This is a genomic window from Alteromonas sp. BMJM2 (assembly GCF_027257845.1).
Classification (GTDB): domain Bacteria; phylum Pseudomonadota; class Gammaproteobacteria; order Enterobacterales; family Alteromonadaceae; genus Alteromonas.
In genome coordinates this window covers 1-42,292 of record NZ_JAPVOT010000026.1, presented here as the reverse complement: position 1 = coordinate 42,292, position 42,292 = coordinate 1, and the positions used below count along the sequence as shown (strand labels likewise).

41 protein-coding genes and 1 tRNA gene are annotated in these 42,292 nt (G+C 44.2%); 23 read left to right on the top strand and 19 right to left on the bottom strand.

What is annotated here, in order from left to right:
- The first annotated feature begins 229 nt into the window (after nt 1-229).
- Nucleotides 230-613: a hypothetical protein gene (locus tag O9X84_RS17945; protein ID WP_269521050.1), complete on the top strand. Its 384-nt coding sequence runs from the start codon at nt 230-232 to the stop codon at nt 611-613.
- A 181-nt stretch (nt 614-794) separates the two neighbouring features.
- On the opposite strand, the gene O9X84_RS17940 is transcribed toward O9X84_RS17945, so the two are convergent.
- Nucleotides 795-2,576, bottom strand: a complete 1,782-nt coding sequence (locus O9X84_RS17940; protein ID WP_269521049.1) for an AIPR family protein — start codon at nt 2,574-2,576, stop codon at nt 795-797.
- Between the two features lie 304 nt (nt 2,577-2,880).
- Nucleotides 2,881-3,858 (bottom strand): DNA topoisomerase IB, encoded by a 978-nt coding sequence (locus tag O9X84_RS17935; protein ID WP_269521048.1) that lies wholly within the window; start codon nt 3,856-3,858, stop codon nt 2,881-2,883.
- Between the two features lie 658 nt (nt 3,859-4,516).
- Here O9X84_RS17935 and O9X84_RS17930 point away from each other — a divergent pair.
- The 3 genes from O9X84_RS17930 to O9X84_RS17920 all read left to right on the top strand — a co-directional run bounded on the left by O9X84_RS17930 (nt 4,517) and on the right by O9X84_RS17920 (nt 6,974).
- Nucleotides 4,517-4,936 carry an MAPEG family protein gene (locus O9X84_RS17930; protein WP_269521047.1) on the top strand — a complete coding sequence of 140 codons (420 nt, stop codon included), beginning with the start codon at nt 4,517-4,519 and terminating at the stop codon, nt 4,934-4,936.
- Between the two features lie 56 nt (nt 4,937-4,992).
- Entirely contained in the window at nt 4,993-5,847 is an 855-nt protein-coding gene (locus tag O9X84_RS17925) for a formyl transferase (RefSeq protein ID WP_269521046.1), read from the top strand.
- A gap of 179 nt (nt 5,848-6,026) precedes the next feature.
- A complete protein-coding gene (locus O9X84_RS17920) occupies nt 6,027-6,974 on the top strand; it encodes a hypothetical protein (RefSeq protein ID WP_442864562.1) in 948 nt (315 codons plus the stop codon).
- A gap of 283 nt (nt 6,975-7,257) precedes the next feature.
- On the opposite strand, the gene dkgB is transcribed toward O9X84_RS17920, so the two are convergent.
- Entirely contained in the window at nt 7,258-8,061 is an 804-nt protein-coding gene (dkgB, locus tag O9X84_RS17915; RefSeq protein ID WP_269521044.1) for a 2,5-didehydrogluconate reductase DkgB, read from the bottom strand.
- Nucleotides 8,062-8,339: 278 nt separating this feature from the next.
- Here dkgB and O9X84_RS17910 point away from each other — a divergent pair, with 278 nt between their 5' ends.
- From O9X84_RS17910 to O9X84_RS17895, 4 genes are all read left to right on the top strand, one after another.
- Complete coding sequence (locus O9X84_RS17910) at nt 8,340-9,044, top strand: spondin domain-containing protein (protein ID WP_269521043.1); 705 nt, start codon at nt 8,340-8,342, stop codon at nt 9,042-9,044.
- A gap of 10 nt (nt 9,045-9,054) precedes the next feature.
- Nucleotides 9,055-9,789 carry a spondin domain-containing protein gene (locus tag O9X84_RS17905; protein WP_269521042.1) on the top strand — a complete coding sequence of 245 codons (735 nt, stop codon included), beginning with the start codon at nt 9,055-9,057 and terminating at the stop codon, nt 9,787-9,789.
- A gap of 158 nt (nt 9,790-9,947) precedes the next feature.
- The gene (locus O9X84_RS17900) at nt 9,948-10,676 is read left to right on the top strand and encodes a response regulator transcription factor (RefSeq protein ID WP_269521041.1); all 729 of its coding nucleotides are present in this window, start codon (nt 9,948-9,950) and stop codon (nt 10,674-10,676) included.
- A gap of 11 nt (nt 10,677-10,687) precedes the next feature.
- Complete coding sequence (locus O9X84_RS17895; protein WP_269521040.1) at nt 10,688-12,175, top strand: sensor histidine kinase; 1,488 nt, start codon at nt 10,688-10,690, stop codon at nt 12,173-12,175.
- Between the two features lie 157 nt (nt 12,176-12,332).
- Here O9X84_RS17895 and rluB read toward each other — a convergent pair whose 3' ends face one another.
- The 5 genes from rluB to O9X84_RS17870 form a co-directional block, all read right to left on the bottom strand.
- The gene (gene rluB, locus O9X84_RS17890) at nt 12,333-13,232 is read right to left on the bottom strand and encodes a 23S rRNA pseudouridine(2605) synthase RluB (RefSeq protein WP_032094630.1); all 900 of its coding nucleotides are present in this window, start codon (nt 13,230-13,232) and stop codon (nt 12,333-12,335) included.
- A 42-nt stretch (nt 13,233-13,274) separates the two neighbouring features.
- Entirely contained in the window at nt 13,275-13,868 is a 594-nt protein-coding gene (gene scpB, locus O9X84_RS17885) for an SMC-Scp complex subunit ScpB (RefSeq protein ID WP_269521039.1), read from the bottom strand.
- Nucleotides 13,855-14,727, bottom strand: coding sequence for a segregation and condensation protein A (locus O9X84_RS17880; protein ID WP_442864561.1), 873 nt, complete (start codon nt 14,725-14,727; stop codon nt 13,855-13,857). Before O9X84_RS17880 ends, scpB begins: the two co-directional genes overlap by 14 nt.
- Nucleotides 14,728-14,808: 81 nt before the next feature.
- Nucleotides 14,809-15,429 carry an L-threonylcarbamoyladenylate synthase gene (locus O9X84_RS17875; protein ID WP_269521037.1) on the bottom strand — a complete coding sequence of 207 codons (621 nt, stop codon included), beginning with the start codon at nt 15,427-15,429 and terminating at the stop codon, nt 14,809-14,811.
- Between the two features lie 177 nt (nt 15,430-15,606).
- The gene (locus O9X84_RS17870; RefSeq protein WP_269521036.1) at nt 15,607-16,443 is read right to left on the bottom strand and encodes a PHP domain-containing protein; all 837 of its coding nucleotides are present in this window, start codon (nt 16,441-16,443) and stop codon (nt 15,607-15,609) included.
- 278 nt (nt 16,444-16,721) lie between these two features.
- Between O9X84_RS17870 and O9X84_RS17865 the strand changes: the two genes are divergently transcribed.
- The 7 genes from O9X84_RS17865 to O9X84_RS17835 are packed head-to-tail and all read left to right on the top strand — an operon-like array spanning nt 16,722 to nt 23,801.
- Complete coding sequence (locus O9X84_RS17865; RefSeq protein ID WP_269521035.1) at nt 16,722-18,392, top strand: anthranilate synthase component 1; 1,671 nt, start codon at nt 16,722-16,724, stop codon at nt 18,390-18,392.
- Between the two features lie 44 nt (nt 18,393-18,436).
- The gene (locus O9X84_RS17860) at nt 18,437-19,069 is read left to right on the top strand and encodes an aminodeoxychorismate/anthranilate synthase component II (protein ID WP_269521052.1); all 633 of its coding nucleotides are present in this window, start codon (nt 18,437-18,439) and stop codon (nt 19,067-19,069) included.
- Nucleotides 19,062-20,093: an anthranilate phosphoribosyltransferase gene (gene trpD / locus O9X84_RS17855; protein ID WP_269521034.1), complete on the top strand. Its 1,032-nt coding sequence runs from the start codon at nt 19,062-19,064 to the stop codon at nt 20,091-20,093. The genes O9X84_RS17860 and trpD overlap by 8 nt, the downstream gene beginning before the upstream one ends.
- Entirely contained in the window at nt 20,086-21,483 is a 1,398-nt protein-coding gene (gene trpCF, locus O9X84_RS17850) for a bifunctional indole-3-glycerol-phosphate synthase TrpC/phosphoribosylanthranilate isomerase TrpF (protein WP_269521033.1), read from the top strand. Before trpD ends, trpCF begins: the two co-directional genes overlap by 8 nt.
- 22 nt (nt 21,484-21,505) lie before the next feature.
- Nucleotides 21,506-22,687 (top strand): tryptophan synthase subunit beta, encoded by a 1,182-nt coding sequence (gene trpB / locus O9X84_RS17845; protein ID WP_269521032.1) that lies wholly within the window; start codon nt 21,506-21,508, stop codon nt 22,685-22,687.
- On the top strand, nt 22,687-23,496 hold the full coding sequence (gene trpA, locus O9X84_RS17840) for a tryptophan synthase subunit alpha (protein WP_269521031.1): 810 nt from the start codon (nt 22,687-22,689) through the stop codon (nt 23,494-23,496). The genes trpB and trpA overlap by 1 nt, the downstream gene beginning before the upstream one ends.
- A gap of 5 nt (nt 23,497-23,501) precedes the next feature.
- On the top strand, nt 23,502-23,801 hold the full coding sequence (locus tag O9X84_RS17835) for a YciI family protein (RefSeq protein ID WP_269521030.1): 300 nt from the start codon (nt 23,502-23,504) through the stop codon (nt 23,799-23,801).
- A 205-nt stretch (nt 23,802-24,006) separates the two neighbouring features.
- Here the strand turns inward: O9X84_RS17835 and O9X84_RS17830 are convergent, their stop codons facing one another.
- Nucleotides 24,007-24,471, bottom strand: a complete 465-nt coding sequence (locus O9X84_RS17830) for a pyridoxamine 5'-phosphate oxidase family protein (protein ID WP_269521029.1) — start codon at nt 24,469-24,471, stop codon at nt 24,007-24,009.
- A 1,104-nt stretch (nt 24,472-25,575) separates the two neighbouring features.
- Here O9X84_RS17830 and O9X84_RS17825 point away from each other — a divergent pair.
- From O9X84_RS17825 to O9X84_RS17815, 3 genes are read left to right on the top strand one after another with little or no spacing between them, the layout of a single operon-like run.
- Nucleotides 25,576-25,845, top strand: coding sequence for a PepSY domain-containing protein (locus O9X84_RS17825; RefSeq protein ID WP_269521028.1), 270 nt, complete (start codon nt 25,576-25,578; stop codon nt 25,843-25,845).
- A 1-nt stretch (nt 25,846) separates the two neighbouring features.
- Nucleotides 25,847-26,521, top strand: coding sequence for a response regulator transcription factor (locus O9X84_RS17820; RefSeq protein ID WP_269521027.1), 675 nt, complete (start codon nt 25,847-25,849; stop codon nt 26,519-26,521).
- Entirely contained in the window at nt 26,518-27,846 is a 1,329-nt protein-coding gene (locus O9X84_RS17815) for an ATP-binding protein (RefSeq protein WP_269521026.1), read from the top strand. Before O9X84_RS17820 ends, O9X84_RS17815 begins: the two co-directional genes overlap by 4 nt.
- Nucleotides 27,847-28,037: 191 nt before the next feature.
- Here O9X84_RS17815 and O9X84_RS17810 read toward each other — a convergent pair whose 3' ends face one another.
- Entirely contained in the window at nt 28,038-29,078 is a 1,041-nt protein-coding gene (locus O9X84_RS17810) for an AI-2E family transporter (RefSeq protein ID WP_269521025.1), read from the bottom strand.
- Between the two features lie 73 nt (nt 29,079-29,151).
- On the opposite strand from O9X84_RS17810, the gene folX reads away from it, so the two are divergent.
- Together folX and O9X84_RS17800 are read left to right on the top strand one after the other, a co-directional pair.
- Nucleotides 29,152-29,520, top strand: a complete 369-nt coding sequence (gene folX / locus O9X84_RS17805; protein ID WP_269521024.1) for a dihydroneopterin triphosphate 2'-epimerase — start codon at nt 29,152-29,154, stop codon at nt 29,518-29,520.
- Nucleotides 29,521-29,543: 23 nt separating this feature from the next.
- Nucleotides 29,544-30,437 (top strand): TIGR01777 family oxidoreductase, encoded by an 894-nt coding sequence (locus tag O9X84_RS17800; RefSeq protein WP_269521023.1) that lies wholly within the window; start codon nt 29,544-29,546, stop codon nt 30,435-30,437.
- Between the two features lie 337 nt (nt 30,438-30,774).
- Here O9X84_RS17800 and O9X84_RS17795 read toward each other — a convergent pair whose 3' ends face one another.
- Both O9X84_RS17795 and O9X84_RS17790 read right to left on the bottom strand, forming a co-directional pair.
- The gene (locus tag O9X84_RS17795; protein ID WP_269521022.1) at nt 30,775-33,297 is read right to left on the bottom strand and encodes an ABC transporter permease; all 2,523 of its coding nucleotides are present in this window, start codon (nt 33,295-33,297) and stop codon (nt 30,775-30,777) included.
- The gene (locus tag O9X84_RS17790) at nt 33,298-33,993 is read right to left on the bottom strand and encodes an ABC transporter ATP-binding protein (RefSeq protein WP_269521021.1); all 696 of its coding nucleotides are present in this window, start codon (nt 33,991-33,993) and stop codon (nt 33,298-33,300) included.
- 15 nt (nt 33,994-34,008) lie between these two features.
- On the opposite strand from O9X84_RS17790, the gene O9X84_RS17785 reads away from it, so the two are divergent.
- The 3 genes from O9X84_RS17785 (at nt 34,009) to O9X84_RS17775 (ending at nt 36,115) form a co-directional block, all read left to right on the top strand.
- On the top strand, nt 34,009-34,665 hold the full coding sequence (locus O9X84_RS17785; protein ID WP_269521020.1) for an arylesterase: 657 nt from the start codon (nt 34,009-34,011) through the stop codon (nt 34,663-34,665).
- Nucleotides 34,666-34,709: 44 nt separating this feature from the next.
- A complete protein-coding gene (locus O9X84_RS17780; RefSeq protein ID WP_269521019.1) occupies nt 34,710-34,895 on the top strand; it encodes a hypothetical protein in 186 nt (61 codons plus the stop codon).
- 242 nt (nt 34,896-35,137) lie between these two features.
- The gene (locus O9X84_RS17775; protein WP_269521018.1) at nt 35,138-36,115 is read left to right on the top strand and encodes a transposase; all 978 of its coding nucleotides are present in this window, start codon (nt 35,138-35,140) and stop codon (nt 36,113-36,115) included.
- A gap of 60 nt (nt 36,116-36,175) precedes the next feature.
- On the opposite strand, the gene O9X84_RS17770 is transcribed toward O9X84_RS17775, so the two are convergent.
- From O9X84_RS17770 to O9X84_RS17740, 7 genes are all read right to left on the bottom strand, one after another.
- Nucleotides 36,176-37,504, bottom strand: coding sequence for an amidohydrolase family protein (locus O9X84_RS17770; RefSeq protein WP_269521017.1), 1,329 nt, complete (start codon nt 37,502-37,504; stop codon nt 36,176-36,178).
- The gene (locus O9X84_RS17765; protein ID WP_442864560.1) at nt 37,501-38,928 is read right to left on the bottom strand and encodes an amidohydrolase family protein; all 1,428 of its coding nucleotides are present in this window, start codon (nt 38,926-38,928) and stop codon (nt 37,501-37,503) included. Before O9X84_RS17765 ends, O9X84_RS17770 begins: the two co-directional genes overlap by 4 nt.
- A gap of 136 nt (nt 38,929-39,064) precedes the next feature.
- On the bottom strand, nt 39,065-40,003 hold the full coding sequence (gene dusC / locus O9X84_RS17760; RefSeq protein ID WP_269521016.1) for a tRNA dihydrouridine(16) synthase DusC: 939 nt from the start codon (nt 40,001-40,003) through the stop codon (nt 39,065-39,067).
- A gap of 295 nt (nt 40,004-40,298) precedes the next feature.
- The gene (locus O9X84_RS17755) at nt 40,299-40,466 is read right to left on the bottom strand and encodes a DUF1289 domain-containing protein (protein ID WP_269521015.1); all 168 of its coding nucleotides are present in this window, start codon (nt 40,464-40,466) and stop codon (nt 40,299-40,301) included.
- A gap of 22 nt (nt 40,467-40,488) precedes the next feature.
- Nucleotides 40,489-40,677, bottom strand: a complete 189-nt coding sequence (locus O9X84_RS17750) for a hypothetical protein (protein ID WP_269521014.1) — start codon at nt 40,675-40,677, stop codon at nt 40,489-40,491.
- A gap of 95 nt (nt 40,678-40,772) precedes the next feature.
- On the bottom strand, nt 40,773-41,678 hold the full coding sequence (locus O9X84_RS17745; protein ID WP_269521013.1) for a M14 family metallopeptidase: 906 nt from the start codon (nt 41,676-41,678) through the stop codon (nt 40,773-40,775).
- 490 nt (nt 41,679-42,168) lie between these two features.
- Nucleotides 42,169-42,244, bottom strand: a tRNA-Glu gene (locus O9X84_RS17740).
- Between the last annotated feature and the right edge of the window lie 48 nt (nt 42,245-42,292).

Genomic DNA, 42,292 nt, shown 5'->3' with positions numbered 1-42,292 from the left:
AGATCGATTCCACAATAGTACGGATGTGTATTAGTATAAAAGTTCATTGAGTTTTCTCCCTTGGTTTGGTCGCCTATTAGGATAAACTTAGTTTATGCTGATAGGGAGGAGGCTCAATGATTATCAATCGGCTGTTGTCGCCCCTACGGGGCTGGGACGGTCTTTCCGCCGCTGCGCGGCTACAAGTCCGCCCCAAAACCGGGCGTTGTTAGCAGCACAAGGAAGTTTTATGAAAAATTTTGAATACTTTAACTTAGCTACTTTTGAAATATTTCATGAGTGCTGCAGTTCATTCCCGTCTATAGCACATATTCAACCTTCTAACATCGTTAGTGGAATCTCGAAATTTTACGATGCTGGGGAAATTGACGAAGAAGCCATGGATGATTTAGTACACGATACTGTGAGTTGGTTAATCCGTGAGGGATACCTTGTAGATCATGGATTAGATAGCAATCATCTGAATGTTTCAATTTCAGAACGAGGACTTCGAGCTGTAAATAAAAAGCCTAGCAGCCTAGATAGCAACTCCTTTAAAGAAATTTTCTCTTCTAGTATTAAAACTACAAGTTTGAACATCGTTTCAAATGCTGTCGTCGAACTGTTTAAATAGCAATAGTGCAGCTAACAAACTGCTGTAGCCGCTCGCAGGCTCGCTGTTGGACAGCTCCGTACGTATAGCTGGCGGTCACTCTAGCTCGTTTTGGACAATTCCAGGTTACGAAGATTCGGAGGCTGCTTAACTTTCGGATATGCCAAGTACGACAATTAACTACAAAATAGCGACTGTTTTTCTAAACCACTACTGGTTGTAGTCGTTCTAATGTGAGGTTTATTTTGTCCACATTACTAAAGAATCGAGCAGGATATGCCGTTGGGTATTCAGACTCAATAAGTGCTTCTGTTACTGTTAAGATACGGGTCAATTCATCGGATAAACGTGTTTCATCGACTTGAATAATATTTGTAGCACGTTGCAAATTTGGAGTGGTGGACAAAATGTGTCCAGCAAGCACACGATTAGCATGAGTGAGAATTCCGTACTTTTTCTTGTCTGACTGTCGATTAGTTTGGCTTAGTAATTCTTTAATTCGACGTTCGATAACCCTATGATGTATAACCGCATTTATTAATTTAATCCCACTAACAGATGAGTTGAATATTGTTTTGTACGCCGAACCTTCTAGGTTTTCGAAGAATTTACCTCGTTGGCTCTTTAATAATGCTAACGTTGATGGTTTACAATTTAAGCACGCAAGTGCATCCAATGCTTCATCAATATCAATACTTTTATCACCCAATAAATCACTAGATATATCGCTTCTAAGCAGTTGATATGTGTAATCTTCGATTATTAGTTCATCGCGCAAGCGTATTTGTTGAGGATGTTGAGACGCAAAGTCTCTACCAAGAACTCGGTTTTGATGGTTATTAGCTCTAGTGATTGAATTAACAATGTCATCAGAAGCTCCATCTGGTATCTGTATGAATCGAGCTTGAACTTTTATATTCGCTAAATTTTCCTCATTGATACCATCTAAAGATCCAATGCTGCTGACAGTCTGAGCACCGTTTATCACACTTACATCTCGAAAGTTAAATCGTCCCATGTCACGTTGGTTTGTTTTATTACGTCGATGAGGTTCAGCGGTCCGAACAAGGACAGTAATTCCATTGTTATAAAACCAAAAATGTTCTGGGTCGTTTAATGCCGTTTGCTTGATGGATTCATTGACTTCTGTATTACCTAGTAAATTACGAATATTCTTAGTAAACAATTTCGATGCGTGTTGTTGCCACCATTCAGCGATTTGGTCTCCGCTAACTACACCGAAAAATGCGGTGTATGGATTGTCGATTTTACCGTATTGCTCTAGCTCGATATCTTCTAGATCTACTGTCGCTGATGTCTGCGCATGTCGCCATTGGGTAATATCTTCGGAAGAAACTAAATGAACCTGAAATGGTAGTTCATGATTGGGTGGAATGGTCTCTAACGATGCTGCTTCGTTTAGTTCACGCTGCCATTGCTGCATGTCGGATAGAATCGTACTTGCAGCTCCGCGCTTCCCAGTATGAGCCATAACAAAGAGAAACTTATAGTCAATAGAGTTAAGAGCTTGCGCTATGTCTTCACGTTTGTTTCTAAGAATAGGATCGAAGCGGTCATATTCTTCTTCTATTAAGTGATCACACGCCTGTTTAAAAACTAGGAAATCTGCGTTTGTCCAAGTTGAACTTCCTGATTGAGAAAATTTAGCTTGTACAACAACAACTGTCTTCTCCGTATGGTTTACATGTATTGCATCAATCCCACCATCCTGTGAACTGTCGCATACAGAAGAGCCAGAAACATTATCATCGACTTGTCCTAAATGATGGACAACAAATGCCGCTATAGCTCGACTCGCCATTTTCACATTGTAGTCGGTTTGACCTATGGAACACTCACGCTTATGGATAAAGGATTCAAAGCGTTCTCGCAATGTTGTACCTAATCTTGTTGCCATCAAGTTAGCTGTTGCTGCGGCAGTTGTTGCATTATCCTCTGCTGTTAAATCTGTTACGAAAGCCATAAATCGTCCTTAATTTTAAACGATGCATGCAGGATTTCTCATATTCACTGCAAGTCATCGATGAACTAAAAAGTTTCAGTCATTTGTGTACATAGTGCGGCATTGCTATAACTTGGTCAATATTAAGAAATAAGTGCTTGTAGCTGTTAGCTAAGTGATTTTGGGGCAGAAACGAGCCATATCTGAATGTCCGCTCTTTGTCTCAAGCCGCCAGTCATATGGCGTCTAAATCTATAAGTTAAAGTGTTTGGTGAAGCGAAAACTGCTGTATCTTTGTGGTACGAACTTAATCGTAGTTGTAGGGCTAACGTTCTAAAAATGCCAAAAAGCCTCGCTCAATGCGGCTTAGATATTTTGTTTTTCTAGGTAATGTTAAAGACTTTCTCCATGCCATTTGAGTTGCCCCGTCTTCTTTACACAAAGTGATTAACTCTGGGTGTACATAAGACTTGCGAGCAATGGCCGGTGTATTGCCTAATTGAGAGGACACGGTATCTAGCATACTTTTTAGGGTTAGCTCTCCTTTTGCATTCACCAGTTCTTCAAAGGCAATGACACTGGCTCGCCATGTTCTAAAATGCTTAGCACTAAAAGATTCCCCCATGACCTCCTTAATATACTGATTAATTTCACCTGATGTGACATTGGTACGCTCTCCCTCATTTACATATTGAAAGAGATGCTGACCAGGTAAATCCTGTAACTCTTTGATCACATGACTAAGTACCCTGTCGGTGATATTTACCTGTCGCTCTTTACCTGACTTCGCTCGGTAGTTAAGTTGAATAGTTTTGCCTGTGAGTTTTGCGTGACGAGTGCGAAGCGTAGTGGCACCGTAGCTTTTATTTTGTTTAACGTTTCGCTCGTTGCCCACTCTTAACGCGCCCAAATCCATTAGCCTTACCACGGCCGCTAGCGTTCTCTGTACATTGAGCTCGTCACCTTGTAAGTCAGATTCCAATTGCGCTCTTAGCAGCGGTAACTTGTTTCCAAATACGCCACAGGCTTCGTACTTCTTCGCCTCCTGCTGAGCTCTAAATTCCGGATGATAACGGTACTGCTTGCGCCCTTTACTATCAAACCCAGTCGCTAAAATATGACCGTTTTCTTCAGGACAAAACCACGCATTTTTATAGGCTGGCGGAAACGCAAGGCTGTTTAACCTATCTATGACAACGGTATCTTGTATTGATTTACCAATAGGGTCGAAGTACTGCCATTGCTTACCCTTTGGCTTTCGAGATATGCCGGGTAAATTATCGTCAACATAGATTAATTGCATTGCTTATTACACACCCTACTTGTTTGAACTGCGACTTTGACTAGGCAGATTTCACGAACCGATCTTTTGATAGAGATTCAAGAGAACCGTTAATTTACGCCAATTGCGTTTCTTAAGATTGCTGAAACGCTTATTTTAGACAGCATCTCAGTATGCTTTACCAATACTATCCTGCTGATTCACTCTCATCATTACTAATGACATACTCACCCCCTACAAGATTTAAGCCATGTTCTTGCTGCCACTCATTCAACCGATAGCGCAATCAATTAAAGTTTCTTATTAACGCCAAGCCCATGCCGAGTGATCACTCAAAGGAGGCTCTCAAAAGAATGCTCTCAAAAGGTAATAAGCTTCCTCATCGACGTCTCACAGATAAAAGTGAAAAGTGTAGTTCATTCTTGATGCAGGCGAATAATCCACAAATGTGCGTGTAATTTTTATAAGTAATTTGGAATATATTACAGCGGTCTTAAGGCGTTTTGCGCTACAGGTGGGAAGAATTCAATAGATAATAGAGGCCTGCTTTTTGCAACATGCTCTTCAACAATATTTTTGCAGCGTTACAGAACATAACGTGGTTTAAAATAGAGTGTTAATAACGTTGTAAGTGTTGCGACAATCGCAAAACACGGAAAACACAGTAAAGGATTTATTCATGACAGATATCACATTTTCAGTTTACCTCGCATTCTACTTGTATCTTGTGCTTTTACTTGTGCAATGGGGAATAGCAACGGTGAGCAAAGCGAAACAGCCCAACGCTGTTCCAGGTAAAATAGACGATGACTTATCACACGACAGTTTTGTTTTTAGGGCGCATCGCACCTTCCATAATTCGCTTGAAAATAGTGCGCTGTTTATCGGTACTGTATTATTTGCTTTCGTTATAAATTATCAAAGTTCTGCTTTCGCACTTTGCGTATGGGTTTATGTTATTGCTAGAGTCATTCATATGGCACTTTACTATGCCATTGCCACCGAAAAGAACCCTAGCCCACGAAGTTACTTCTTTTTGATTGGCATTATTGCTAACGTGGTTATGTTAGTGTTATTGGGTATGAGGTTGGTAATGTAGCAACGGCATCGGCCTTATTTAAAAAACTTCATACCAGCCGTTTTGGAAGGACGATTATGCGCATAACGATTCTTTGCAACTTAGACATTGCCAGTAATTTAGCCGCGAATCGTCTTATCACGGCATTACCCGAACATCATTTTAGTGTGCTAATGACAGCGCAGGTAGGTGGCAAAAGCCATCGCCCTAAAGCGCTAGAGGCGTTGTCATTCTACGAAAACACGCTATTCACTGAAATTCTTTTTCCTGCGCTAATCTCTGGGCAAAAAGCTTCTGGGAAAGAAGTTTGTGGAAAAGAGGCTTGTGAAAAAAAAGGCTATGAAACACCGAGACTTCTCACATTCGACGCCATGCAACAGCGTGGTGTCGACATCCATCTCGTGTCAGAGATTAACGAAGGTAACGGCCTTTCTGTATTAGAGCGCTGCCAACCCGATTTAATATTGTCGGTGCGCTTTGGGCGTATTTTAAAAACCCCCGCCCTTCACGTGCCCAAACACGGAGTACTCAATCTGCACTCGGGATTATTGCCACAGTACCGCGGAATTATGGCAACATTTTGGGCTATGCTGAGGGACGAATCTCATATAGGGTGCACGTTACATCGTATACAAGATGGGGGTATTGATACGGGTGACATATTATCTACCCATCCTATCAAAACCGATTTTAGCTTGTCGTATTTTGACAATATGCTTGCCATTTACCCTGAAGGCTTAGATGCCATGATTGCCGCGACAAAATGTATAGCAGACAGCGTGGCGCTAGTTTCAATACCGCAAAACGACACACAAGCCAATTACTATGGCCTACCAGACCCAGCTTCTATCTCATTATTTGAGCAGAAAGGTCATCGTTGGGTTATTCACAATAACTTAATCAGCTTGGCGCAACGATTCTTTCCCCAATAACGTGTAAAATACGTTTTTTTCTGCAGTAGAAATCGCAATAAAGCGCGCGTTGATTCGCGCAACAGTGCGTCGGTTCACCTTCTACGCTGCGTGTTATAGGTGACAATTAATGACAAGGAATATGTGTGGATAGGACTTTACTCAATAGGCTCAGTACCCTTTTTAGCCTAGCTGTTATGATGGTATTGCTTGCGCTTTTAACAAGTACGGCAAGTGCAGTAGCCGATACCACCACAAGTGCTGATTCAGTGAAGTTTTCACAAAAGCTAGACATTCAGTTGCGTTACGACAATCGCTCGAATAGACCTAGTCGAGAGCAGTATCGCTTTCGCTATTACCCTTCCGTTTCGCTATCAAAAGCGTGGTCGCTGCATAGCTTTGTTGTAACAGGTGACGGATTTTCTTCAAGCCACAATACCATTGGCAGTAGCAACACCGATTACCTCTACGCTAGGCGACTTTATGCCCGTCATGAAAGTGAGTACGGAAAGACAGAATTTGGAATAATACCTACGTACAAAGGCCGAGTTTCTTCTACAGGGCTATCGAAAGATGGGTGGATAACCGGCTTTCGACACGTTCGTTCTCTTCGCAATAATAGCGCTATAGAAGTTGTTGTAGGGCAACTTGCCAATGAACAAGCGAACCATGCGTTAGACATAGGCAAAGGAAACAGCGATGACAACTACTTTGAAGTTGAATACTCAGCACGAATGGGTCAGCGGCATAGCTATGAAGCCAGTATAGAGCGAGTGCTTAGTGGCGATTTTTTGCGAGCTGAATATCGCTTCAACTATTCGAATGAAAACACTCTGTTTTTTGAAAACGTTCAGCGAATTGATGCATCAGCAAATAAATTTGTTGCTGGAACAAGTGGCGAGCTATCCGGTTCGCGTGTGGGTTTGCCCCACCCCATTGAATATTTTGCCTATTATGCCTATGTAGATGATGGTTTTGGCGAACGTGTAGAGCTTACCGAAGACTTTTTAGGCACTGGCCATGGTGGTTCTGTTGAATTTAGCAGTGTGTTGTCTAGACAGCACAATACCGACTGGTTTGTGAGAGTGGACACTGTCGGAGGCGTTACTCGCTTACTGGCAGGAGTAAAACTGTCTTTTAACCGATGAGGGTAAGCCATCAAAATTTAGTCGATTGCTTTGGAACCACTAAAGGCTTGGAAGAATTAGAAGTTTGGAGGAATTAGTAAGCTTAATTATTTTACTTACTGAATTTTCTCACTCTCTTTAAAAAGCGAAGGCGAGAGCAATTAGCTAAAGGTAATAGTGAGCAGAGAAAAGAGTAGCAAGAGGCAGAATCTGTTGCGGGCTCTGTCCAATCGCTACTCTTCATTTTGCGTTGTCTTTTTGTAACTAACGCTTTGTTAGTCTACCTATTCAGTACTTTACTTTTTTAATCCCATTTGGGAGCAAAGTCAGGGTCGACAATCCTCTCGCCATTATCCAGTTCATCAATTGCCTCTAACTCTTCATCAGATAGCTGCACGCCACCATAGGCTAGGTTTTCTGCCAGATGTGTTTTGCTGGTTGATGAAGGTATTGCGTATATATGGCGCTTCTCCATCCACGATAAGACTACCTGAGCGGCAGAAGCATCATATTTCTTAGCAATCGCTGTAAGCGTATCATCGTGCATCACCTTGCCCACCGCAAATGGCATGTAGGCGGTTACCTTAATGTCCTTTTCTCTGCACGCTTGTGCTACTGCGCGGTTTTGCATAAAAGGATGCACTTCTATTTGGTTGGTGTAGATTTCACCTTTACCTAAGATTTTCTCTGCTTGGTCGAGCTGATCTATCGTAAAGTTAGATACGCCAATATGTCGAGCCAACCCGAGTTCTTTCGCTTGTTTTAAACGATTTAAGTAACTCTCAAGGGTTATATCATTGCCTGGATACGGCCAATGTATAAGAAGTAAATCTACGTATTCAAGCTTTAGCTTTTCTAGGCTCTCATGGACACTTGCCATGAATTGATCTTCACCTAATGATTCATACCAAACTTTGGTAGTAACGAAAAAGTCGGCGCGTTTTAACCCGCTGGTTTGAATAGCGTCGCCCACTTCAGATTCATTACCGTAAAACTGTGCAGTATCGATATGGCGAAACCCTACTTCGAGAGCGTCGCTAACTGCTTGCCTAGCCTGCTCGGCTTCTAAACGAAATGTTCCCATTCCCAACTGTGGCATGTCTTTCATTTTTCCTCCTTGTCATTTTGAAACAACTTGTACGCTATTTCCTACGGGTGTTCGCAGCAGTGGATCGCTATTTTTTGTTGATATTGATTGGATGATGGAAATGTGTGCAGTTAAAACCACTGCAATAGTTGTTATATCAAGAGAATAGATTTGTCTGATTTTCGGGATACTTTTGTGACATTTAACCCTCAGTATTGCTAAGAGATGAGCGCCTACTTGCAAGAACTTGTTCATAAGAGCTTGTTCATAAGCACTTTTTGATAACTGAGGAAATACCCATGAAACGATTAAGCAAACTTACTACCGCAGCGTTATTAGCTTTTACAGCCCAACACGGTGTTGCCGCCGATTTAACTGTCGAAATTCAAAACTTAACTCACGGCTTGTATTTCACCCCCATTGCAGCAGTAGCACACTCTGCAGACGCCAGCCTTTTTGAGGTGGGTGAAACGGCAAGTACCGAGTTACAAATGATGGCAGAAGGCGGCAGTTTAGACGGTATAGCAACCATCGGCGACGCCATTGGAGCCGATGTTATCGCCAATCCAGCGGGCGGATTGTTAGCCCCAACCATGACAGCATCAGCAGATATTATGACAGCTGATAGCAACGTCGTATTGTCTGTTGTTGCTATGGTGCTTCCATCTAACGACGGTTTTATTGGTTTAGACAACTGGCAAATTCCAACAGAAGCAGGCACTTATACGGTTTATCTCAATGCATATGATGCAGGCACAGAGGCCAACGACGAATTGCGCGGTAGTGGCGCATTAGGAGAAGCAGGAATGCCTGTTCCACCGCCGTTAGAAGACATATTGGGCACTGGCGGAACCGGTGTTGCCGGAGCAGACATTAACCAAACTGTTCATATTCATAGAGGAAACATTGGCGATGATTCGTTAACTGAAGGCGCAAGCGACGTAAACAATGCCGTTCATCGCTGGTTAAACCCTGTAGCGAAAGTCACCGTAACGGTGCGATAAGGAGCAGGATATGACCAACTTATTTCAAGAAAAGACAAAACATGTTCGAAAAGCTATTGTATTGCTAATCCCTTTTTTACTTGCCGCTTGTGGTGATGATGACACTAGGGAAGTGATTGTTGAGGTGGAAGTTCCGGCAGAAATTCCACCGCCAGTGCCCGTAACCTATGAAGTTACTGTAACCAATTTGACCAATGCACAGCCCTTGTCTCCACCCGCTGTTGTATTGCATGGTGACGATACGCTATGGCAGATTGGTGACGTAGCCTCTGTTGAGTTAGAGCGCATAGCCGAAGGTGGTGACGCTACAGACTTTCTTAACCAAGGTGTAGCAAGTGCAGGAGGCACTGGTCCTATACCGCCTGGCGATTCGCAAACAATAAGTGTGACAGTGAATGATATTACAGATGCCAATCTCACTATTGCAACCATGTTGGTCAATACCAACGATGCCTTTACGGGAATTAGCAACTGGAACTTATCCAGCCTTGAGGTTGGCGAAACCTACATTACTTCTCGGCCTGCTTATGACTCTGGTACAGAATCGAATTCAGAAAGTGCGGCAACAATGCCTGGACCCGCTGCAAACGGAGAAGGGTTTAATGCCCAGCGCGATGACACTGGCTATATTTCGATGCATCCGGGGGTAGTGAGCGGTGATGACGGACTGTCGCAGTCTGCGCTGTCTTCACAGCACAAGTTCGACAATCCAGTTATCCGCATTCACATTACCCGAACTGAGTAATGTGAATGTATTCCTAAGGGCAAATGGCCCCAGCATTCGGTAGAAATGCTACCAAATGCCCTGACATAAACCGACTCACAAAATAAAAGCGTTAATCAGATGAAAGATTAACGCCTTTTCATCGTTCTACTTATTTTTTACCGCGCGGAACGCCTCGGATGACTGACACAATATTAATCGTTGAAGACGATCTGGATATAGCAAATCTTATGAGAGTCAATTTGCAAGAATTGGGGGTGAACATTGAGCACAAATCTGATGGCAAAGCAGCACTTAAAAGTGCATTGACTGGTGAATACGCCATTGTGATATTAGACGTTATGCTGCCATCAATGAACGGCTTAGATATTTGCCGACAGGTGCGGGAAGCACTTCCGATGCAAATTATTATTATGCTTACCTCAAAGACGTCGGAAACCGACAGAGTGCTAGGGTTAGAGCTAGGCGCCGACGATTACATGACCAAACCCTTCAGTGTGCGAGAACTACAGGCCAGGGTGCGCTCACAACTGCGGAAATTTCATGCCCTGTTAAATAACCAGAATACTCAAAACAGCCAGCAAAAACCTACCACTTCATTAACCATCGGAAGCCTTACCATTGACCAGCAGAGTCATGAAGTCTTTTTGCAGGGAAAAGAATTAGTACTTACCGTAACCGAATTTGAATTACTTCATCACTTAGCCAGTCATCCTGGGCAAGTTTTTAGCAGAAGCCAGTTACTTGAATCGGTATGGGGATATCATCATAGCGGGTATGAACATACGGTTAACTCTCACATCAACCGGCTGCGATTTAAATTGGAAAACGACGCCACTGCGCCGCAAATAGTACAGACCGTGTGGGGCGTTGGCTATAAATTCAATCCACAAGGTGTGGGCTCATAAGGAACAAACCAATGAAACTCAGTTTTTATCCTCGCGTTGCAGTGTATGTAGTGGGCGTATTTATGGTCGTTATTGTTGCCTGCTTTTACGTCACTAACTTACTGCAACAGCGAACCCAAGAAGAAGCTGAGCAAAGACTCCATATTGGTTTGGCTGAGCATTTAGTTGGCGACAATCCGCTGCTCGAAGAAGGGGTTTACGACTACAAAGCGTTAGAGAATCTATTTCACACGCTGATGGTGCTAGGGCCCAATTTCGAATTTTATTATCTCAGTCCGCAAGGTGACATTCTTACCTACTCAGCAGAGCCGGGTAAGGTAAAGGCAAAGAAAATCGATTTAACCCCCATTCTTCAATTAGTTAATACCGACATTGAGTTACCTATTCTTGGAGATGACCCAAGAAACCTAGGCCAGCATAAGATATTTTCAGCCGCCCCTGTATACAAGCAAGACACGCTTCAAGGCTACTTGTATGTGATTATTGGCGGTGAGCGTTACGACTCCATTCTTGCTAATTTGAAAAACAGCCAAAGCATGCGAGAAGTAGCGTTGTTTATGTTTGTGGGTATGGCTTTGCTATTAACCGTGCTTTTGATCCTTTTTAAATATTTCACTCACCCCCTTAGGCGCTTAAGTGATGACATGGATAAGGTATGCAAAGCTGAATTTGACCGAGAAAAGTTAATGCCCGTTTTAGCCAAGTGGGACAAAAACAGCACCAACGAGATAGACCGCCTAGGATGTGGTTTTCACGATATGCTATTGCACATTGATGATCAGTTTACGCAATTAAATAAAATTGATAGCCAACGACGCGTGCTGCTGGCCGACTTATCTCATGACTTGCGAACACCGCTAGCCAGTTTGCAGGGATACATCGAAACGTTGGCAATTAATGCTGATAGCCTGTCGAATGAGGATAGACAGTACTTTATTGATGTATCGTTAAAGAATGCCAAAAACCTAAAGCACCTCATCGACCAGATATTTGAGTTGGCCTACCTAGAAGGCGGTCAAGTAATGCTTAACCAAGAGTCCTTTCCTTTAGGAGAATTATTGCACGATGTAGCGGCAAAGTTTGAGCTGGATGCTAAACAGAAAGGCATTACAATTCGCGTTATTCCCAATCATTTCGAGTATCACGTATTTGCAGACATTGGAAAGCTTGAACGGGTGCTTACTAACCTAATTGCCAACGCGATACGTCACACGCACCCCAATGGAAGTATTGACCTAAAAGTCACTATTTTTGATGAAAAATTGCGGGTAGATATTATTGATACTGGCGTAGGTATAAGCGACAAGGAAATTGCGTTTATCTTCGATGCTAGATATCAAGCTAGCAATACAGAGAAAGGTAGCCTTAGCCACGTGGGGTTAGGATTAGCTATTTGTAAAAAGCTGATGGCGCTGCTGAATTCGGATTTACAGGTAGAAAGTCAATTGGGGCGAGGGACGTGCTTTAGTTTTGAATTAACCCTTGCCCAACATACGTGAGCAATCGGTTAAGATTGGTTCGGCTAAGCTCGTATAACGTTACTAGATAGATTTGGTGAGAAGTAGCAGATAAAGAAAAAGGGCGTGCTGCCCTTTTTCACTTTTACTATTTTTTGCGTTTCTTGAGTCTAACTCGCGCTATGTAAAGTACTCGACTTTACTTTCGCTTAGTAGCGCGGCCCACTCTATTTTTAAGCCCTTGCTGCTTGCGCACTTTGTGCTTTTTCACCGAGCGACGCATGCGGCTTAACCTAACGTGATCCAGCTTGCCCTGTTGGTTCACATTCACCATGGTCTGGGTTTCGTCAGTTAATTGAACATGCTTTCTCAGCGCGTTAACATCTGATAGTTCCAATTCCACCCACGCACCTTGAGGCAAGCGTTTTTGCAGTTCGATAGGACCGTATTTTACGCGGATAAGACGGCTTACCTGAACGCCTTGAGACTCCCATAATCGACGAACTTCTCGGTTACGCCCCTCTTTAAGGGTAACGTTGTACCAGCGGTTCATACTTTCGTCTTCGGATAGTTGCGGTGTAGGAGCGCCAGATACCGTGAGGAACTTGGCTTCACCATCTTCTAGCTGAACCCCTTTTTTAAGGGTGCTGATAGTTTTGCCAGTAACTTCACCAAATACACGTACTGCGTATTCCCGTTCAACTTCGCACTTAGGGTGCATCAGTCGGTTGGCGAGCTCACCGTCGTTGGTGAATAGCAATAAACCACTGGTGTTCATATCTAAGCGGCCTACCGTTATCCATCGCCCTAGGCGTATTGCTGGAAGTCGGTCAAACACCGTATCTCGGCCTTCTGGATCGTGTCTGCTACACAACTCACCCTCTGGTTTGTTGTACATAAGAACACGGCACACAGGCTGTTCGGTTTGGCGGGATAACAAATGGCCATCAACGCGAATGTTCGCGGTGTTGTCAACGCGATCGCCAAGGGTTGCAACGGTTCCATCTACCGATACTCTACCGTCGTCAATCCAACGTTCCATCTCTCGTCGCGAGCCTAGCCCTTGGTTAGCTAGTACTTTTTGCAACTTTTCAGTCATGGGTAACTTCACTCTTTATTTGCTTGTTTACGGTCGCACGGTCTATGTTGACGGTGCCTCATTTAACACCTTAAGCGTCGAGTCAGATTCAATACTTTCTGCCATATTTTCAAAAGCATCTGCATTTGGCAAATCGGCCAGTGATGACATAGAAAAATAATCTAGAAAACCTTTGGTTGTAGCATAAAGCGCTGGACGCCCCGGCACTTCTTTGTGCCCTACAACTTTAATCCAATCTCGTTCTGTGAGTGTTTTTATAATATTGCTGCTTACCGCCACTCCCCTTACTTGCTCAATTTCTCCGCGGGTAATGGGTTGACGATACGCAACAAGCGCCAATGTTTCTAACATTGCGCGCGAATACTTTGGTGCACCTTCTTGCCATAGTTTGCTTAACCAGGGGCTGAGCGCGTCAAGGGACTGAAATCGAAAGCCACTTGCTACTTCAATTAGCTGAATTCCGCGGGGCTGATAATCTAACTTTATTTCGTTAATGACCTTGCTTAAGGTTCTGTCCGCTACGGTAAAATCGCTCAGCACAGACTCTTTCAACTGCTGTTTGGTAATGGGTTTATCTGCTACAAATATAGCAGCTTCAACTAGCTGCTTAAGCTGTGCGGTATTAATTTTCTTCATGTGAGCCCAATTTTACATGAATTTTAGCGAAAGGACCTGCCTGTATGCAAAAAATAAGTTGTTCTTTCATTAGCTCTAAAATGGCTAAAAATGATACCACCACACCAGCGCGTCCCTCCTCCACAGTGAAAAGCGCCTCAAGAGGCGAGTAATCTGTGCTATTGAGAAGACTCAATATCAATGACATGCGCTCTCGCGTGCTCAGCGCCTCTCTTGCAATAGTATGATGCTCAAAGGCTTGAGCCCGCTTCATTGCTTGGCTAAATGCCAATACCACCTCTGCAAGAGACACATCAGGCTCAACCCTGATAGGCACTACGTTAGAGCTTGTTGAAACAGTAACGTTGAACACATCACGCTCTAAGCGCGGCTGCTCATCTAAGTCTTCCGCGGCTTGCTTTACCAGTTCGTACTCTTTCAGGCGCCTTATAAGCTCGGCGCGAGGGTCTTCCTCATCATCGCTTTCGTCACTTCGTTTAGGCAGTAACAGGCGAGATTTTATCTCAGCTAAAATCGCCGCCATCAAAAGATATTCTGCGGCTAGCTCAAGCTTTAGCGCCATCATGGCATCCACATATTCCATATACTGCTTAGTGACATCAGCAATGGGCAATACGGTGATATCAAACTTTTGTTTTCTGATGAGATAAAGCAGTAAATCTAACGGCCCCTCAAAGGTTTCAAGTATCACCTCGAGAGCATCGGGAGGAATAAACAAGTCCTCTGGCTTTTCAATCAACGCCTCACCGTTGATAAACGCCAGAGGTAATGGCTGCTGAACAGGCACCTGCGACTGCTTTTCGCCGTTAGTAAGTTCTGCGTTTATAAGCTCGCCACCTTTAGACACATTGCTGGGCATGTCGGTGGTGGCAAGCTCAGCGCCTGTCTCTTCAGTGTTTAGGTCATTGTTCAACGTAAGTTTTCGCTGCAAAGACTATCGTTACTGAAACGGCGTAATGTCACCGGTACCTTCACGTAATATAACCGGCGTATCATCTGACAAATCCACTACCGTAGTAAGATGCTCGCCAATATAACCACCGTGGATAATTAACCCAACTTGCTTCTCAAGATTCTCGCGAATAACGTCTGGATCAGATTCAGCTTCTGTTTTACCTGGCAAAATAAGCGATGTAGACATCAATGGTTCGCCCAGCTCTTCTAGCAGTGCTAGCGCAATGGCGTTGTCCGGCACGCGAATACCAATTGTTTTACGCTTTGGGTTTTGTAAGCGCTTCGGCACTTCTCGCGTAGCTTTTAACACAAAGGTATAGCGCCCTGGCGTGTTGTTTTTGATTTGGCGAAAAGCCGTGTTGTCTACTTTTGCGTAAATCGACAGCTCAGACATGTCGCGACACATTAACGTGAAGTTGTGATCTTTGTTTATCTGACGAATGCGGCACAATTGCTCTAAAGCTTTTTTGTCCTCGATTTGACAGCCGATAGCGTAACCAGAATCTGTAGGATAAACCACCACGGCTCCATCGCGAATCAACTCACAGGCTTGAGTGATAAGTCGTTTTTGAGGATTATCTGGGTGAACATAAAAAAATTGGCTCATGGTGTCTCTTCATCCCATCAGTTAAGTAAGTTGTTAGGGCGTGTTAATCTTTGTTGTACGAGTTTTGGGCTAAATGGCAGCATTTTAATCGCGATACAGTCCTGTAGGCCTAGTGGGCTAAGTCAAAGGGCCCAAATAAAAAATCGGCGACAAAGAGTAAAATGCTACCATAACGCCCTAGATATGCTGCCAATTATGCCAGACAGGTGTCAACTTGCTGTTTATGCCTAAATTCTTTCCAAGTTCGGTCCAACGAGACGGAAAATGGAAATCAGAGCCTGCAGAAGCAAATAAACCGTGACTTTCTGCCAACTCGTTAATTAGCTCTTGCTTAGTTTTGTTGATGCCAGGAAATGCGGTTTCCATGGCGTCTCCACCTGATTGCTCAAAAAAAGCAACAAGCCGGCGAAGCCATTTCGCGGTCATATCGTAATGAGCAGGATGCGCCAATACCGCTTGCCCGCCTGATTCTTGAATCCAGGTTATGGCAGTATCAATACTTGGCCATTGCGCTTTTACTGCCGCCCGCTTGCCCTTGCCTAAGTACTTTTTAAATGCCGCATTCATGGTAGGCACACCGTAATTATTCACTAGCACTCTGGCGAAGTGAGCACGGGTTACTTGCCCTACTCCAGCAAGCGCTTTGGCCCGTGTTAACACGCCCTCGAATCCGCATCTTTCAAGCTTTTCTGCAATCAACGCAGCGCGTTCTTCTCGCGCATCGGCTTGCGCTTGCAAGCGAGCAAGAAAGATAGGGCACTCTCGATTTACATTAAGCCCTACCACATGAATATCGAAACCATGCCACAGAGTAGAAATTTCAACACCGTCAATGAGCGTAAGTGGGCGTTTTTGCTGCGCTTGCGTGGCATGCGCTTCATCGAGCCCGGCGACGGTATCGTGGTCTGTGATTGCGAGCACATCCACCTGCATAGTATGAGCGCGCAGCACCAGTTCAGTGGGCGTAAGATGGCCGTCTGAAAATTTTGTATGGCTATGTAGATCTATTTTCAATGTCTTATGCAAATTTAAGGTTGACACAAAAGGCGTTTTGTTTTCTTCTATAGGGACAAAGTATACGTTTTTATAGCTTCAATGCCTATTGAAGTTTGAACCAAATAGCGAGTTATTCATGCGTTTATCAACAAATTCTACAGCAATGAAAATTGCAGCTTGGTGGTGGCACTCCCTAGTTTAACGGGCGGTGTGCACGGTAGTGCGTGAATGAATACACAAAAGGCCCGTTAGTACGGGCCTTTTTTTTATCTTTTTGCAGTTGGAGAGTAGCAAAAATGAGTTTAGCAGAACTGGGGACATCTCCAGGCAAGGTAGAAACCATAGAACAAGCGGGACATTACATAGACGATCCCCTTGCCGCATTTGCCCATATTTGCGGCAAAAAAAGTAATGCCTTACTGCTCGAGTCTGCGGAAATAGACTCAAAAGATGACCTGCAGAGCTTGCTAATGGTTGACGCTGCGTTAAGGCTAGAATGCCGTGGCCATACTGTTGTTGTCACTGCGCTAACGGGCAACGGCAAATCAGTGCTTCCGCTATTTCAAACAGAGCGTCCCGAGGGACTTAACGTGCTCCATAGTGATGACACGTGTATCACCCTTGAATGCGATATAGCCTCAAGCGAACTCGACGAAGACAGCAGGTTAAAATCGGCAAGCGTGATGGACGCCCTTCGCATTGTGGTCAATAAGATTGTGCCTATTCGAAAGCACCCTCACGCGATATTTCTTGGTGGTGTGTTCGCCTACGATATGCTGGCAGGATTCGAGACGCTTCCAGATGTGGTCGACGGTGAAAACGACTGCCCTGACTTTGTGTTTTATTTAGCCGAAACCTTAATTACCGTTGATCATCAAACTCGAGAAACTCATTTGGTTGGCAGTGTATTTAGTGGTGAAGATGTGGCTCAGCAATACTTCGCTGTTGCTCAACGGTTAGAGGCATTACACCAACAGCTTAGCGCCATGCCCGCAGCACCTGAATTAACGAGCAACACAGCAAGTGACTTATTGCCCGAGCTTGCAAAAGGTGTAAACAGTGGACAGACACACGTCAACACAGATATGAGCGACGAGGTGTTCTGCAATCACGTTCTCGATTTAAAGCAGCATATTCTGGCTGGTGACATTTTTCAGGTTGTGCCATCGCGTACATTCTCTTTACCTTGTCCATCTCCCTTGCTGGCTTATGCCAAGTTAAAAGAGCAAAACCCAAGCCCCTACATGTTTTTCATGCAGGACGCTGAATTTGCTATTTTTGGCGCCTCACCCGAGTCTGCGCTTAAATACGACAGCGACACCAACCAAATTGAAATTTATCCCATTGCAGGTACACGTCCTCGTGGAAAACGTGCAGATGGTAGCATCGACCACGACCTGGACAGCCGCATTGAATTAAACTTACGGGAAGATACCAAAGAAAAGTCTGAACATATCATGCTAGTGGACTTGGCCCGCAATGACGTAGCGAAAGTTAGCCGCCCTGGCACTCGATTCGTAAAAGACTTACTGAAGGTAGATCGTTATTCTCACGTGATGCATCTAGTGTCACGAGTGGTTGGCCAACTTCGCGATGACTTAGACGCGCTGAATGCTTACCAAGCCTGTATGAATATGGGTACCCTAGTTGGCGCGCCAAAAGTCAGCGCGGCCACACTTATTCGCCAGGTTGAGAAAAAGCGTCGCGGTAGCTACGGCGGCGCGGTGGGTTATTTAAACGGTCAAGGCGATATGGATACGTGTATTGTAATCCGCTCGGCTTTCGTAAAAAACAATACGGCGTATATTCAAGCTGGCGCTGGCGTTGTTCACGATTCGATCCCTCAAGCTGAGGCTGATGAAACCAGAACAAAAGCTCAGGCGGTGATTGGTGCAGTGCGTGCTGCATTTGAAGAAGAATTTAAATCTCCAAGCATCGAGTGTCAGAGCAGTGAGGAAGCACGATGAGCACTGAAATAAACGTAGACGCAAATGCAGGCACAGATTCGGGTATGAACAAGCAACAAACCACCTTATTTTTGCTAGATAACGTAGACTCTTTTACCTACAACTTGGTAGACGAGCTCAGAACTTTGAATCTAGATATCAAAGTTTACCGTAATACCGTGTCTGCCGACCTATTGTTTGAGCGAATGCAAGAGCAAGCGCAGAAAAGCCCGGTGTTACTGATGCTTTCTCCAGGGCCAGGTGCGCCAAGCGATGCAGGCTGTATGCCTGCCTTATTAGAAAAAATAGCAGGCAAGTTTCCGGTTATCGGTATCTGCTTAGGACATCAGGCCATTGTAGAATACTACGGCGGTGTTGTAGGTCGTGCTTCGCAGGTGATGCATGGGAAATCCTCTGCTATCACGCATTCTGAAAAAGGCATGTTTACAGGTTTACAGCAACCGCTGCACGTGGCGAGATATCATTCTCTGGTAGCACATTCTTTACCAGATAGCCTTACAGCATGTGCGTCATGTGTAAATGATGATGGTAGCGAAGCGATTATGGCAGTGTATAACGATACTGATCACATGCTTGGTTTTCAATTTCACCCAGAGTCGATACTCACAGCGCAAGGAAGTTTACTGCTGAAACAGAGTATCGATTACCTAACGTCACAAGGAGATGCTCATGCTTAATGCTGCCAAGCTACTTGAGCAAATAATGTTGCGAGAATCGCTGTCTCAAACTGAGTCATTTGGCCTGTTCAACAGCATAATGCATGGTGAACAAAGCGATGCCATGATTGCGGCCATACTCACTTCGCTAAAAATGAAAAAGGAGTCGCCTGGAGAAATTGCAGGCGCCGCCAGTGCGATGGTAGCAAACGCATTGCCCTTCCCTTCCCCTGACTACGAGTTTGCCGATATCGTTGGCACTGGCGGAGACGGTCACAACACTATAAATATATCGAGTGCGGCGGGCGTTGTAGCTGCTGCATGTGGCGTAAAGGTGGCAAAACACGGTAACAAAAGCGTGTCGAGTAAATCAGGCTCAGCGGATCTTTTTCGCCAGTTTGGGTTGAACTTAGAGATAAGCCCAGAGCTGTCTCGCAAATGTTTAGATGAAGCAAATTTCACATTTCTTTTTGCCCCCGTCTATCACGCAGGCATGAGGTACGCAGCCCCCGTGCGCGCTGCTCTTAAGACACGAACTCTGTTTAATATTTTAGGCCCTTTAGCGAATCCGGCGGGTCCAACTCACGGCGTTTTCGGAGTATACTCTCCTGAGTTACTTGAACCGTATGCAAAAACCCTTATGCTGCTCGGCCAGCATCGCGCGATGATAGTTCACGGCGACGGGTTAGATGAGTTGGCTCTTCATGGTGAATCGATTATTTACGACCTTGAACATGGCGATATTAGAGAACTAACCGTGACAGCAAAAGACTTTGGTCTTTCAAGTTACCCGCTTTCTGCCATTGAAGGTGGAGAGCCTGAAGAAAACAGAGAATATATTCAAGCGGCATTAAACGGTGAAGGCAAAGAAGCTCACCGTGCTGCGATTGCCATGAATTGCGGCGCATTGCTTAAAGTAACCGGAAAGGTGGATAACTTTAGGGACGGCGCCGAAATGGCGATGGAAGCAATGAAAAAAGGTGCGCCCATGCAGGTGTTATCACACGTAGCAAAAATTACTCAGGAGGTAGGCACGAATGGCTAATGTGCTTGAGAAAATAGTTGCCGATAAAAGAGAGGAAGTGGAAGCACGAAAAATGGCGCTGCCACTTGAGTCGTTCAAAGCACAGCTAACACCGTCGCAAAAAAGTCTTTTTGCTGCGCTTAGCGAGCCAAACGCTGGCTTTATTTTCGAATGCAAGAAAGCGTCGCCGTCTAAAGGGCTTATTCGAGAGAACTTCGATTTAGACGAAATTCTTGAAGCTTATACGCCTTATGCTGCCGGCATCTCGGTACTGACCGATGAAAAGTATTTTCAAGGTACATTTGAGTACCTGTCTTACGTCACTGAGCGCGTTGCGCAACCGGTGCTTAATAAAGACTTTTTTGTTGACACTTACCAAGTGTATCTTGCTCGTCACTACAATGCCGATGCCGTGCTGTTAATGCTAAGTGTACTTGACGATACCAGTTACAGAGAGCTTGCTGATGTTGCTGATTCACTAGGGTTAGATATTCTTACCGAAGTAAGCAACGAAGAAGAGATGAAGCGAGCTATCGCTCTTGAAGCGGGCATTATTGGTATAAACAATCGCGACTTACGAGATTTATCAACCGACTTGGCCACTACCGAGCTGTTGGTTCCTATGCTTGAAAGTGCGACGCACGATTTTGTAGTTATCTCTGAATCTGGCATTTACACCCATGAAGATGTTCTGCGATTAGCCCCTATCTCTCATGGTTTCCTTGTAGGTAGTGCACTTATGGCACAAGCTGACCTCCCTCGCGCCGTAAAAACCTTGATAAACGGTGCAGTGAAAGTGTGTGGCCTAACTAGTAAAGAACACGCCGCCATGGCCTTTGAGAAAGGGGCCAGCTTTGGCGGTCTAATCTTTGCTGAAAAATCGCCGCGATATATAAGTAAGGATACAGCATTAGCAATAACACAGTCTGTGCCAGGCGCTTACGTTGGCGTCGTCGTCAATCACCCTATTAATGACGTTGTAGATCTTGCCACTTCACTGAATCTGTTTGCTGTTCAGCTGCATGGCAATGAAGATAGCGCCTACATCGCCGAACTCGCGAGCAAGTTACCTAAGACATGTGAAATTTGGGTAGCAGTAGGTGTGACCGATAGCATTCCAAAGAGTGTGGACAGTCACTTAAATAACGACTCCGTTCATCGCGTACTTTTAGACTGCCAAGTGGGCAAAGCAAAAGGCGGTACGGGTGAGTCGTTTGACTGGTCGTTGCTTGACGATATTCAACAAAAGCAAAAAATTATACTTGCAGGCGGGATTAGCCCTGACAACGTTGAAGATGCTATAGCCACCGGCTGCGGCGTGCTCGACGTGAATTCTGGAGTAGAAAACGCACCAGGCGATAAGTCAGCAGACAAGCTGGCCGAACTATTTACGGTTTGCCGCCGCTACTAATATTTAAGAAATAGGACAACGTATGAACCAACTAGATACAAAATTTGGCGAATTTGGTGGCATGTACGTGCCCGAATTGCTGATACCAGCGCTTGATCAGCTGGAAAAAGAGTTTTTAGACGCAAAAGAAGATCCAAGCTTTAATAAAGAGTTTTTATCGTTGCTTAAAGACTATGCGGGTCGACCAACCGCGATGACGCTGACTCGCAACCTAGTAAGTAACCCTAAGGTAAAACTTTACCTAAAACGTGAAGATTTACTTCACGGTGGTGCACATAAAACTAATCAGGTGCTGGGTCAGGCGTTACTGACAAAACGCATGGGAAAGAAAGAAGTTATCGCTGAGACAGGTGCGGGACAGCACGGTGTAGCGACAGCCCTAGCGTGTGCTCTACTTGGCCTTAAGGCACGTATCTACATGGGTGCTAAAGATGTTGAGCGCCAATCACCTAACGTATTTAGAATGAAACTAATGGGTGCTGAAGTTATTCCTGTGAACGCGGGCTCTGGTACGCTGAAAGATGCCGTAAACGAAGCTATGCGTGACTGGTCAGCAAACTATGATACTGCGCATTACTTATTAGGTACTGCCGCAGGTCCGCACCCATTCCCAACAATTGTTCGCGAATACCACCGCATGATAGGCGAAGAAACTCGTGCACAAATGATGGAAAAGGAAGGTCGACTCCCTGACGCGGTTGTAGCCTGTGTAGGCGGTGGCTCTAACGCTATCGGCATGTTTGCTGATTTCATTGACGAACCTTCAGTTCGCTTAGTAGGTGTTGAACCTGCTGGGAAAGGCGTTCACACCAAAGATCACGGCGCCACAATCGTAACAGGTACAAAAGGCATTTTGCACGGTGCTTACACCTTCATCATGCAAGATAACGAAGGGCAGATTGAGGAAAGCTATTCAGTGTCTGCTGGCTTAGATTATCCCGCTGTTGGCCCTCAGCATGCTTATTTACACGACATTGGTCGAGCAGAGTACGTCGCAGCTACTGATGAAGAGGCGCTCAATGCTTTTAAATTGCTAGCACGAAAAGAAGGCATCATCCCAGCATTAGAATCATCTCACGCATTAGCTCACGCGTTAAACATGGCAGATGAGGCAGAAGAAGAAACTATTATTGTGGTTAACCTTTCAGGTCGTGGTGATAAAGATTTAGAGCATGTAATCAGAGTGTTAGGAGACGATATATAATGGATAGATACGCAGACATGTTCGCTCGTCTTGGCGAAAAAAACCAAGGTGCTTTTGTTCCGTTTGTTATGGTTGCAGATCCGGATTTAGCCCAATCTGAAGCGATTATTTGCCAGCTGGTAGAAAGTGGCGCCGATGCACTAGAGCTGGGTATCCCATACTCAGACCCTATCGCTGATGGCCCAACTATACAGGCGGCGAGTATTCGAGCGCTTAGCCACAAAACCAAAGTAGCAGATTGCATGGCATTAATTTCACGTGTAAGGGCAAAATACCCTGACGTGCCAATTGGCCTATTACTTTACAGCAATCTTTTGATGGCAAAAGGTATTAGCAACTTTTACGAGAATGCCCGCGACGCAGGCGTCGACTCTATTTTGGTTGCTGATGTCCCCATTCGCGAAGCGAAACCATTTCAAGAAGCTGCCGAGAAATCAGGTGTTTCTCAAATTCTTATCGCACCGCCTAATGCAACTGATGAGACTATGGAGAAAATTGGAGAGTACTCAAAAGGTTATACTTACTTGCTAGGTCGCGCAGGGGTAACCGGCGCCGAAACGGCTGCTAATGTGCCGGCTTCTGAGCTAATTGAGCGCCTAAATAAGCATAACGCTGCTCCCGCTTTACTAGGTTTTGGTATTTCAACGCCTGAGCAGGTGAAAACCGCTATTGATGCTGGCGCTGCAGGTGCCATATCTGGCTCAGCCACAGTGAATATTATTGCTGCAAACTTAGATGATAATGAAAAGATGCTAAGTGAGCTAGGTAGCTTTGTATCGGCGATGAAAGCTGCAACAGCAAAAGGCTAAATAAGATGCTATATATGATATGTGCAACTGATGTCGCGAACAGTTTAGATAAGCGACTTGCGGCAAGGCCAGCGCATTTGGAACGATTGAACGCGTTAAAGGATGAAGGACGGTTAGTGATGGCTGGCCCCTTACCTGCTATCGACAGCCCTGATCCAGGCCCCGCCGGATTTACAGGGTCATTAGTTGTGGCAGAGTTTGACTCGCTGGAAGACGCGCAGGCTTGGGCAGATATTGACCCTTACATTGAGGCTGGCGTTTACGAAAGTGTTGTTGTAAAACCCTATAAGAAAGTATTGCCGTAGAGCTGGATGTTTTTCATTTCACTGTGTTTGTATGAATGCAGTGATGCAATACTTATAAGCTTGTAGCGTTTTTAGTGAAAAAAGCTTGGTGCTTAAGAGTGAATGTTGAAAAACATGTCTTTCTTTTCACCAAGCTTTTTTGTTTCTAGTTTTTGGTAGGTGCGCTTTAGGTAAATGCGCTTTGGGCTTTTTAAGCCCAAACAAATCACAAATTTACTGTGTCGTGGTTGCCCATTTCTTCGGGATGTACGTTTTTCCCTGTAAGCATTTTAAATACGCCCTTCAAAGATGGATCTGCATCCCAAATCTCAGCGTCATTGAGCTCGAACCTAAGCATCAGAAGGTGTGGATCTTCTTTGCCTTTTTCGTACCACGCTTCAACAGGGTTAGACCAATATTTATCAATAATTTCTGGGCGATCTTCAGTCACTAATGTGCCGCGAATACAGGCAAACACATCATGGCCTTTAGATGCAAAGTGGATCATTGCCTTTCCGCCCTTCGCTATTCTATTTTCCTTAGTGGTGTAAAACCAAAACATGCCGTTGGCCTCACTATCTAGCTGGGCATACATTGGCTCTGCATGCATGTCCTCATTCACAAGGCTTACCATTACCTTGGGGCTTTCTGACATTGCCTTCCACATTTTCGTTGTAATATCACTAGACATATTCCCTCCTAAAGGATGTGTGTAATGGCGCTAACTCATTTAGGTAATGATGCTAGTTGGCCGTTACGCTTTATGTATTTACTGAATTAATAAAGTAATACAAAGCATGTGCCATGCCACCACGCAGAATTCACCTGTTTAGATACATCCCTTAATCCTTCTATCAATTAACATTTCATCTCAGAAAATCGCAGCTTGCGCCCTGAGGACAATTTGCATCGAATCAGTCACGAAGGCCGTGCTAAAGGAGTATGGCAGCCGTGTATGACCAGTTTGAGTGCTCAGATTGAATGTGGACAGACACTCAGATTGGAGATTGCAGATTGGATTGTGAATGTGGACAGACACTCGTTTTATCGATGTACCTTTAGCTTTCAAGCTCTCGAAATGATTTGTATTTACACTCAATGGACAGACACACATAGGCTAACTTCTACAGGATAGTCAAATCCACGAGTAAATTTTTCAGGACTGGTCAATATTTGGATGCCAAGGTCTTTGGAGAACGTAAATATGGCGAAATATAAATGGGGAGCAGACATGGACAGACACTCAAAGTTTCGTGTTAAGCAGATTGAATGTGGACAGACACTCGTTTTATCGATGTACCTTTAGCTTTCAAGCTCTCGAAATGAATTGTATTTACACTCAATGGACAGACACACATAGGCTAACTTCTACAGGTTAGTCAAATCCACGAGTAAATTTTTCAGGACTGGTCAATATTTGGATGCCAAGGTCTTTGGAGTACGTAAATATGGCGAAATATAAATGGGGAGCAGACATGGACAGACACTCAAAGTTTCGTGTTAAGTGACTGTCTATTCTCAATAAATTCTCAATATAGAACATTACTTTGAGTGACTGTCCGCATTAGCTACTGTCGCCACAATCTCACAATTTAACGAAACTAAGTGTCTGTCCTCTTTTCATTCTCTTTCTTGTTTCATTTGATTACTAACTAGGTCAGTGCTTAATAGGCAACTTGTGTACAGTCCTGCCATCACAAGGTAAACTCATTAGAGATTCAGGATAGGTTCATCAATGTCTTTTATAATTGAATAAATTAGTGAGCCTGAGCACATCTTTTCATAGTGAGGTTTTATGTGGTTATCGCTTAAAGGAGCAATGTTTAGTGTCGTTTTTGCACTATTAAGTATTAGCAGTGCCAATGCTCAGCAAAGCACAAGCGGTGAACTTTCAAAGAGCCAAGCAGCCTCTCGAGCGAGTAATGCTGAAAATGGTCGCGTATTGAAAATAGAGCAAACCTCAACTAAATACCGTGTAAAAGTGCTGAAAAAGTCTGGCCGGGTTGTTTTGGTAGATGTAGATAAACGCTCAGGTAAAGTTAATAAGTCTAAAGACAAGGATTGATATGCGAATTTTGATAGCAGAGGATGATAGTAGACTTCTAACGCAACTTGATGCCTTGTTACGGCAAAACGGATACAGTGTTGACCTTGCAGATAATGGGGAGCACGCCCTATTTCTCATAAAGGAATACAAGTACGATTTAGCAATAATCGATATCGGCATGCCAAAGCTTGACGGCTTCGAAGTTATCCGCCAAGCCCGCAAAGAAAATATAGCCTGCCCTATTCTTATATTAACAGCTCGAGACAGGTGGCAAGAAAAAGTAGAGGGCCTTGATGCTGGCGCTGACGACTACTTAACTAAACCGTTTCATAACGAAGAGCTCCTCGCCCGAGCTAAAGCCCTTATTCGCAGAGCTTCCGGCCAAGCTAACCCCACTATACAATTTGGCCCACTATCTTTAAATACGGTATCTGAAGAGCTTTGCGTTAATGATAAACCTTTTGATCTTACTGCGTACGAATATAAGGTTATGGAGTATTTGATGATGAACCCGCAAAAGGTTGTCTCAAAAACCGAGCTTACCGAACATATTTATGATCAGGATTTTGATTTAGACAGCAATGTCATTGAAGTATTTATCGGACGACTTCGCAAAAAGCTCGATCCTGACGGAAGTTTAAAGCCTATTGAGACCTTAAGAGGCCGAGGTTATCGGATAAACCGTAGCTTATGAGGCAACTATCACTTCGCGTAAGAAGTGTATTATTGGCAATAACCCTTCTTGCGTTGTTCGCGCCTTTTACCGTGTTCATTTTAGAAGAGGCGTTTACTGAAAGTCTTACTGAAGCAAAGATGAGCGAATTACGGCTGATGAACTTGGGATTGCTGTCTGCATTCGAATTAGAAGGCGACGAACCCTTTATGCCTGATTTGCTATTTGAAGAGCAACTTAATTTACCAGGTTCAGGATACTTGGGCATCATTGTTTTTCGCAACCGCGTTATCTGGCAATCGGCATCTGCGTTAGAATACTTTTTCACACCTCCCAATTTTAATGTCCCCGTTGGCAACGAACTTTTTACCGACACTTATCACCCTAGTTTTGATAAAGGCGAGAAGTATTTTGTTTACGCCTTCACTGCTGAATTTTTATCTAGCAAAGATTTTGAACCCGTTCACTTTTATATATTCAACGACAAGCTACTGTTCGAAAAGGAACGCAAAACCTTTTTAGCGACTACTTGGCAATGGATAAGCACCTTGTGCATTGCCCTCCTGATTTTTATTATCACAGGTATCAGCGTGTTATTAGTCCCCGTTAGAAAACTAATTGAGGAAATTTCACTCGCCTCTAAAGGTAACAAAAATGAACTCGACAACCACTACCCTGTAGAATTCGACTCACTTAAACACTCTATCAACGAGCTTTTGTATTTTGAGGCCGCTCAGCGAAAACGCTATAAAAATAGCTTGGGAGATTTAGCCCACAGTTTAAAAACGCCCCTTGCCGTTGCTTCAAGTAGCGAAGGCCTACAGCCAGAAGTAAAAGAATCACTAGCGCAAATTAATAAGATAATTCAGCGACAGCTAAAACGCGCCAGCGCTGGCAAAGTGGGATGGCAAGCGTCTATCGCTATTGAACCTATACTGTTAAAAATAGCTGACGCCATGGACAAGGTTTACCATCACAAGAAACTTTCAATTGACATTGATGTGGCTGACTCCTATCTATTCAAGGGAGACGACACCGACCTATTAGAGCTGTGTGGTAATCTATTAGATAATGCCTGTAAAGCGGCTCAGTCTCGAATTCGGGTGCAGGTGACTTCTGATACCAATTGGCTGACACTATCGTTTGACGATGATGGCCCTGGTATTGCTGATGATAAAAAGCATTTTTTGTTGGAAAGAGGTACACGTTTAGACACTTACACAGAAGGCCAAGGTATTGGTTTAGCCTTAGTGAGCGATTTGGTGTCTATTTATGAGGGTAAATTGCGCATTGAGGATAGCGACTTAGGCGGCGCCCGCATTATTATTCAATTTCCTAACCACTAATTCTTTACGTTGAAATAGCGCGGACAAAATCCTAGGTAAAAATGAGTGACTGTCCGCTTTTATTTGACTGTCCGCTTTTATTTGACTGTCCGCTTTTATATGCGCTTTTAAGTGTAATGTCCTAAATTGGGTGTCTGTCCACTTTTGGATTGAGTGTCTGTCCACTTTTAGATTTAGCATTGAGAAAGCGGCTAGGCACTTTTTTCGTTCCCCTCACTTGAAAGCAAAACTGCTAACCATTTACTCTCTTCTCTCGACTCAAGTGCAATTTTAACCACCATGGTTAGCGGAACAGACAACAGCATACCTACAGTACCTAGCAGCCATCCCCAGAAGATCAGCGATAGAAAAACGACTAATGTAGAAAGACCCATTCCCTTACCCATCAATCGAGGCTCTACCATGTTCCCCATGATGGTATTGACCAGTAAGAAACCCAGTGCGGCAAAGCCGGCTGAGGCAATACCATACTGTACAAATGCAATAAGAACCGCAGGCACTGCGGCGATAATGGAGCCAATATTAGGAATAAAGTTGAGCATAAAAGCTAAAACTGCCCACAACATAAAATGGTCTACTCCCATTACGTAAAGCCATGTACCAATAATGATCCCCGTCCCTAAACTCACAACGGTTTTAATGGCTAAATAGCTGTTTACTGAGCGAATAAAGCGGTCTATGTGCTGCAACTTCATATCGGGATCTGACAGAGCAATATGTAATCGTCTCGGTATGCTGTCGGCCTCAAACAGCATAAAGATAACGGTAAGCAATATGAGAAAAAGGTTAGAGAGTACTCCCCCCATTCCGCTAATAAAATTCGTCGCGACAGACATTGCCGTAGCAGGATCGAGATGATTAGCAATAAGCTCCCTGTTAATGTGAATATTGAAATCGGCTAATTTAGCAACAACCCACTCAAATTCAGAGTCTAGTTTACTTCTATATTGAGGAAGGTTCTCTCTGAATTCGGCCATCGATTGACCAACAAGGCCAGCTAAGAGGAATCCGAAAACAACAATAAGCAGTATAACAAAGGATATAGACAACCATTTTGGAACGCCAAATCGGGAAGTCCAGTGGATGATTGGCCCGCATGCTATTGCAATAAATACGGATAAGAAAAAAGGCACCATAATGGCACTTGCTGATTTAACACCAGCCATAACAACAACTAAGCACGCTAACACAACGAGACTTTTTGCTGTTGACGATCGTAGTTCCATAGACATTGTGTGCTACATTCCTAAATAAAACAGCAACACTTTACAACGACTTATAATTAACTACAAACAAGAGACTGCAATGAATTTCAACCTTGCCACTATTAAAATCAAAAATTTACGTCTTCGCACTTACATTGGTATTAACGAAGACGAAATAAAAAACAAACAAGACGTTGTGGTAAACGTAAAGATTGATTACGACGCTGCAAAAGCTACCGATACTGATGATATGAGTGACGCACTCAATTATAAAACTATTACCAAAGCGATAATAAAGCTTGTTGAAGACAATCGCTTTTCGCTTTTGGAAAAACTTACCGCAGATGTACTGACTATTGCTTCAGAGCATAGCTCTGTGCGTTATGCTCAGGTTGAAGTCGATAAACCGCACGCATTAAGGTTCTCCGACTCAGTGTCGTTAACACTTTCTTGCAACAAATCTGAATAACCGATTCAGCAGGGAGTTATGTCTTGAACATTCTTATTACCGGCGGCACTGGGTTAATTGGCAGCACGCTTATCAAAAAACTTGGCGATGAACATAGCTTTACCGTTATATCTCGCAACGAAGCAAACGCCAAACAAACACTGGGCGCTCATACCAACGTGCTTGGCAGTGTGGCTGAAGTAAAAGATATTGGTGTGTTTGATGCGGTTATTAACCTTGCCGGTGAGCCCATAGCCGACAAACGATGGACAGACACTCAAAAGAAAATTATTTGCGACAGTCGCTGGGACATAACGACCCAGCTTGCCGCCAAAATTAATAGTAGCGATAATCCGCCAAAGACGTTTATATCTGGCTCCGCCATTGGCTTTTATGGCAGGCAGGGAGAAAAGGTCGTTACCGAAGATACCTCACCACATAAAGAATTTACGCACGATTTGTGTGAGAAATGGGAAAGTATTGCTACTGGCGTAAATAGCGACAAAACCCGTGTAGCCATTTTGCGCACAGGCGTTGTGTTGGCAGAGAATGGCGGCGCACTTGAGAAAATGGCGTTGCCGTTTAAACTAGGTGTGGGTGGGAGTTTAGGAAGCGGACGTCAATATTTATCTTGGATCCACCTTGACGACATGGTCAACGCGATAGAGTTTCTACTCAATGATGAAAACTGTTCTGGGCCGTTCAATCTCACCGCACCTGAGCCAGTAACGAACAAAACGTTTTCTAAGCAACTAGCCAAAGCGTTGTCTCGACCTTGTTTATTTATCGTTCCCAGCTTTGTGATGAAAATTGCCATGGGTGAATCATCAACAATGTTACTAGAGGGGCAAAATGTAATACCTGATAAGCTGATTAAAGCTGGGTACTCATTTACCTACCCTACCGTATCCAGCGCCCTTAGCGCTATCTATCGATAACTGACTTCTGTCTGGCAAAATAAAACACTGACATTTCTATAGAGCTTCCTAGGTTTAAACGGGAAGCTTTCACTGGATTCCATAGAGAATTAACAGTGGAATTAACAGTGGACAGTCACTTAAAGCTTTATCTTTTAGCCCCCAAATAATCGAATACTTAAGAAGCGAAAACCGGACAGTCACTTAAATGAATTCGTGTGACTGTCCTTTTTTTGAATTTTCTCTATTACGACAATTCTAGAAGTTTTAGTCCCTTTTGATTCGAGTGTCTGTCCGATATATTTTTCGAGTGTCTGTCCGATATAATGTTCAATCTGGTTTTTCCAGCCGACATCAGTTACACCATCTTTCGCAGCATCTCACCGGTATTAAGCGTTAGCAGACGCCAGCAACCTATGGCTCCAAGAACGCCAACAACCAGAGCACCTACAGCGGGTGCAACCAACCAATACTCTAGATGTAAGCTTGCTGTCATTTGGAATACGCTTGTTTGCAGCATGTATAAACTTAACTCGTTCGCCAGTGCTGCCATAAAACCTGCTACCGTACCAATGATAAGGAATTCAAACACAACGCTTTTACGAATTAAGCTGCCCTTGGCACCTAAGGTTCGCAAAATTGCGATCTCTTGCCGGCGCTCATCCATGCTTGCCTGTACCTGAGCTATAAGCACTAAACTTCCCGCCATTAGCACTAATACTAAAATAAACTCTACTGCCACAGAGACTTGCTCTACAATGTCTCTCAGTTGATTAATCCGAGCATCCACGTCAAACATCGTCACAGACGCAAACGGTTTGAGCAATTTAGTAAGCTCTGCCTTTCGCTCTGTTGGTAAGTAAAAGCTCGTAATATAGGTAGGACTAAACGCTTTCATTGCATCGGGGTGTATCACAAAGAAAAAATTAGGCTGCATCGTTTGCCAATTCACTTTGCGAACGCTAGTTACCTTCGTTTTAACTATTTCACTACCCACGTTAAAGTTAAGCAAATCGCCCATTTTAATATCTAACCTTTTGGCAACGCCCTCTTCCACCGATACAGGAAACCAGCCTTCAGAATAGATGGCATCGATATTACCGTGCCAAGTACCTTCTATAACTTCGTTTTCTTTTTGCAGCGTGTTACCCCATGTAAGGTTTGCTTCTCGGCCTAAACCTCTTCTTCCTTCATTTGAAGATTCTTCTTCTTTAGACACTTCGGTATTAACGCCTTCACCATTAACCGAAACAAAACGACCTCGAGTTACTGGAAAAAATTCATTGATATCAACATTTTGATCATCGAAGTGTCTGTCCAATCTAGCTTGATTATCAGGCGTAATATTAGTTAAGAAGTAATTTGGCGTGCCTTCTGGCAACTGCGCTCGCCACTGAGACACCATGTCATTTCGCATTACAAGTACCACGAGCAGCAGCATGATGGTGATTGAGAAGCTGATAAGCTGCACACTATTATCCATCGCTCTTCGCTTAATTCGCGCCCAAGCCAGCTGCCATGGACCCATTTTACCACTTCCTAATTTACGGCCCAATGCGATAAGGAGATAGGTGGTAACTAGGAGCCCCGCTACTAAGGCTGCGCCGGAAGCAAAAAGAATCACGCTGATTTTCAGGTCTTGGCTATACATCCACATCAAGGCAAAAATAGCGCCGCCAGAGGCCACAAATTGAATACTTCTAGTGCGTAAACTGGCATCGAGATCTTTTCTTAATACGCGCAAGGGCGGCACAGAAAAAAGTTGAAGCAACGGATATAAAGAAAACAACACAGCACAGGTCGCCCCTGTGGCAATGGCGATAACCACTGGTCGCCAGTGCCATACGTTCAACGAAACGTCCACCTTATCGGCTACCAGCGACACCACAATGTGTTGGCCAATAAAGCCAATAATTAACCCAATGACTATACCTAATAACGTGATAAAGAGTATTTGAATTAAATACACTTTGCGGATTGTTTGCTTCGTTGCGCCCAATGTCTTCATAATTGCCACGGGGTCAAAATGTCGCTGTGCATATCGCTGAGCAGCAACTGCAATAGACACTGCAGCCAAAACGATTGCCAGTAAACTGGCAAGTAGAAAATAACGTTCAGCACTGGCTACCGAGCGACCGATAGCTGATTCGTCATCTTCTACAGTGCGCCATGAATGTAAGTCGTCGTTTAGTTGAGGAAGAAGCCACGAGGTATAACTCTTCACGTTACCGGTATCACCCGCAAAATAGCTGACGTAGCGAGCCCGGCTTCCTGGCCCTGTTATTTCAGCGGCCGCCAGATCATCTAAATTCATCAATACTATGGGATCGGTGTTAAACACACTAAATCCAGCATCTGGAATATCAGCCAGCACGCGGGTTACGGTAAGACTTACCTCGCCAATATTAATAGCGTCACCCACATTGAGTTTAAGCGTTTGAAAGAGTCTAGATTGGACCCACGCTTCACCGGAAGCAGGCAACGAACTGATATCCTTTTTTATGCCAAAAGGGGCGTCTGCCACGCTCACCATTCCTTTTAGCGGGTAGTTGTTGTTCACAGCTCGTAAGTCTACAAGGGACATTTCATCGCCTTTAAACACCATAGAACGTGTTGAAACTTGTTTGGCAGTATCTAGCCCCTCATCTTTCGCTTTTAGTAGCCACGTTTCATCAACGGGCTTGTCGGAGCGGAGCTGGGCATCGGCGGCGATAAAGGCTGCGGAGCGAGATTTTAATGCCCCTTGCAAACGTTCACTAAAAAGTGAAAGAGAGAGAACCGCACCGACCGACAGCACAATGGCTAGTAGAATGATCGTGAGTTCGCCCCGTCGCGCTTCATGTTTAAAGAGTCGCCATGCAAGATTAAACGTCATAGGCATTTAGCTCACCTCACTAGCTAATGCAGATGATGGCGTGGTTTCTTTTAGCTCGCCTGCATGCATCGTGAGCTGTCTATCGCAATGCGCTGCTAACTCGTTATCATGCGTTACTAGTACTAACGTAGTGCCCGTATTTTTATTCAGCTCGAAAAGCAGCTCCTCAATTTTGTCGCTATTTTTTGCGTCTAGATTACCAGTTGGCTCATCGGCAAATAAAATCTTAGGTGATGTAATAAATGCCCTGGCGATGGCAACACGCTGTTGCTCTCCGCCTGAAAGTTGATTAGGGAAATGGTGCGCACGGTGAGCTAGCCCGACTTGCTCTAGTATATCCATTGCTAATCCTTTCGGGTTATCGAGGTTTGCAATTTCTGCAGGTAGCATCACATTCTCAAGCGCCGTTAAGCTTTGAACCAGCATAAAGCTTTGGAAGATAAATCCAACTTTGCTGCCTCTTAGAACTGCACGCTGCTCCTCATCCATATTGTGGAGCGCTTCATTATCGAGATAAATTTCACCGCTTGTGACTTCATCTAAGCCAGCCAACAGACCTAGGAGCGTTGATTTTCCGGAGCCTGACGCACCTATAATTGCAACGGACTCACCAGACTTGACATCAAAAGAGATAGGCTGAAGGATCTGTAGCGAACCTTCACTCGTATTTACTGTTTTAGTTACCGTGCTTGTTTTTATCATAGGGGTCATCAATTCGTGTTCGTAAGTTATCGTCAAGTTATCGCGATTTTATTTATAGTTTTAATACCGTTTCAGGCGCTTTCAGATCAAGAGAAACCGTCACAAGATGCAAACAAAGCGACGTTGCTCATTGTAGGTGACAGCTTGTCTGCAGCCTATGGCCTTCAGCAGGAACAAGGTTGGGTTAGTTTGTTACAAAAACGCTGGCAAAACGACAACATTCCGATCGATATTGTAAATGCTGCGGTGAGCGGTGAAACAACAGATGGCGGGCTTGCTAGATTGCCACGGCTTATTGAACAACATCAGCCTTCACATATTTTCATCGAACTCGGAGGAAACGATGGTCTTCAAGGTCATAATATAAAGAAAATTAAAGATAACTTGGACTCGCTAGTTCGTGTTGCTCTGCAAAGTGACGCCACCGTTTTTTTACAGCAAATGCAGATACCGTCAAACTATGGCAAGCGATATACCACCATGTTTATGGAAAGCTTTGGCACTATTGCAGACAAATACTCGATTCAATTGATACCGTTTTTTCTTGAGACTATCGCACTTGACGAGTCAATGATGCAAAACGATGGGATCCATCCAAACGCGGAGGCTCAGCCAAAAATCGCCACGCTCATGGACAGTAATTTACGAAGTTTAATAAAAGCTGATCGATAATTGTGCTATTTTCTATTAATAGATTTAAGTAATAAAGAGGCATTATGGACATTTCTTCAGTAAACTCGGCACCAGTGTCTACAATTTTAGAATCGACGCCACAGGCACCACAGCGCCAAGAACAGCGTAGTGAGCAGACCAATCAGGTTAGCGAATCAAGGCCGTCCAATGAAACATCCTCAAATAATAGCGATAGCCGTTTAGGCAGTCGTGTTGATGTGTTTGCCTAATTGACATATAAAAACTTCAGTGGACAGACACTTGTTTGACAATGAGTGTCTGTCCACTGCAATTCAAGCGTCCGTCCGCTGTGATTTACACTTTTTTATAGTAAGGCTACTGTAGCGCTCTCGACCTGATTCTTCCCGTCGCACTTTCTGAAACAGAATAAAACACGATAATCCTGCTCCAAAGCTCAGTTCACATCCGGCTCTATTTATTCATAATACTAAGAAAATATTGGGATATGGATATGCCTTTACCACGCTACAAGCAAATAAACACAGACATTACTTCTTATTATCATTGCACCTCACGCTGCGTAAGGCAGTCGTTCTTGTGCGGTAAAGACAAGCTTACGGGAGCAAACTATGAGCACAGGAGAAAGTGGATTACAGATAGATTGCATAAATTATCTCAAGCCTTTGCCATCGATTTATGTGCTTATGCCGTTATGCACAATCACATTCATGTAGTGCTCCACATCGCAAAAGGACGTGCTGAGGGCTGGTCGATGGATGAAGTATTATTGCGATGGAGGATGTTTTATAAATGCCCACCGATTGTTCAGCGATATTTAGATGATCAACATCAGGCGTTCACTGAAAAAGAGAGTGATGAAATTAAAGCACTGTCAACTCAGTACAGAGAAAGACTGCAAAGCATTAGTTGGTTTATGCGGCTATTAAATGAATACATCGCAAGGAGAGCCAATAGAGAAGATGAGTGTACAGGCTACTTTTGGGAACGGCGATTTCGCTCTCAGGCGATATTAGATGATAAGGCGCTTGCTGCGGTTATGGCCTATGTCGACTTAAATCCAATCAGAGCGAATATCGCAACATCTCTTCAGACCTCTAAACATACCAGTATCCATTATCGAATAAACGCTCACAGAGTGGGAAAAGATCCCAAGTATCTTATGGCCTTCAGCGATCAAGCGATAAAAAAACAGTCACATTTACCGTTTAAATATCACGACTACATATCACTAGTAGAAGCGACATTTAAAGCTCATATAGATAAATGCACAACAACACTCCCTAATTTGCCTCATAGATTACTGTCTAAAATAGGGATGGACCAAGAAAAATGGCGCTTATTAACTAGTCGCTTTGAAACATTCTTTTCAGGCCCAGTGGGCAATGAAAGCAAAATGCGTAAATTTGCGGACGGATGTAAGAGAGGCTCAAGGCCAAACGTAAAAAACGCTATCAAATATCTGTCTTAAAATGAAAAGCCGCACTTAGAGTAAATATAAGTGCGACTTTCCATCGAAGGTTATGCAATATTACTCAACACGCTCATACTGCGACGGGGTGGCATGTTTCATTTGTTGCAGCGACATATACCTATCACGCAACTTCGTTTGCCTAGATTCCATTTTAATGGCTGTCCCGCCAATGAAAACCGACTCAGCCGCTTCTGTTACTTCTAACGGATCACCTGACCAAATAACAACATCAGCTCTTGCGCCTTGCCGAAGACTTCCAACTTCCTTTTCAAGGCCCAGGATTTTCGCAGGTACACTAGTCAGGCTCGCTAATCCGGTCTCATGAGGTAAACCATTTGCAACGGCATTACCAGCATGTTGCGCCGCCAAACGAATATTATGCGTATCCATGCCTATAGCGACTTCTACACCAGCTTCATGGAGTCGAGCAGCATTAGTTAAAGTTGCGCCCATTTGGTCAAACCCACCTGGTAAGTTGTATTCTGGGTCGATAATAACCGGAATATTAGCACCAGCGAGTTCCTTCGCGACTCTCCATGCTTCAACACCGTGGACAAGTACTACGTTAATCGACGAGTGCCTGTCTTTAAAGGCAATAACCTGTCGAATATCGGCCGCCCTATCAGCTCGCATAAACAGCGGCATGTGTCCTGCAACTACCTTTTTGAGTGCTGCCACGTCTAAACGCGAGTTTATGCCATACCATGATTTTTCAGGAGATAGGTTATCACTCGCTTGCTTCGCTTCTTCAATTACTTTGCCGAGCATTACCCATAGTGACGCTCTAGAGCCCCCTGACACTTCAGCGCCATCGCTGCCCGCATCCACTGTCATAAACGCGCCCGATTTTAAAACGGGTGTCTGTCCGCTTTTATAATCGTTAGCATTTGCGCCCTCACCATCTAGGCGGTGGCCCTCAAGACTGATCACCGCACCTTGACCGCCAAACAGATAGTCGCTTCTATTCATGGTGGTGGCAGCAGAGGTAATACCCTCTAACCGGGTTATCGCGATAAGCGAACTGTCCGGGTTTATTGCGAATTGAACATCAAATGCAGCGCCGGTTTTTGATATAGATGTAATCTCAATGCTCGCATCCACCACACCAGATGATGATGACACTTCAACCAGACCAAGCGATGTTAAGGCACCAATGAAACCAGGAGTAACTACTTTACCGCTTGCATCTATGACTCGGTAGCCATCAGGTACATCACCGTTAGCTAACACTGCATTTATGCGACCATTTGACAGCAACACAGTGCCATTTTCTATCACGCCTTGAGATGTCATGGTGTGTACTTTACCGCCGACAATGGCAATATTTTCAGCATGAACATAAGACGTCATTGTGAGCGCGGCTAATAATATTATTAACTTTTTCATTTGGTATCTCCCTCACCTACTTGACCTAACTCGAAGTCACTTACCGGCCATGAAGTACTATCGCTAAGTGAATACGCAAGCCCGCCGTCTATATAAACATGCTCAGCTTTGGCATAAGTCGAAAATGGGTTATCGTTCCACAACACTACGTCGGCTTGTTTGCCCTTTTCTAACGAGCCCGTTTTATCGAATACACCTAACGATTTGGCAGGGTTAGCTGAAAGCCAAGTCCACGCATCTTTCATCGGAATATCAAGACCTGCTCGTTTGCCGTCAGACCACGCTTTGGCTGCTTCTTGATTCAATCTCTGTATGCCTAAGTCACTATCAGAATGAACAATGGCACAGGCACCTGCGGCATGTACTGCGGGAATGTTTTCTCTAATGCCGTCATACGCTTCCATTTTAAAGCCCCACCAATCTGCCCACATTGCCGAGCACACATTATTTGCTTTTAGTTTATCAGCAATTTTATAAGCCTCTACAGCGTGATGAAAGGTCCCAATCTGATAATCAAACTCCTGCATTACATCCATCATGACCGTCATCTCATCAGCCCGATAACAATGCATGTGCACACGGATATCGCCATTGAGTACGCCCGCTAACGTTTCAAGCTTTAAATCTCGTTTCGGCGCTTTAGCGTCTTTGCCCGCCTGATAATCGGTTTCATATTTGTCCCATTTTCGCATGTAGTCTTGCGCGTCAGACCAAGCCTGTCGATAACCTGCAACGTTCCCCATGCGGGTCATGGGGCCACCTTTTTGACCATAAACCCGCTTGGGGTTTTCGCCACACGCCATCTTCATTCCATAGGGAGCATCGGGAAATTTCATATCTTGCATGGTTCTATTGGGAACGTTTTTTAATACTACTGAACGGCCACCGAAAAGGTTGGCTGAGCCAGGAAGAATTTGTAGCGACGTAACACCGCCAGCCAGTGCGCGCCCAAAACCTGGATCTTGAGGCCACACTGAATGCTCTGCCCATACTTGTGCGGTCACTGGGTTTGTCATTTCATTGCCATCAGAATGAGAGCGTGTAGATGGCGAAGGATATACGCCCAAATGACTGTGGTTGTCGATAATGCCAGGTGTAACCCACTTACCAGCACCGTCAATGACAGCTGTTTCATCAGGCACGTCGAGTGTCTGTCCGCTTTCTGCTAGTGCTTGAATTTTACCGTTTGCAAAATAAATGCTGCCGTTTTCAATACGGTTACCCACACCATCTAATATGGTGACATTAGTAATAAGCGTTGGCTGGCCTTCTATAGGCGTATAAGTGCTTGGATAAGGGTTTGGATCTATGATGACCTTTGGCGCCTTAGCGCTATCATTGTCGGTTTGTTTACTGCACCCTGCTGTTAGCAAGGACATAGTACAAGCCAACATAAGCGTCAGCTTCGTTGGTGTTAGTTTCATGTGTACCCCAGAGCAATTGTTATGATTTTATTGATTATGGTTTTATAGATAAGAACATAACGTTTGGGTTATGTCGCTTTCAGAGAGTAGACAATTGAGTAAATAAAACCAAGTAACTCTGGGATAAACCTTCTGTTTACTGGGAAGACTGACGAGCTAACACGTCAACGATATCTTGCGAGTTGGTAAGGCGTCTTATGTCGTTAAAAAGAATCTCTGCTTCAGGGTACTGTCTTTTTAGATACCCACACCACTGCTTAATTCTATTTGGATAATACCGCCCCTTATCACCAAAGATTTCATAACCCGAATATTGAATAAGCAGCGCAGCCAATTCTGGCCATAGCATAGGGGTTTCGCCAAATTTTATCACCCGTGCAAGATTAGGCATTGCGAGAGCGCCCCGTCCAACCATAAGGTTGATACAATCAGATTGGTCTTGGCATTTCTGGGCGTCATCAGCGTTCCATATTTCACCATTTGCAACCAACGGAATATCGGTGTGCTGCTTAATTTTCGCTATCCAATCCCAGTATGCAGGCGGTTTATAGCCCTCTGTTTTGGTACGGGCATGCACCACCAGTTCTGAAGCGCCGGCTTCTGTTATCGCTATGGCGTTATCAACGGCTAGTGACTTGTCTTCGAATCCTAAACGAATTTTTGCCGACACCGGAATATGCTGCGGTACGGCGTCTCGCACTGCCTTTACAATGTCATATAGCGTTTGAGTTTCTTTTAATAAAACGGCTCCGCCCTTGCTTTTGTTGACGGTTTTAGCAGGGCATCCAAAATTTAGATCGACTCCGGGAGAACCAAGTTCGACAGCAGTTTCAGCGTTTTCTGCTAACCATTGGGCGTGCTGCCCTAATAGCTGAACACGCACAGGCACACCTGAGGCAGTCTTTCCGTCGGTATGAAGCTCTGGACAAATTTTATAAAAGGTCTTTTTAGGTAGCTTTTGATCAACGACGCGAACAAATTCCGTCACACATTGATCAAAGCCGCCAACGCGGGTCAACATGTCTCTCATTAGATGGTCGACTACCCCTTCCATCGGGGCCAGCATTATTTTCATTCGAAATTGAGCTCAAGATAAGTAAGAAAAATCGGCGCGAGTTTATCAAAAAGGTTGGCTGGTCGCTATGCGGCTAAAGTTAATATTACTATCCACAGCAGAGGTAAGCCTGAGAGATGACCAAGCAGTGGCTTACATATACCGTTTCGAAGCGTTTGAGGAAAAAGTGAGCATTTTAAATAAAACGAGTGTCTGTCCGCTTTGAGCTACGTTTTGAATTTCAAGTGTCTGTCCACTTTCAGTTTTGAATTTCAAGTGTCTGTCCACTTTCAGTTTCACTTTAGAACACTTTAGGCTAATCATTATCTTCGAGGGTGTTGAGTCGCTGGATTACCGCATTTTTTTGATCAAAGGTGTATGACGCCCAATTTACAATTTCATCTAGGGTTCTGTTGCAGCCACTGCAGATATCGTCATTGGTGAGTTTACACTGCGCTTTGCAGTGAGATATGGGGTTATTCATTCTACTACTTCAACTTAAGGGATTACTGTAACTTTTTTGTGGCCGCTATATTCGCTAGCGTGTTCTCTGATAGCTCTTTATTCGACCATAGACAAACATAACAACCGTAGCGCGCTTCAAGGTATGCAGAAAATTCTAAGTCGGTTTGACAATTATGTCTTACTAAAGACTGTTTATTACCGTCGAAAATAACTGCTGAAAAAGTAAACACAATGAGCCTCCTCTAAAAGAAGGCTCAATATACATCTAGACGTCTAAACGTTCAAGCGTCCAAATGTTAATGTACTCGATACTGTATCGTGAAAGTTACATTATAAAATCAAGTGCAGCACATACTGCCGCCACTTGCGCATCGTTACAATTTTCTGGCGTAGCATTATCACTGTCTGGATACACTTCGGTTGTGGTAACAAAGTTTGCATTGGTCATTCCACCGCAAAGAAAAAGAGATTTCTTGTCGTAACAAATAACCCCTTCACTCACGACGTCAGCACCTATAATTTTTCCACTTTCATCAGGAGGCGCTATGTGAGTAACAGCCTTAACAGCTTCGATGACAGCCTGTTGAAAAGCAAGCTGTGGGTTTGGTGTATTCGCTACCGTATAGAACCCATCTGGTATGTTCCAGTTGTCGTGATCAGTTCCATCGCGAGCTGCTAACGCGGGCCTAAATTCACTATTGTCTGTATCAGTAGTCTCATGCAGATCAATATGCAATGAGAGCTCTGTCTTTAACGACATCACAAACTGCATCAATTGCTGAGATTCAGGAGCTGGTGAATCAGGATAAAAAGAACGATTCGGATCGATAGCTAGCGGGTTCCATCTGTTGATTGTCTCATAGGCCCACGGACTAACGCAGGGCACTACAACAATGTTAACGTTTGCGGCAAACCCTGATAGTTTAGTTTCAATAAACTTCAGCGCGCCTTGCACACCACTCGTTTCGTAGCCATGTACCCCGCCTGTGACTAATGCAGATGGTTTAGAACTGTCAAATGACGTTGGTACTACGGCATAGAGCGGGTATCGCCCTTCATCATAGGGTAATGCGCCGTATTGCTGTAACCTGAAACCTTCGGGAATAATTCTTTGTAACTTCGTAAACACTTCCTCTTTTACACTGCGCTTTACGCTTTGCTGTTCATACCACTGTGCTTTTTCTTTCTCGCCCCACGGCTTTCCCGCAGTGCCGATTGAGTAATTTTGCATAATAGCCTCTTTGTTCTTCATTTTATCAATGACGTTATGATATCACCTGTATTTCCTAAAGTATGTGATGTCCCCCACCCAACTGGGCTCTAGCAGTAACTCTGACTGTACACCGAGTACATTTTTGTGCACTTAACGTTACCTCCTTCAAAGTGCTCCCCGTTAAATAAGGCACAATGAAAGCTTAAATAAAAGCGAAATGAAGGCGGACAGACACTCGTTTAAAAGCGGACATAGAACGCGAACAAAAGTGGACAGACACTCAATATATTCAAACGCCTTCATCCAGCAGCAAGAGCATTACTCCCGTTGATGTAAGGTTAATGTAGATTAGAATCGTCAAATAAAAAGCAGAAATGGATGGGATTGAGGAGTAACGCTATTGAAAACAGTGAACGAAGATAAAGAGGTTTAACACTTAAGTGATGTACGCTCACAAAATTTAAGCGTTAAAACAAAAAAACCAGCCGATTGGCTGGTTTTTTCGATATGGCGTCCCCTAGGGGATTCGAACCCCTGTTACCGCCGTGAAAGGGCGGTGTCCTAGGCCTCTAGACGAAGGGGACTGAAAATCTTCTTTCGAAAGCTACGCTTTCGAGATTTTCAGTAAGGCG

What these genes read in the sequence shown, in the direction of transcription:
- rluB (WP_032094630.1), bottom strand. Translation starts at nt 13,232, where the DNA reads ATGACTGAAAAGTTGCAAAAAGTACTAGCTAACCAAGGGCTAGGCTCG.
- scpB (WP_269521039.1), bottom strand. Translation starts at nt 13,868, where the DNA reads ATGAAGAAAATTAATACCGCACAGCTTAAGCAGCTAGTTGAAGCTGCT.
- trpB (WP_269521032.1), top strand. Translation starts at nt 21,506, where the DNA reads ATGAACCAACTAGATACAAAATTTGGCGAATTTGGTGGCATGTACGTG.
- O9X84_RS17795 (WP_269521022.1), bottom strand. Translation starts at nt 33,297, where the DNA reads ATGCCTATGACGTTTAATCTTGCATGGCGACTCTTTAAACATGAAGCG.
- O9X84_RS17865 (WP_269521035.1), top strand. Translation starts at nt 16,722, where the DNA reads ATGAGTTTAGCAGAACTGGGGACATCTCCAGGCAAGGTAGAAACCATA.
- O9X84_RS17810 (WP_269521025.1), bottom strand. Translation starts at nt 29,078, where the DNA reads ATGTCTATGGAACTACGATCGTCAACAGCAAAAAGTCTCGTTGTGTTA.
- O9X84_RS17830 (WP_269521029.1), bottom strand. Translation starts at nt 24,471, where the DNA reads ATGTCTAGTGATATTACAACGAAAATGTGGAAGGCAATGTCAGAAAGC.
- trpD (WP_269521034.1), top strand. Translation starts at nt 19,062, where the DNA reads ATGCTTAATGCTGCCAAGCTACTTGAGCAAATAATGTTGCGAGAATCG.
- trpCF (WP_269521033.1), top strand. Translation starts at nt 20,086, where the DNA reads ATGGCTAATGTGCTTGAGAAAATAGTTGCCGATAAAAGAGAGGAAGTG.
- O9X84_RS17835 (WP_269521030.1), top strand. Translation starts at nt 23,502, where the DNA reads ATGCTATATATGATATGTGCAACTGATGTCGCGAACAGTTTAGATAAG.
- O9X84_RS17780 (WP_269521019.1), top strand. Translation starts at nt 34,710, where the DNA reads ATGGACATTTCTTCAGTAAACTCGGCACCAGTGTCTACAATTTTAGAA.
- O9X84_RS17910 (WP_269521043.1), top strand. Translation starts at nt 8,340, where the DNA reads ATGAAACGATTAAGCAAACTTACTACCGCAGCGTTATTAGCTTTTACA.
- dusC (WP_269521016.1), bottom strand. Translation starts at nt 40,003, where the DNA reads ATGAAAATAATGCTGGCCCCGATGGAAGGGGTAGTCGACCATCTAATG.
- dkgB (WP_269521044.1), bottom strand. Translation starts at nt 8,061, where the DNA reads ATGAAAGACATGCCACAGTTGGGAATGGGAACATTTCGTTTAGAAGCC.
- O9X84_RS17775 (WP_269521018.1), top strand. Translation starts at nt 35,138, where the DNA reads ATGCCTTTACCACGCTACAAGCAAATAAACACAGACATTACTTCTTAT.
- trpA (WP_269521031.1), top strand. Translation starts at nt 22,687, where the DNA reads ATGGATAGATACGCAGACATGTTCGCTCGTCTTGGCGAAAAAAACCAA.
- O9X84_RS17895 (WP_269521040.1), top strand. Translation starts at nt 10,688, where the DNA reads ATGAAACTCAGTTTTTATCCTCGCGTTGCAGTGTATGTAGTGGGCGTA.
- folX (WP_269521024.1), top strand. Translation starts at nt 29,152, where the DNA reads ATGAATTTCAACCTTGCCACTATTAAAATCAAAAATTTACGTCTTCGC.
- O9X84_RS17945 (WP_269521050.1), top strand. Translation starts at nt 230, where the DNA reads ATGAAAAATTTTGAATACTTTAACTTAGCTACTTTTGAAATATTTCAT.
- O9X84_RS17815 (WP_269521026.1), top strand. Translation starts at nt 26,518, where the DNA reads ATGAGGCAACTATCACTTCGCGTAAGAAGTGTATTATTGGCAATAACC.
- O9X84_RS17920 (WP_442864562.1), top strand. Translation starts at nt 6,027, where the DNA reads ATGGTATTGCTTGCGCTTTTAACAAGTACGGCAAGTGCAGTAGCCGAT.
- O9X84_RS17745 (WP_269521013.1), bottom strand. Translation starts at nt 41,678, where the DNA reads ATGCAAAATTACTCAATCGGCACTGCGGGAAAGCCGTGGGGCGAGAAA.
- O9X84_RS17860 (WP_269521052.1), top strand. Translation starts at nt 18,437, where the DNA reads ATGAACAAGCAACAAACCACCTTATTTTTGCTAGATAACGTAGACTCT.
- O9X84_RS17935 (WP_269521048.1), bottom strand. Translation starts at nt 3,858, where the DNA reads ATGCAATTAATCTATGTTGACGATAATTTACCCGGCATATCTCGAAAG.
- O9X84_RS17770 (WP_269521017.1), bottom strand. Translation starts at nt 37,504, where the DNA reads ATGAAAAAGTTAATAATATTATTAGCCGCGCTCACAATGACGTCTTAT.
- O9X84_RS17905 (WP_269521042.1), top strand. Translation starts at nt 9,055, where the DNA reads ATGACCAACTTATTTCAAGAAAAGACAAAACATGTTCGAAAAGCTATT.
- O9X84_RS17790 (WP_269521021.1), bottom strand. Translation starts at nt 33,993, where the DNA reads ATGATAAAAACAAGCACGGTAACTAAAACAGTAAATACGAGTGAAGGT.
- O9X84_RS17925 (WP_269521046.1), top strand. Translation starts at nt 4,993, where the DNA reads ATGCGCATAACGATTCTTTGCAACTTAGACATTGCCAGTAATTTAGCC.
- O9X84_RS17930 (WP_269521047.1), top strand. Translation starts at nt 4,517, where the DNA reads ATGACAGATATCACATTTTCAGTTTACCTCGCATTCTACTTGTATCTT.
- O9X84_RS17755 (WP_269521015.1), bottom strand. Translation starts at nt 40,466, where the DNA reads ATGAATAACCCCATATCTCACTGCAAAGCGCAGTGTAAACTCACCAAT.
- O9X84_RS17880 (WP_442864561.1), bottom strand. Translation starts at nt 14,727, where the DNA reads ATGCCCAGCAATGTGTCTAAAGGTGGCGAGCTTATAAACGCAGAACTT.
- O9X84_RS17765 (WP_442864560.1), bottom strand. Translation starts at nt 38,928, where the DNA reads ATGAAACTAACACCAACGAAGCTGACGCTTATGTTGGCTTGTACTATG.
- O9X84_RS17900 (WP_269521041.1), top strand. Translation starts at nt 9,948, where the DNA reads ATGACTGACACAATATTAATCGTTGAAGACGATCTGGATATAGCAAAT.
- O9X84_RS17825 (WP_269521028.1), top strand. Translation starts at nt 25,576, where the DNA reads ATGTGGTTATCGCTTAAAGGAGCAATGTTTAGTGTCGTTTTTGCACTA.
- O9X84_RS17875 (WP_269521037.1), bottom strand. Translation starts at nt 15,429, where the DNA reads ATGAGCCAATTTTTTTATGTTCACCCAGATAATCCTCAAAAACGACTT.
- O9X84_RS17940 (WP_269521049.1), bottom strand. Translation starts at nt 2,576, where the DNA reads ATGGCTTTCGTAACAGATTTAACAGCAGAGGATAATGCAACAACTGCC.
- O9X84_RS17820 (WP_269521027.1), top strand. Translation starts at nt 25,847, where the DNA reads ATGCGAATTTTGATAGCAGAGGATGATAGTAGACTTCTAACGCAACTT.